Here is a 57671-nt window from a genome sequence, read left to right on the forward strand (position 1 = left end):
CGTCGGGCCGACGTGTCGCAATACATCAACCGCCTGCGCTCGCGGGACTACGACATGATTGTCACTGGCTATCCGCAGTCCAGCTCGCCCGGTAACGAGCAGCGCGTGTACTTCGACTCATCCAGCGCCGACAACCCGGGCAGCCGCAACTTCATGGGCCTCAAGGACCCTGCGGTGGATGAGCTGGTCAACGGCCTGATCAACGCCGACTCACGGCAAAGCCTGATCACCCATACCAAGGCACTGGACCGTGTGCTGCTGTGGGGCTTTTACGTCGTTCCGAACTGGCACATCAAGACTTGGCGGGTGGCTTACTGGAATCACCTCGACCATCCCAAGGCCGAAGCACTTTCCGATATCGGCCTGATGACCTGGTGGGCCAGGCCGGATGTCAAACCGGTAGCCGCGACCCCGTCAGCCCCTGATCAGGCCAAGCCTGCGAACGCGGAGCAATAACATGCTGGCTTATATTCTGCGACGGCTGCTGCTGATCATCCCTACCCTGCTCGGCATCCTGATCATCAACTTCGTCATCATTCAGGCCGCCCCCGGTGGCCCGGTCGAACAGATGATCGCCAAGATCGAAGGCTTCGATGGCGCCACCAGCCGGATAGCCGGGGGCGGCGCCGAAGTATCGGTGGCCGGCTCCAACTACCGCGGCGCGCAAGGCCTGGACCCGGCATTGATCAAGGAAATCGAACGCATGTACGGTTTCGACAAGTCGGCGCCGGAACGCCTGTGGATCATGATCAAGAACTACGCCACGCTGGATTTCGGCGACAGCTTCTTTCGTGATGCCAAGGTCATCGACCTGATTGTCGAGAAGATGCCGGTGTCCATTTCCCTCGGGTTATGGAGCACCCTGATCATGTACCTGGTGTCGATCCCGCTGGGGATTGCCAAGGCCACGCGCCACGGCAGCCAGTTCGACGTATGGACCAGTTCGGCAATCATTGTCGGCTATGCCATTCCGGCGTTCCTGTTCGCGATTCTGCTGATCGTGGTGTTTGCCGGGGGCAGCTACTTCAACTGGTTTCCACTGCGCGGGCTGACCTCCAACAATTACGATGAACTGAGCACGCTGGGCAAGCTATTCGATTACTTCTGGCATCTGGTATTGCCCGTCACCGCACTGGTGATCGGCAACTTTGCCACCATGACGCTGCTGACCAAGAACAGCTTTCTCGACGAAATCAGCAAGCAATACGTGACCACGGCCAAAGCCAAGGGCCTGAGCAACCACAAGGTGCTCTACGGCCATGTGTTTCGCAACGCCATGCTGCTGGTGATCGCCGGCTTCCCGTCGGCGTTCATCGGTATCTTCTTCACCGGCTCGCTGCTGGTGGAAGTGATCTTTTCGCTGGACGGCCTGGGCCTGATGAGTTTTGAAGCCGCGATCAACCGCGACTATCCGGTAGTGTTCGGCACGCTGTTCATCTTCACCCTGCTGGGGCTGGTGGTGAAGCTGATCGGCGATATCACCTACACCCTCGTAGACCCGCGCATCGACTTCGAAAGCAGGAAGCATTGATATGAAGCTGTCTCCTCTCAATCGCCGTCGCTTCGAACGCTTCAAGGCCAACAGGCGTGGCTGGTGGTCATTGTGGCTGTTCCTGATTCTGTTCGGCCTGAGCCTGGGCGCCGAACTGATCGCCAACGATAAACCGCTGGCTGTGCGCTACGACGGCCACTGGTATTTCCCGGTATTCGAGCGTTACCCGGAAACCACCTTCGGTGGCGAATTCCCGCTGGAAGCCAACTACAAGAGCCCATACATCAAGGAACTGCTCGCCGCGAAGGATGGCTGGACCCTGTGGGCACCCATCCCGTTCAGCTACCAGAGCATCAACTACGACCTGAAAGTCCCTGCTCCGGCGCCGCCTTCGCGGGAGAACCTGCTGGGCACCGATGATCAGGGCCGTGACGTCCTGGCACGGGTGATCTACGGTTTCAGGATTTCGGTACTGTTCGCCCTGACCCTGACCATCCTCAGCTCGATCATCGGCGTCATCGCCGGCGCCTTGCAGGGCTTTTATGGCGGCTGGGTCGACCTGCTGGGCCAGCGCTTCCTCGAGGTCTGGTCGGGCCTGCCGGTACTGTATCTGCTGATCATCCTTGCCAGCTTCGTACAACCCAACTTCTGGTGGTTGTTGGGCATCATGCTGTTGTTTTCCTGGATGAGCCTGGTGGACGTGGTGCGCGCCGAGTTCCTGCGTGGCCGCAATCTGGAATACGTAAGGGCCGCGCGGGCGCTGGGCATGGAGAACGGCGCAATCATGTTCCGCCATATCCTGCCCAACGCCATGGTATCGACCATGACCTTTCTGCCGTTCATTCTCACCGGGGCCATCGGCACCCTGACGGCGCTGGACTTTCTGGGCTTCGGCCTACCCGCCGGCTCGCCGTCACTGGGCGAGCTGGTAGCGCAGGGCAAATCCAACCTGCAGGCGCCCTGGCTGGGCATCAGCGCCTTCGCTGTGCTGGCCATCATGCTGAGTCTGCTTGTGTTCATCGGCGAATCCGCCCGCGATGCTTTCGACCCAAGGAAATAAGATGAACAATGACAATCTGATCGAAATCCGCGATCTGGCGGTCGAGTTCGTGACGGGCGACTCGCGGCAACGCGTGGTCGAGAACATCAGCTTCGATATTCGTCGCGGTGAAACGCTGGCGCTGGTCGGCGAAAGCGGTTCGGGCAAGTCAGTCACCGCGCACTCGATCCTGCGCCTGCTGCCCTACCCCATCGCCAGCCACCCGAGCGGCACGATCCGCTACGCGGGTGAAGACCTGCTGAAGGTCGAAGAGAAAAAACTGCGTTCGATCCGTGGCAACCGCATCGCCATGATCTTCCAGGAACCGATGACCTCGCTCAATCCGCTGCATTCGGTGGAAAAACAGATCAACGAGGTGCTGGGCCTGCACAAGGGCCTGACTGGCAAGGCCGCCACCGAGCGCACGCTGGAGCTGCTCGATCTGGTCGGCATACCTGAGCCACACAAACGCCTCAAAGCGCTGCCACACGAGCTTTCAGGTGGCCAGCGTCAGCGTGTGATGATCGCCATGGCCCTGGCCAATGAACCCGAGCTGCTGATTGCCGACGAACCGACCACTGCGCTGGATGTGACGGTACAGCTGAAAATCCTCGAGCTGCTCAAGCAGTTGCAGGCTCGCCTGGGCATGGCACTGCTGCTGATCAGCCACGATTTGAACGTGGTAAGGCAAATAGCCAACCGAGTATGTGTCATGCAGCGCGGTTGCATCGTCGAACAGGCATCGTGCGAAGAATTGTTCCGTTCGCCGCAACATCCCTACACCCAAGTGTTGCTCAGCGCGGAGCCCAGCGGCGGTCCATCGACCAACACCGCCGGCGCCCCGCTGCTTGAAGTCGAGGACCTGAAAGTCTGGTTCCCGATCAAAAAAGGCCTGCTCAAGCGTACCGTCGACCACGTCAAGGCGGTGGACGGCATACGTTTCAGCCTGCCGCAAGGGCAAACACTGGGTATTGTGGGTGAAAGCGGGTCGGGCAAATCGACGCTGGGCCTGGCGATTCTTCGACTGATCGGCAGTCAGGGCACCATACGGTTCAAGGGCAACGCGCTAGAATCCCTGTCGCAACAGCAAATCCGTCCGCTGCGCAGGCAGATGCAAGTGGTTTTCCAGGACCCGTTTGGCAGTTTGAGCCCGCGCATGTCGGTGGCTGAAATCGTTGGCGAAGGCTTGCGAATCCACGGCATGGGTACGGCCGCCGAACAGCAGACGGCGATTATCGAAGCGCTCAGGGAGGTTGGTCTGGACCCGGATACCCGGCACCGCTACCCTCACGAGTTCTCCGGTGGCCAACGCCAGCGGATCGCCATTGCACGTGCGCTGGTCTTGAAGCCGGCGCTGATTTTGCTGGACGAGCCGACCTCGGCCCTCGACCGGACCGTACAGCGTCAGGTCGTCGAGCTGCTTCGCTCGCTGCAAACCAAGTACAACCTGACGTATTTGTTCATCAGCCATGACCTGGCTGTCGTCAAAGCGCTGAGCCACCAGTTGATGGTGGTCAAGCAAGGCCAAGTGGTCGAACAGGGTGCAGCGCAGGATATCTTCGCCGCACCGCAACATCCTTATACACAGCAGCTGCTGGAGGCCGCCTTCCTGGCGCCGGTAGCTGTCGATTAACCTGAACCTGAAGAGGAACAACACATGGGTTTTCTCGCCGGTAAGCGCGTCCTGATCGTCGGTGTCGCCAGTAAACTGTCCATCGCATCCGGTATTGCCGCCGCCATGCATCGTGAAGGCGCAGAGCTTGCCTTCACCTACCAGAACGACAAACTCAAGGGTCGTGTCGAAGAGTTCGCCGCAGGCTGGGGTTCGGGCCCTGAGCTGTGCTTCCCTTGCGATGTGGCCAACGACGAAGAGATCAACAAGGTCTTCGAAGAGCTGAGCAAGAAGTGGGACGGCCTGGACGTGATCGTTCACTCGGTCGGCTTCGCGCCTGGCGACCAGCTCGATGGCGACTTCACCGAAGCCACCACGCGCGAAGGTTTCCGCATCGCTCATGACATCAGCGCCTACAGCTTCGTGGCCCTGGCCAAGGCCGGTCGCGAAATGATGAAGGGCCGCAACGGCAGCCTGCTGACCCTGTCCTACCTGGGCGCAGAGCGCACCATGCCCAACTACAACGTCATGGGCATGGCCAAGGCCAGCCTGGAAGCTGGCGTTCGTTACCTGGCCGGCAGCCTCGGCCCGGAAGGTACTCGCGTCAATGCTGTATCGGCCGGCCCGATCCGCACCCTGGCCGCGTCAGGCATCAAGAACTTCCGCAAGATGCTGGCGGCCAACGAAGCGCAGACCCCTCTGCGCCGCAACGTCACCATCGACGAAGTCGGCAACGCCGGCGCGTTCCTGTGCTCCGACCTGGCGTCGGGCATCAGCGGTGAAATCATGTACGTCGACGGCGGCTTCAACACCACCGCGATGGGCAGCATGGACGAGTGATACGGTAAACGCCGCTCCTTGCGAGCGGCACTTTTCCGGACTCTAAAAGAAGGCCGCTCAATGAGCGGCCTTCTTTGTTTACGCGTTTCGAGCCTAGAACTTCTCGATCTTCGCCTTGCTTTCCAGCTGTGCACGGTACGCGGCGAAATCCTGCTGCCCCTCGCGGGAGGCGAGGAAGCGACGGTATTGTGCCTTCTCGGCGTCAGTCGGCGCAGCCGCCTGGTTGACGCCATTGAGACGGACGATCACGAAGCTGCCATCCGAAGCAGTGATGCTGGCGAATTCCGGCTTGTCCTTGCCTGCCGGCTTGGGCATGCGGAACAGCGTCTGCAGCACTTGAGGGTCAACCCCTTCCTGACTGCGAGTGACCGCTTCCATCATCTTCCAGTCACGACCGTCCTGCTTGGCAGCCAAAGGAATCTTGCCCTCACGCAGACCGGCCAGCAGCGCCTCGCCCTTGGCCTTGGCAGCTGCCGAAGCATGCTCCTTGACCAGTTGAGCGCGAATCGAGCTGGCAACGCTCTCAAGTGGCAACTGCTGCGGTTGCAGGTGCTCTTTGGAGCGCACCACCACAACGGTTTCCGGATCCAGCTCCAGCGTGTTGCTGTTGGCGCCTTCTTCCAGCACTTCAGGGCTGAATGCCGCCTGGATGACCGCACGGTTGGCCGTCAGGCCTTCGCCGCCCTCACGACCGAACGGTGCAGTGGTCTGAACCTTCAGGCCCAGGTCCTGTGCCGGCTGGGACAGGTCGGACGATTCGAACGCCGAGTCTTCCAGTTGCTTGGTCACTTCGACAAACTTCTGCTCGACCAGCTGCGATTTCAAATCGTTGGTCAGCTTGCCTTTCAGACTGGCAAAGGTCGGCACCGAAGGGGCTTCAACGCCCAGCAGCTTGATCAGGTGCCAGCCGAAATCGGTACGCACCGGCTGCGAAACCTGATCCTTGTTCAAGGCATACAGTGCCTCTTCGAAAGCCGGGTCATAGACACCCTTGCCTGCGTAGCCCAGATCACCGCCCTTGTTGGACGAACCAGGGTCCTGCGAGTATTCCTTGGCCAATGCCGCGAAATCCTCACCCTTGGCCAGACGCTGCTGAATTTCTTCAATCTTCGCCTTGGCCTGCTCGTCATTCAGCTTGTCGTTCACTTCGATCAGGATGTGTGCCGCACGACGCTGTTCGGACAGATTGGCGATTTCCTTCTGATAAGCCGCCTGCAGGTCCTCGTCCTTGACCTGCACCTTGTCGAAGAAGGACGACTTCTTCAATTCGATGTAGTCGAGTACGACCTGCTCAGGGCTCATGAACTCCTTGGCATGCTCGTCGTAATGCGCCTTGACTTCGTCATCGGTCACCTTGACCGCCGAGGTATCGGCAGGCAGGGTCAGCGACGCGAAATCACGGGTCTGCTTTTCGAGGCGTGCGAAGGCTTCAACCTGTGCGTCGGTTACAAAGGCACTGCCGGCAACACCTGCACGCACCTGACCGATGAGCATTTCCTGACCCAGCATCTGGCGGAACTGCAGACGGCTGTAACCCAACTGGCGAATCACCTGATCGAAACGGTCAGCGCTGAATTTACCGTCTACCTGAAATTCAGGCGTCTGCAAAAGCTGCTGATCCAGTGCCGCGTCGGAAAACGAGAACTTGGCATCCGCCGCGCCTTGCAGCAGCAGCTTGCGGTCGATCAGGCCCTTGAGCGCTGATTCGCGCAGCAGCTTTTCATCCAGCATGGAAGGATCGAAATCCTTGCCCAGCTGTTGCGAAAGCTGTTGAGCCAACTGGCGGCGCTGCATGTCGACAGCTTGGCTCAACTCATTCTGAGAGATGTCCTCGCCGTTGACTTCAGCCGCGTTCTGCTTGTTGCTGGTAGCGGTAAACATCGCTTCGATGCCGGTGAAGGCCATCAAGGCGATGATGAGTCCGATAATTGTCTTGGCAATCCAGCCTTGTGAATTGTCCCTGATGTTCTGCAGCATTGCGTCCCCCAAAACGGTTGTACTGACTAACCAACCGCGGAGCGTGGGTAGAAAGCGGATAGAAGAAAGGCGCATCCGAGGATGCGCCTTCTCGTAACTGACGAAGCGGTAGGGCTCGAACCCCTCGGTGTCGCAACCGAGTGCACCACCGCTCCGCTACTGGATCAGGACAGGCCCGATCCAGCGGGCAAAGGCATAGAGAGGCTTAGTTGACAGCTTCTTTAAGAGCTTTACCGGCTTTGAAACCTGGTTTCTTGGCAGCAGCGATTTCCAGCGTCTTGCCAGTCTGAGGGTTGCGACCGATGCGAGCAGGACGATCAGTCACGGAGAACGTACCAAAGCCAACCAAAACAACCGAGTCGCCAGCCTTCAGAGCGCCAGTGACGGATTCGATCACTGCGTCCAGCGCGCGGCCAGCAGCAGCTTTCGGGATATCAGCAGATGCAGCGATAGCATCAATCAGTTCCGACTTGTTCACTCTAAGTCCCCTTATCTCTATATTGAGTATGTTTCTAAGTTTTAGGTGTTAAGCAAAACGAGCGCTGGAAGGCTTGCCAGTGATTGCTTTAAAGAGCCGCTTTATAACAAGGGCTCTAAAAAGCTGTCAAGGAAGCCTGCCCAGACTTAATGCGTGCTAATTCTGTCCTTAGAGTCAGACTCGCGCTTCTCTTCCTTGGCGACCAGATCTGTAGCCACGTCCGGCAAAGGCTCCGGCGCGTATTGCAGCGCAATTTGCAGGACTTCGTCAATCCATTTAACGGGCTTGATCTGCAGATCCTGCTTGATATTGTCAGGAATCTCCTTCAAATCACGCACGTTTTCTTCTGGAATGATCACCGTCTTGATTCCGCCACGGTGTGCAGCCAGCAGTTTTTCCTTCAAACCACCAATCGCCAGCACTTGACCACGCAAAGTAATTTCGCCCGTCATTGCCACATCCGCACGCACAGGGATCTGCGTAAGCGCCGAAACAAGGGCGGTGCACATGCCCACACCAGCGCTCGGTCCATCCTTCGGCGTGGCGCCTTCCGGCATGTGGATATGCGTGTCGTGTTTCTCGTGGAAATCAGCTGGAATGCCCAGGCTACGGGCCCGGCTGCGAACCACGGTCTGGGCTGCGGTAATGGATTCGACCATCACATCCCCGAGCGAACCGGTCTTGATCAACTGGCCCTTGCCCGATACCACGGCAGCCTCGATGGTCAGCAATTCACCACCCACCTGCGTCCACGCCAGGCCGGTGACCTGACCGATCTGATCCTGCTGCTCTGCCAGCCCGTAGCGGAACTTGCGCACGCCCAGGAAGTGCTCGAGCATGTCGGCTGTGACCTGAACCGCGAAACGTTTTTCCATCGCGTGCTCTTTGACCGCCTTGCGGCAGACCTTGGCAATCTGACGCTCAAGCCCGCGCACGCCCGCTTCACGGGTGTAGTAACGGATGATGTCGCGGATCGCATCCTCATCAAAACTGATCTCGCCTTTCTTCAAGCCGTTGGCCTGAATCTGCTTGGGCGAGAGGTACTTGACGGCGATGTTGATCTTTTCGTCTTCGGTGTAGCCCGGCAGGCGAATGACTTCCATCCGGTCCAGCAAGGCTGGCGGAATGTTCATCGAGTTCGACGTGCAAAGGAACATCACGTCCGAAAGATCGTAGTCGACCTCAAGGTAGTGATCGTTGAAATTGTGGTTCTGCTCGGGATCAAGCACCTCGAGCAATGCCGACGCCGGATCGCCACGCATGTCGCTGCCCATCTTGTCGATTTCGTCAAGCAGGAACAGCGGGTTGCGAACGCCCACCTTTGTCATCTTTTGTATCAATCTTCCTGGCATCGAACCGATGTAAGTCCGGCGATGACCACGAATTTCAGCCTCGTCACGCACGCCGCCTAGTGCCATCCGCACGAATTTACGGTTGGTTGCGTTGGCGATGGACTCGGCCAGGGAGGTTTTACCCACACCCGGTGGACCTACCAGACACAGCACTGGGCCACGAATCTTCTTCACGCGCTTTTGCACGGCGAGGTATTCGAGGATGCGTTCCTTGACCTCGTCCAGACCGTAATGGTCGGCATCGAGAATCGCTTCGGCACGCGCAAGGTCCAGACGTACCTTGCTCTGCGCCTTCCACGGCACCTGAACCAGCCAGTCGATGTAGGAACGCACCACGGTCGCTTCGGCGGACATCGGCGACATCTGCTTGAGCTTGTTCAGCTCGGCATTCGCCTTGGTCAGAGCGTCCTTGGGCAGACCTGCGGCATCGATGCGCTTTTTCAGCTCTTCGATTTCGTTGTGGCCTTCGTCGCCATCGCCCAGTTCCTTCTGAATGGCCTTCATCTGCTCATTCAGGTAGTACTCGCGCTGGCTGCGCTCCATTTGCTTCTTAACGCGACCGCGAATGCGCTTTTCGACCTGCAGCAGGTCGATTTCGGCATCCAGCAAGGCCAGCACGTGCTCGACACGGGCTGACAGGTCGATAATCTCGAGTATTTCCTGCTTCTGCTCGATTTTGAGCGCCATATGCGCGGCCATGGTATCAACCAGGCGACCAGGCTCATCGATGCTGTTAAGCGACGACAGGACCTCTGCGGGGACCTTCTTGCCCAGTTGCACATACTGCTCGAATTGAGCCAGCAGGCTGCGCACGAACACTTCGGATTCACGGTCCGGTGCATCGACTTCGTCGATCAGCGAGACGTCTGCGCGGTAGTGGCCATCGACTTCGATAAAACGCTCTACCGAACCACGCTGCTCACCTTCGACCAGCACCTTGACGGTGCCATCGGGCAGCTTGAGCAATTGCAATACGGTGGCAATGGTGCCGACGCTGTACAGAGCCTTTTCATCAGGATCGTCGTCAGCCGGGTTTCTTTGCGCGAGCAGCAGGATCTGCTTGTCGCCTGTCATTGCCGCTTCAAGGGCTTCGATAGACTTCTCGCGCCCCACGAACAGCGGGATAACCATGTGCGGATAAACCACGACATCACGCAATGGCAAGAGAGGCAATTCAATAGTGGTCTTCATGATTTCGCCTCTACGGCGGCCAATTGGCCGGGACAGATGGAATTAGCTTGAAGCCAAGATGGGGGTAGCGTCAGAAAAAAACAAGCTCTAGAGGCGCGACCCGCCAAGATCAGTTTCTTCATACAAAACGAATGAACAGCTTAAAAATGCAAAAGGGGACCAAAAAGGCCCCCTTCAGTATTACTTCACACGCATATGAACACGCGTTTATGCGTCGGGAGCAACCTTGGCAGGCGGCTCGTTGTTTTCGTAGATCAACAACGGCTTGGACGTTCCATCGATAACGCTTTCGTCGATCACCACCTTGCTCACATCGCTTTGCGACGGGATTTCGTACATGGTGTCGAGCAGCACGCCCTCGAGGATCGAACGCAGGCCACGGGCACCGGTCTTGCGCTCCAGCGCGCGACGGGCAACCGATTTCAGCGCATCGGTACGGAACTCGAGGTCCACACCTTCCATCTCGAACAGCTTGGCGTACTGCTTGGTCAGTGCGTTCTTCGGCTCGGTGAGGATCTGTATCAACGCAGCCTCATCCAGCTCGTCCAGCGTTGCAAGCACCGGCAGACGGCCCACGAACTCGGGAATCAGACCGAACTTGACCAGATCGTCAGGTTCGACTTCACGCAGCGACTCGCCGACCTTCTTGCCCTCCTCCTTGCTGCGAACCTCGGCGTTGAAGCCGATGCCGCCACGGGTGGAACGGTTCTGAATGACCTTTTCCAGGCCCGAGAAGGCGCCACCGCAGATAAAGAGGATATTACGCGTGTCCACCTGCAGGAATTCCTGCTGCGGGTGCTTGCGACCACCTTGAGGCGGAACGGAAGCCACGGTGCCCTCGATCAGTTTCAGCAAGGCTTGCTGCACGCCTTCACCGGACACGTCACGAGTGATCGAAGGGTTGTCGGATTTGCGCGAAATCTTGTCGATTTCGTCGATGTAGACAATACCCATCTGGGCCTTCTCGACATCGTAATCACATTTCTGCAACAGCTTCTGGATAATGTTTTCGACGTCCTCACCCACATAACCGGCTTCGGTCAGGGTGGTGGCGTCAGCGATGGTGAACGGTACGTTGAGCAGGCGAGCCAGAGTTTCGGCCAGCAACGTCTTGCCGGAACCCGTAGGTCCGATCAGCAGGATGTTACTCTTGCCCAGTTCGACGTCGTCGTTCTTCTTGTCACGCTGATTCAGACGCTTGTAGTGGTTGTACACCGCTACTGCGAGAACCTTTTTGGCACGTTCCTGACCGATTACATACTGGTCAAGGATGCCGCTGATTTCTTTTGGCGAAGGCAATTTATGCGCGCTGCTTTCGGCCTGGGCTTCCTGCACCTCCTCACGGATGATGTCGTTGCACAGGTCGACGCACTCGTCGCAGATAAAGACCGAGGGGCCGGCAATCAATTTGCGCACTTCATGCTGGCTTTTGCCACAGAAGGAGCAATAGAGCAATTTGCCGTTGTCCTCGCCGTTGCGGGTGTCAGTCATTCGATCGATCCAATCCGGTAGGCTTGCAACACAAGATGAAGGCTATTGCGGGCTTTTTCAAGTCCGCAGGCGGTCGGTTGTCCCGACCCCCTACATTTTGAGCCGCTTAGGCAGGCATTTGACGCTTGTTGATCACCGAGTCGATCAGGCCGTATTCGGCTGCACGCTCTGCGCTCATGAAGTTGTCACGCTCGGTATCGCGCTCGATGGTTTCGAGGCTCTGGCCGGTGTGATGAGCCAGCAGCGAGTTGAGACGATGACGAATGTGCAGGATTTCCTTGGCATGGATGTCGATGTCCGACGCCTGCCCCTGGAAACCGCCCAGCGGCTGGTGAATCATCATTCGCGAGTTGGGCAGGCAGTGACGCTTGCCTTCTGCACCACCGGCCAGCAGGAATGCACCCATGCTGCAAGCCTGACCGATACAGATGGTCGAAACGTCCGGCTTGATGAACTGCATGGTGTCGTAGATCGACATGCCTGCAGTCACCGAACCGCCCGGCGAGTTGATGTAGAGATGGATATCCTTGTCCGGGTTTTCCGCTTCAAGGAAAAGCAGTTGCGCCGCGATAAGGTTGGCCATGTAGTCCTCTACCGGACCAACCATAAAGATGACTCGCTCCTTGAGAAGGCGCGAGTAGATGTCATAGGCGCGTTCGCCACGGGCGGACTGCTCGATAACCATCGGGACCAGGCCGCCAGCGGCCTGGATGTCAGAGTTCTGCTGAATATAAGAATTGCGGGACATGTCCTGCATTCACTCCCAAATAGTCGAGTCTTGAATACGCACAAGCCAGCGCGAAGGCTGGCTTGTGGGTGTTTTCGCACGAAAAGAGAAATCAGTCGGCTTTTGGAGCTTCCACCGGCTTGACAGCTTCTTCGTAGGAGACCGATTTGTCGGTCACGCTAGCTTTCTGCAAAACAGTATCTACAACTTGCTCTTCAAGCACAACAGAACGTACCTCGTTCATTTGCTGCTCGTTCTTGTAGTACCAGGCAACGACCTGCTCAGGCTCCTGATAGGCAGAGGCCATTTCCTGAATCATTTCGCGAACGCGAGCATCATCAGGCTTGAGGTCGAACTGCTTGACGACCTCGGCAACGATCAGACCCAGCTCGACGCGGCGCTTGGCCTGCTCTTCGAACAGCTCTGCCGGCAGCTGGTCAGGCTTGATGTTGCCACCGAACTGCTGAACGGCCTGCACACGCAGACGGTTGACTTCGTTTTCCAGCAGCGCCTTGGGCACTTCGATCGGGTTGGCGGCCAGCAGACCGTCCATGACCTGATTCTTGACCTTGGACTTGATCGCCTGACGCAGCTCGCGCTCCATGTTCTTGCGAACTTCGGTGCGGAAGCCTTCGATACCGGTTTCCTTGATACCGAACTGCTTGAAGAACTCTTCGTTCAGCTCAGGCAGCTTTGGCTCGGAAACGGTGTTGACGGTCACGGTGAACTCGGCAGCCTTGCCGGCCAGCTCGAGGTTCTGATAGTCCTCTGGGAAGGTCACGTTCAGAACGCGCTCTTCACCGGCCTTGGCGCCAACCAGGCCGTCTTCGAAACCCGGGATCATGCGGCCGGAACCCAAAACCAGCTGGGTACCGGTAGCGGAACCGCCAGCGAACACTTCGCCGTCGACCTTGCCGACGAAATCGATGTTCAACTGGTCTTCGTTCTGGGCAGCACGATCAGCCACTTCGAAACGAACGTTCTGCTTGCGCAGCACTTCAAGCATGTTGTCCAGATCGCTGTCGGCCACGTCGGCAGACAGGCGCTCTACGGAGATGCTATCGAAGCCGGCAACGGTGAATTCCGGGAATACTTCGAAAGTAGCCACGTATTCCAGATCTTTGCCTTTTTCGAACGACTTGGGCTCTACAGCAGGAGCACCAGCCGGGTTCAGCTTCTGCTCAACCACAGCTTCATAAAAAGTAGCCTGAATCAGATCGCCCAGTGCTTCCTGACGTGCGCCGTCCTCATAACGCTGACGAATCACGCTCATAGGCACCTTGCCAGGGCGGAAGCCCGGGATCTTGGCTTTGCGCGCGGTCTGTTGCAGACGCTTGTTGACTTCGGTCTCGATGCGCTCGGCAGGCACGCCAATTGTCATGCGGCGCTCAAGAGCGGAAGTATTTTCAACAGAAACTTGCATGGATATTCCTCGTTGCACAGACGTTAGCCGGCCGTTTCCGACCCCAGAATCAAGGGCATGCATTCTAGTGGGTCAAACTCAAGAAGTCACCCTACTGAAAAAGGGCGGGTTAACAAGAAGGAATCGGCCTGCAGCCGGAGGAGAAAGGAAAACACCTCGCATCACTCGCGACGTGTCTGGCACGGCCCCTATATAAGGAAGCATCTGCACCGGACGATGACCGAATCCATCTGCATAGCACGCCTCGATCGACCGACGGCGACAGGGCCGACGGACCAGCGAGGCGATGGAACGAATACGCCAAAACAAAAAAAAGCCGCACTAGGCGGCTTTTTTTGTACCTTTTTGCAACCGAAACACTGATAGTCGGCTACATTTATCCTGGTGCGGACGGAGAGACTCGAACTCTCACACCTTGCGGCGCTGGAACCTAAATCCAGTGTGTCTACCAATTCCACCACATCCGCATTTCAGACTTTTAAAGCAAAGGCGCCAGACTATGAATCTGGCGCCCTTCTTAATATGGGGTGGACGATGGGGTTCGAACCCACGACCGCAGGAGTCACAATCCTGTGCTCTACCAACTGAGCTACGCCCACCATATTGCGCGTGACGATAAAACTTACTTGCTGTGCCAAAGCTGCCTTAAATGGCGCACCCGGCAGGACTCGAACCTGCGACCATCCGCTTAGAAGGCGGATGCTCTATCCAGCTGAGCTACGGGCACTTATATAATTTGTATTCTTGCGATAACAAACTAAAAGGCTTTCAATCACACCGAGCTGATTTGCAACTCTGCCTGACCTAATCAACCAGTGCTAGCTTAACCAGTGCTGGGCTCTGCCCGGCAAGTGCGACGAATCTTATAGACGGCCCCTGGGGTCGTCAACCTTTTTTTGAAAAAAATTCAGCTAGATAAAGGAGTTAGCGGAATATCCAATGCATGCGCCTTTGCCCTCGCGCCATGTCATGCGAGAATGCGCGCTCATTTTATTTCCTCTCGATGGTTAATCACGCGTCATGACTGCAAAACTAATCGACGGCAAGGCGATCGCCGCCAGCCTGCGCCAGCAGATCGCCAAACGTGTCGCCGAACGTAGCCAGCAAGGTCTGCGTACGCCGGGCCTCGCGGTGATTCTGGTCGGCAGCGACCCCGCGTCCCAGGTCTATGTCTCTCACAAGCGCAAGGACTGCGAGGAAGTCGGCTTTATCTCCCAGGCCTACGACTTGCCCGCTGAGACCACTCAGACCGCACTGACCGATCTGATCGACCGCCTCAATGAAGACGCCGCTGTCGACGGCATCCTCCTGCAATTGCCTTTGCCAGCCCATCTGGACGCATCGCTGCTGCTGGAGCGCATCCGCCCGGACAAGGACGTGGACGGTTTCCATCCTTATAACGTGGGCCGTCTCGCCCAGCGCATCCCGCTGCTGCGCCCGTGCACCCCAAAAGGCATCATCACCCTGCTGGAAAGCACCGGTGTCGACCTGTACGGGCTGGATGCCGTCGTCGTCGGTGCGTCCAACATCGTCGGTCGCCCAATGGCAATGGAACTGCTGCTGGCGGGCTGCACCGTCACGGTGACCCACCGTTTCACCAAGGATCTGGCAGGCCATGTAGGTCGTGCCGATCTGGTGGTGGTTGCCGCCGGCAAGCCAGGCCTTGTCAAAGGCGAATGGATCAAGCCAGGTGCCATCGTCATCGATGTCGGCATCAATCGCCAGGAAGACGGCAAGCTGGTAGGCGACGTGGTTTACGAGACCGCCCTGCCCCGCGCCGGCTGGATCACTCCGGTTCCGGGCGGCGTTGGCCCCATGACCCGCGCCTGCCTGCTGGAAAACACGCTGTACGCCGCAGAAACCCTGCACGACTGATCAGCCTGCAGCAATAAAAAACGGCACCTTCTAGGTGCCGTTTTTTTTACCTCGACAAAACCTTACTTCTTGCCAGCCTCCCAGCTTTTCAGCAGGTCAGCGTAGGCGATGGTTTCACCCTTGGGTTTCTCGTTGGCCAGTTTGCGCTGTGGCGCGAGGAATTTGCCGTTGCTCTCTTCGGCCTTCTTGTACCAGGCTTCCGCAGTGGTTTCCGGATTCATCTTCGGCGCACACTTGCTGGCTTCCTGAACCTTGGAACGCTCAATGCGCGTCATGATTGCATCCTGGTCCTTGGCCAGACCGTCGAGGGCCTCCTGCGCAGTCTTCTCGCCAGTGACCGCCTCGGCCACATGGCTCCACCACAGCTGTGCCAGCTTCGGATAGTCAGGCACGTTGGTGCCGGTAGGCGACCATTGAACGCGGGCCGGGCTGCGATAGAACTCCACCAGACCTCCCAGCTTGGGCGCCAGCGCGGTCATCTCCTTGGAGTTGATGTCCGACTCGCGAATCGGCGTCAGGCCGACGATGGTTTTCTTCAGCGAAACGCTTTTCGAGGTCACGAACTGCGCATACAGCCAGGCGGCCAGACGCTTTTTCTCGTCGGACGACTTCAGGAACGTCCATGAACCCACATCCTGGTAGCCAAGCTTCATGCCTTCCTTCCAGTAAGGGCCTTTCGGCGAAGGCGCCATGCGCCACTTCGGCGTGCCGTCAGCATTCATTACCGGCAGGCCCGGCTTGGTCATGTCGGCGGTAAAGGCGGTGTACCAGAAAATCTGTTGCGCGACGTTACCCTGCGACGGCACCGGCCCGGATTCGGAGAAGGTCATGCCCGCCGCTTCCGGCGGCGCATAGGCTTTCAGCCAGTCGATGTATTTCTGCGTAGCGAACACTGCCGCCGGGCCGTTGGTGTCGCCACCGCGGGTAATGCTGGAGCCGACCGGATGGCAGTCTTCGACGCGAATACCCCACTCATCCACCGGCAGACCGTTAGGCAAACCCTTGTCGCCGCTGCCGGCCATGGAGAACCAGGCATCGGTGAAACGCCAGCCCAGTGACGGGTCTTTCTTGCCATAGTCCATGTGCCCGAAGACTTTCTTGCCGTCGATCTCCTTGACGTCTTCGCTGAAGAACTTGGCGATGTCCTCGTAAGCCGACCAGTTGACCGGAACGCCCAGTTCATAGCCGTACTTGTCCCTGAATTTCTTTTTCAGGTCGGGACGTTCGAACCAGTCGGCACGGAACCAGTACAGGTTGGCGAACTGCTGGTCAGGCAGTTGATAAAGCTTGCCATCCGGAGCAGTGGTAAACGAGGTGCCGATGAAGTCTTTCAGGTCCAGCGTCGGCGACGTGACTTTGCTGCCTTCCGGACTGGCCATCAGATCCGTCAGAGACAGGGCCTTGCCGTAGCGAAAGTGCGTACCGATCAGGTCCGAGTCGTTGACCCAGCCGTCGTAGATACTCTTGTCCGACTGCATGGCGGTCTGCAGCTTTTCGATGACATCACCTTCCTGCAGCAAGTCATGGGTGACTTTGATACCGGTGATTTCGGTGAACGCCTTGGCCAGGGTCTTGGACTCGTATTCATGGGTGGTCAGGGTTTCCGACACCACCTTGATGTCCATGCCACGAAACGGCTTGGCAGCTTCGATGAACCGCTCCAGCTCTTTCAACTGCTCGGCATCGGAAAGCGTGCTCGGCTTGAACTCGCTCGCCGCCCACTTCTTCGCCGCATCTTCGTACTGATCCGCCCATGCCGACACGCTCAACCCGCTGAGCATGATCATGGTTGCCAGCGTCACGCTATGTTGCAGCTTGTTTTTCTTATTGAACATAGTCATCTCCAGATTGCTTTCATGTAGTCCCGCTTTTTTCAATACTGCCGACCGGATCACCCCGGCAACCACGCCCGGCCGCCCTCTAACCCCAACGCATCACCACCAACAGCCACACCAGGGAAGCCCCAGAAGCGATCCAGATGCTCCAGTCCGTCGCGCCGATCACCAGCAAATGCAGATAAGCGCTACCTAAAAGCCCAATGAAAAGACGGTCGCCACGCGTGGTGGCAATCGGCAGAAAACCGCGGCGCTCGATACTTGCCGAGCGCAATTCCCATACGGTCATTCCTGCCAGCAGCAGCGCAATGCTGATAAAGAAGGCCGCAGTGGGCAGTGTCCAGGACATCCACTCCATTTTTTCGACTCCTCAGACACGACCAAGAGCAAAGCCCTTGACCACATGGTTGCGAACGAACCAGATCACCAGCATGCCCGGCAGAATGGTCAACACCCCTGCCGCCGCCAGCACCCCCCAATCGATACCCGATGCCGAGACGGTGCGGGTCATCACCGCAGCGATCGGCTTGGCGTTCACTGACGTCAGGGTGCGCGCCAGCAACAGCTCGACCCAGGAGAACATGAAGCAGAAAAACGCGGTGACACCGATACCCGAGCCAATCAGTGGAATGAAAATCTTCACGAAAAACTTGGGAAAGCTGTAACCGTCTATGTAGGCCGTTTCATCGATTTCCTTGGGAACACCGGACATGAAACCCTCCAGAATCCACACGGCCAGCGGAACGTTGAACAGACAGTGCGCCAGTGCAACGGCGATGTGCGTGTCAAACAGGCCGATGGACGAATACAGTTGGAAAAATGGCAGCAGGAAGACTGCCGGTGGTGCCATGCGGTTGGTCAGCAGCCAGAAGAACAGGTGCTTGTCGCCGAGAAAACGATAGCGTGAAAACGCATAGGCTGCCGGCAGTGCGACGCTCAGCGATATCACGGTATTGAGGCACACGTAGTACAGCGAGTTGAGGTAGCCGCTGTACCAGCTCTCGTCAGTGAAGATCACCTTGTAGTTGGCCAGGGTGAAATCCTGCGGCCACAGGGTCAGGCCACCCAGGATCTCGGTATTGGTCTTGAACGACATGTTGATCAGCCAGTAGATCGGCACCAGCAGAAACAACAGGTAAATCCACAGCGGTATGGTTTTGCGCAGACTCATGACCAGCCCCTCAATTCTTTTCGCTGTGAGTCATGGCGGTGTAGAACACCCATGACACCAACAGAATGATCAGGAAATACACCAGCGAGAACGCGGCCGCAGGCCCCAGGTCGAACTGCCCGAGCGCCATGGTGGTCAGGGTCTGACTGAGGAAAGTGGTGGAGTTGCCCGGCCCGCCACCGGTCAGCACGAACGGCTCGGTGTAGATCATGAAGCTGTCCATGAAGCGCAACATCACCGCGATCAGCAGCACGCTTTTCATCTTCGGCAACTGGATGTGCCGGAAGATCGCCCAACCGGACGCACGATCGATGCGTGCCGCCTGGTAATACACATCCGGAATCGCCCGCAACCCTGAATAGCAAAGCAAGGCCACCAGCGAGGTCCAGTGCCATACATCGATGACCAGCACCGTCACCCAGGCATCCGAGGCATTGGCGGCGTAGTTGTAGTTGATGCCCAGCACGTTGTTCAGCGTGTACCCCAGCAAACCGATATCACCACGGCCGAAGATCTGCCAGATCGTGCCGACCACGTTCCACGGGATCAGCAGTGGAATGGTCATCACGATCAGGCACAACGACGACCAGCGCCCTTTGGTCGGCATGGTCAGGGCAATCGCGATACCCAGCGGGATCTCGATCAGCAGTACACAGCCCGAATAAATGAACTGACGCAGCAGCGAGTCATGCAGACGCGGGTCCTGCAGGACCTGCCGGAACCAGTCAGTGCCGACGAAATAGCGGCTGGACTGGTCGAAGATGTCCTGCACCGAATAGTTGACCACAGTCATCATCGGGATAATCGCGCTGAATGCCACCAGCAGAAACACCGGCATCACCAGCCACCAGGCCTTGTTGTTCTGAACCTTACGCATGGGACACCTCACTGGCAGGGCCGGCTTCGATCAGGTAATCATCTGCATAGAGCATCAGCCATTGCCCCGGAAAGCTGATCCAGGCCCGGCCTTGCGGCACCGGTTTGTCTTCCTGCAGCCGCACCTTCAGCAGTTGCCCGCCCAGTTTCAGGGTGATGATCTTGTAGGTGCCGAGGTCTTCCACATAGGTCACGTCGGCACACATCGCATCGTCGTAAGGTCCGTCCCAGACATGAACGAACTCGGGACGAATGCCTGCTTTCAGACTTTTCCACGGTGTATTGGCGAGCCGTTGCTGCAACGACTCAGGCAGCGGCAGGTGAATATCCGCAAAACCGACCCCGCCCGGCTGCGGCGTAACTTCAATCAGATTCATCCCCGGGCTGCCGATGAAATAGCCGACAAAGGTGTGCGACGGCTTCTCGAACAGCTCCCGCGGCGTGCCGAACTGGACGATCTGACCGCCATACATCACGGCGATCTTGTCGGCGAAAGTCGACGCCTCCAGTTGATCGTGAGTGACGTAGACCATGGTGATATTGAACTGCTCGTGGATCTGCTTGAGCTTGCGCCGCAGTTTCCACTTCAGGTGTGGGTCAATCACAGTCAACGGTTCGTCGAAGAGGATCGCCGACACGTCATCGCGCACCAGCCCGCGACCCATGGAGACTTTCTGCTTTTCGTCCGCGCTGAGGTTGCGCGCTTTCTTTTTCAGCAGCGGCTGCAGGTCCAGGACATCGGCAATTTCGTTGACCTTGATGAGAATCCGCGCCTCGTCCAGGCCCTGATTGCGCAACGGAAAGGCCAGATTATCGAACACCGTCATGGTGTCGTAGATCACTGGAAACTGGAAAACCTGAGCGATGTTGCGACGCTCCGGGGGCAGCTCATTGACTACTTTCGAGTCGAACAGCACCTGGCCCTGCGACGGACTGAGCAGACCGGAAATGATGTTGAGCAGGGTTGACTTGCCACACCCGGAAGGCCCGAGCAGCGCGTAAGCACCACCCTGCTCCCAGACGTGGCTCATCTCGCGAATTGCATAGTCGTCAGGACCAGGCTTGGCACTGTAGCTGTGCGCAAGGTTCTGCAAGCGGATCTCGGCCATCAGGCAACCCTCGCCATACGCAGGCCCGGCGCCTGAATCAGGCCGCCCTGCTGATCGAATACAAACAATTTGTGGGTCGGGATGTACACCCGAATCGCCGCATCGACGTCATAGGCATGCACGCCTGGCAGATGCAGGACCAGCGAGAACAGCTCGTTGCGCACATGCAGGAAGGTTTCCGAACCACTGATTTCCGCCAGCTCGACGGTGACCGCCAGTTCCAGATCGTCATCGTTGGACGGCACCAGGCTCAAATGGCTGGGGCGCACGCCGAAACGATACTCGCCGTCGCCGACAGCCCGCAGGTCGACGTTGAGCGGGAAATGCACGAAGTTGGCGAAGCTGACTTCATTGCCGTCTATACGGCCCGGCATGAGGTTGATCGGCGGTTCGGAGAACAGCTCGGCGGCCAGCACAGTCGCGGGTCGATGATAGACCTCAGGGGTCTTGCCGCTCTGCACCACCCGCCCTTCATGCAGGATGGTGGTGGTGCCGCCCAGCGCCAGCGCTTCATTGGGCTCGGTAGTGGCGTAGATGGCGATGGTATGGCGAGCGGCGAACAGCTCACGCATTTCCTGGCGCAGCTCTTCGCGCAGCTTGTAATCGAGGTTGACCAGCGGTTCATCGAAGAGGATCAGCTCGGCGTCCTTGACCAGCGCTCTGGCCATCGCGGTGCGCTGCTGCTGCCCACCGGACAGTTCGAGGGGGTGGCGTTGCAGGAATTTTTCGATGCGCAACATCTTCGCGGTTTCCTGCACCCGGCTGTGGATCACATCTTTGGACAGACCGGCCTGACGCAGCGGCGAGGCGATGTTTTCGAACACCGTCATGCTCGGGTAATTGATGAACTGCTGATAAACCATCGAGACGTTGCGCAGACGAACCGGACGATGGGTGACATCGACCCCGTTCATCAGCACTCGCCCGCTGTCCGGCTTGTCCAGCCCGGCCATCAAGCGCATCAGGCTGGTTTTGCCGGACAGGGTGCGCCCCAGCAGAACGTTGAATGATCCCGGCTCAAAGCTCAGGGAGGCGTCGTCGATCCAGACCTGGCCATCGACGGCGCGACTGACATGCTCCAGCGTGAGTGACATGGCGTGCCCTTTGTTGTTTTTTTCTTAAGGGTGAATGCGTGACTGTTTGCAGATAGCGACATTCGTGCCAGCTCAGGCGGATCGCCGGTGAAGCCCGAAACAGAGCGTTCGCCCGTATTCAGGGGACGAAACGCCTTTCACAGCTGAACAATAATGAACAGAAAATACTGAACACTTGAACAAAATGAACATTGACTTTGAACAAAACTGAACGACACTGGACGGACGTTGCGGGCAAGGATGGTCACGCCGACGGGACCTAAAAACAAAAACAATACGTCATATTCGCAGGCATCCTCATGTCTCAAACCAGCGCTTCGCTTGCTCACGACATCATCATTCAGGACTCATGGACCCGCTGCCGGGACTTCGGCCTCAGTCATCAGACGCGCCCCTCATTCGGCCAACTGCCGGGGGCGGAGGTTTCCAGGCTGCTGGAGCGCCATCGCGGACTGGTACAGACCACCCATCAGGAGGTCCTGCCGGTCTACGAAAACATTCTCAGCAACTCCAGCTGCCTGATTCTTCTGGCCGACCCTCAAGGTCAGTTGCTCAAGTCCTGGGGTGCGCAACGCTTCGTCGAATCGTCCCAGGCTCAGGGCTTCATGCCCGGTGCCAGCTGGAGCGAACGCGGCACGGGCACCAACGCCATCGGCACGGCGCTGGCCTGCGAACAGGCCATCCATATCGAACCGGACGAGCATTTCCTCAAGGCCAATCGCTTCATGACCGGTTCGGCCTCACCGATCTTCGACGCCGACAGGCGCATCATTGCCGTGCTGGATGTGTCCAGTGACAGCTTCCTGCCACCCTCGCACACGCTGGGCATGGTCAAAATGATGAGCCAGTCGGTGGAAAACCGCCTGATCCTCGACCAGTTCCGCGATTCCCACTTCCAGTTGATCTTCAATACCGGTCTGAACAACCTCGACAGCCAATGGGCTGGCCTGCTGATTTTTGACGAAAGCGGCCAGATCCTGTGCGCCAATCGGCGTGCCGACGCCCTGCTGGGGAAGACTCCGGCCGGCGCCAGCATCGAGACGCTGTTCAAATGTCCGATCCTGCAATTGCTCAGCGAGACCGAAGCGCGTCCGTTTGCATTGCATGCATTTGGCAACAATCGCTTTCAGTGCCTGCTCAAGCGGCCGACCCGCAAGCCGCTCAAGCTGCACAGCGTACAGCCAGTTCAGGCACCCGTGGCGCCGCAGAGTCTTGACCTGAAGGCGATCAGCCTGGGTGATGCAAAAATCGAAAAAGCCGTGCGTCAGGCGCAGCGGCTGCTGGAAAAAGACATTCCGCTGCTGATCCACGGGGAAACCGGGGTCGGCAAGGAAGTGTTTGTCAAAGCCCTGCATCAGGCCAGTGCGCGCGCCGGCCAGCCTCTGATCGCCGTCAACTGCGCAGCGATCCCGGCCGAACTGGTCGAGGCCGAGCTGTTTGGCTATGAAAGAGGCGCCTTCACCGGGGCCAATCAGAAGGGCAGCATCGGCCTGATCCGCAAGGCCGACAAAGGCACGCTGTTTCTCGACGAAGTGGGCGACATGCCGATGCCGGTACAGGCGCGGCTGCTGCGCGTGCTTCAAGAGCGCTGCGTTCAGCCACTGGGCAGCAGCGAGTTGTATCCGGTCGACATACGCCTGATTTCAGCCACCAACCGAAGCCTGCGCGATCAGGTCCAGGCGGGGCTTTTCCGCCAGGATCTTTATTACCGGATCAGCGGCCTGAGCATCGAACTTCCTCCCCTGCGCGAGCGGACTGACAAGCATGCGCTTATCCAGCGAATCTGGGAGCGGCACCGTGATGCCCATCAGCGTGCAGGCTTTTCCAGAGAGGTACTTGAGTTATTCGAGCATCACCCTTGGCCGGGTAATCTGCGCCAGCTCAACAGTGTGATTCAGGTGGCGCTGGCACTGGCCGACGAACAGCCGATCGGCACTGACCATTTGCCCGAGGACTTTCTGCTCGATGCACAGGTGAATGAGGAATGCCCTATCCCGGCCAGAACTCAGGAATCGGCCACGCGCCTTCACGCGACCGAGGATCTCGGCCAATTGTTTCAAGCGGCAGGCGGGAATATTTCACAGTTGGCCAAACGTCTGGGCGTCAGCCGCAACACACTGTACAAGCGGTTGCGGGAACAGCGGATCGTTTAGTGTTCGACGCTCGGCAGGCCGAGCATCGAGGACAGGACGCGGAGCGTCCAGAACAGCATGCCCACGCGGAGCGTGGGCACGATAGTCTTCCGGGTCATTATCGTTCCCATGTTCCGCGTGGGAATGCACTTCATGACGCTTCGCGTCACCCAGCCGCCTTACTTGATCAGTCCGCCAGACGCCAGGTGGTGCCGCCCTTGCCGTCTTCCAGAAGCACACCCATGGCGGTGATCTGGTCGCGGATACGGTCGGACTCGGCCCAGTCTTTCGCGGCACGCGCAGCCAGACGCGCCTGAATCAGCGCCTCCACTTCAGCCGCATTAACCCGCCCTTCCGCGCCAGCGCGCAAAAAATCGTCGGCTTCGAGTTGCAGGACACCCAGCACGCTGGCCAGTTGCTTCAAGCGCGCCGCCAGACCCGCCGCCGCTGCGACATCGGACTCACGCAGACGATTGATCTCGCGAACCATCTCGAACAGCACCGCGCAGGCTTCAGGTGTACCGAAGTCATCGTTCATCGCCGCGCTGAAACGCTCGACGAACGCCTCGCCACCCGCAGGCTCGGCGAGCGGCAGGCCCTTGAGCGCGTGATAGAAACGCTCAAGTGCCGCCTTCGACTCACGCAGGCTGTCTTCGGAATAGTTGATCGCGCTGCGGTAGTGGCTCGACACCAGCAGGTAACGCACCACTTCCGGGTGGTATTTCTCCAGCACGTCGCGGATGGTGAAGAAGTTGTTCAAGGACTTGGACATCTTCTCGCCATTGATGCGAATCATGCCGCAGTGTAACCAGGCATTGGCGTAGGTCTTGCCGGTGGCCGCTTCGCTCTGGGCGATTTCGTTTTCATGGTGCGGAAACTCGAGGTCGCTGCCGCCGCCATGAATATCGAAGGTCTCGCCCAGGCAGCAGGTCGACATCACCGAGCACTCGATATGCCAGCCGGGACGTCCTGCACCCCAGGGCGATTCCCAGCTCGGCTCGCCCGGCTTGACACCTTTCCAGAGCACGAAGTCCAGCGGATCCTCCTTGGACTCGTCCACTTCGATGCGCGCGCCGATGCGCAGGTCTTCGATCTTCTTGCGCGACAGCTTGCCGTAACCCTGAAACTTGCCGACCCGGTAATACACATCGCCGTTACCCGGCGCATAGGCATAGCCCTTGTCGATCAGGGTCTGGATCATGGCGTGCATGCCGGGGATATGATCGGTGGCACGCGGTTCCATGTCTGGCTTGAGGATGTTGAGGCGCGCCTCGTCCTCGTGCATGGCACCGATCATGCGCGCGGTCAGTGCGTCGAACGACTCACCGTTTTCCCGCGCCCGGTTGATGATCTTGTCGTCGATATCGGTGATGTTGCGCACATAGGTCAGTTCATAACCGCTGAAGCGCAGCCAGCGCGTCACCAGATCGAACGCAACCATGCTGCGGCCATGGCCCAGGTGGCAGTAGTCATACACGGTCATCCCGCAGACGTACATGCGCACCTTGTTGCCATCCAGCGGCTTGAAAACTTCTTTGCTCTTGGTGAGCGTGTTGTAGATAGAAAGCACGTGCTCCCCCTCAAACGTACAGCATCAGGTCCAGGAATCCCGCAACGTCACGGTGCGGTTGAAGACAGGTCGACCAGGTTTGGAGTCCTTGATGTCCGCGCAGAAATAACCTTCGCGTTCGAACTGGAAACGGTCTTCCGGTTGCGCTTGGCCCAACGAGGGCTCGGCGCGACAACCGGTCAGTACTTGCAGGGAGTCCGGGTTGATATTGTCCAGAAAGCTTGCGCCCTCTTCGGCTTTTTCAGGGTTTGGCGAACGGAACAGACGATCGTACAGACGCACTTCGCACTCTACGCTCTCGGCTGCCGGCACCCAGTGCACGACGCCCTTGACCTTGCGGCCCTCAGGGTTCTTGCCCAGGGTGTCCGGATCGTAGGAGCAACGCAACTCGACGATGTTGCCGTCGGCATCCTTGATCGCTTCATCGGCGCGGATCACATAGCTGCCACGCAAACGCACTTCGCCATTGGGCTCAAGACGCTTGTAGCCCTTCGGCGGCTCTTCCATGTAATCGTCGCGGTCGATGTAGAGCTCCCGCGAGAACGGCAGCTCGCGCATGCCCAGGTCCTCTTTCGAGTGGCGCGGCAGTTCCAGCGTCTCGACCTGGCCTTCCGGGTAGTTGGTGATGACCACTTTCAGCGGGCGCAGCACGCACATGGCGCGCGGCGCGCTGTGGTCCAGGTCGTCGCGGATGCTGAATTCGAGCATGCCGAAATCGACCACGCCGTCAGAGCGGTTGGTGCCGATCATTTCGCAGAAATTGCGAATCGATTTCGGCGTGTAGCCACGACGACGGAAGCCCGACAGCGTCGACATGCGCGGGTCATCCCAGCCACTAACGTGTTTCTCGTCAACCAGTTGCTTGAGCTTGCGCTTGCTGGTGATGGTGTAGTTCAGGTTCAGGCGCGAGAACTCATACTGGCGCGGCTTGCACGGCACCGGCAAGTTGTCGAGGAACCAGTCGTACAGCGGACGATGGCTTTCGAACTCCAGGGTGCAGATCGAGTGGGTGATGCCTTCGAGGGCATCCGACTGACCGTGGGTGAAGTCATAGATCGGGTAGATGCACCACTTGTCGCCGGTCTGATGGTGATGCGCATGACGAATGCGGTAGATGATCGGGTCACGCAGGTTCATGTTCGGCGAGGCCATGTCGATTTTGGCGCGCAGTACACGAGCGCCATCCTCGAACTCGCCGGCTTTCATGCGCGCGAACAGGTCGAGGTTTTCCTCGACGCCGCGTTCGCGGAACGGACTGTTCTTGCCCGGCTCGGTCAGGGTGCCGCGATATTCGCGCGCCTGTTCGGGGGTCAGATCGTCAACGTAAGCCTTGCCCGCCTTGATCAGCTCGACCGCCCAGTCGTGCAACTGGTCGAAATACTGCGAGGCGTAGCGCACTTCGCCCGCCCATTCGAAGCCCAGCCACTTGACGTCACTCATGATGGCGTCGATGTATTCCTGGTCTTCCTTGGCCGGGTTGGTGTCATCGAAACGCAGGTGCGTATCGCCACCGAACTCCTTGGCCAGACCGAAGTTCACGCAGATCGACTTGGCGTGACCGATGTGCAGGTAGCCGTTGGGCTCCGGCGGAAAGCGGGTCACGATTTTGCTGTGCTTGCCCGAGTCCAGGTCTGCCTGCACGATAGGACGCAGGAAATTGGTCGGTACGGCTGGACCTGCCTTTGAATGGGCAGCGGGTTCTGGAGTGGGCTTGCTCATAGGATCCTTGGACATACGTGCGCGGCCAGGGTAGGCCGACTAAATCAAAGCGCTTATCATAGCCGAAGCTGTCAAGTCCCTGACAACAGACTGCGTATTTGAAGGCATAAAAGCTGCAAAAGCGCTGAAAAATGTAACCTCGTCTGTAAACTGCGCGTCAGGGTCATAATCTGCCCATTCATGCATGACTAGAGAGCGACTTCCCAAATGCCTAATGTAAAGCTGACTACCAACCACGGCGACATCGTGCTGCAACTGAACGAAGAAAAGGCGCCGCTGACCGTTGCCAACTTCATCGAATACGTTAAAGCCGGTCATTACGAAAACACGGTTTTCCACCGTGTGATCGGCAACTTCATGGTTCAGGGCGGCGGTTTCGAGCCTGGCATGAAAGAAAAGAAAGACAAGCGCCCGAGCATCCAGAACGAAGCCGACAACGGTCTGCCGAACAAGAAGTACAGCGTCGCCATGGCCCGCACCATGGAGCCGCATTCGGCCTCTGCGCAGTTCTTCATCAACGTCGCTGACAACGCCTTCCTGAACCACAGCGCCAAGACCGTTCAGGGCTGGGGTTACGCTGTATTCGGTGAAGTGATCGAAGGCACTGACGTCGTCGACAAGATCAAAGGCGTGGCAACTTCCAGCAAGGCCGGCCATCAGGACGTCCCGGTAGAAGACGTGATCATCGAGAAAGCCGAGATCGTTGAGTGATACTGCTGATCTCCGATCTGCACCTTGAACAGGAGCGCCCGGACATTACCCGGGCGTTTCTGGATCTGCTCGCAGGACGCGCTCGCGACGCCGAGTCGCTGTATATCCTCGGGGATTTTTTTGAAGTCTGGATCGGTGACGACGCGATGTCGCCGTTCCAGCTTTCGATCTGCAAGGCCCTGCGCGAGTTGAGCGACAGCGGCACACGAATTTTTCTGATGCACGGCAACCGTGATTTCATGCTCGGCAAGGGTTTCTGCAAGGCAGCAGGCTGCACGCTGCTGAGTGACCCGAGCGTCGTGCAGTTGAACGGTGAGCTGGTGCTGCTGATGCACGGCGACAGTCTGTGCACCCGCGATGAAGGTTATATCCGGATGCGTCGCTATCTGCGCCATCCGCTGACGCTTTTCATTCTGCGCCATTTGCCGCTGGGCACCCGCCATAAGCTGGCGCGCAAGTTGCGTAATGAGAGCCGTGCGCAAACCCGTATGAAGGCCAACGATATTGTCGATGTGACGCCGGACGAGGTGCCGCGGATCATGCAGCAGTTCGGCGTGCGTACGTTGGTCCACGGTCACACTCATCGTCCGGCGATTCATAAGTTGCAGATTGGCGATCAGGCGGCTAGGCGCATTGTGCTGGGTGACTGGGATCGTCAGGGCTGGGTGTTGCAGGTGGATGATCAGGGTTTCAGCCTGAACTCGTTCGACTTTGTGCCTGAAACGACTGCGCTGTTGAATTGATTGCGCGGGAACGCAGCTGAGAGCACAGCTGCTCCGTGACATCAGATGGATTGGCGTTCGACTCAAGTCACCTTTTCGCCCCTCGACGACTCACTTTGAGGGACCAAAGTGAGCAAACTCCCCGCTCCTGTTTCCGGCCCGACTTCGTCGGGTTCCTTCGCCCTGTCACTAACGTCGCACTCTGCGTCGTCTGTGCCATCGCGGTTGAAAAAGCACTTTAGAGCAGTTTGGCCAAAGGCACGGTTCAGATAGGCGCATAAGAAATTAGTGCCCGCCCCCTGCCGCAGGCCCCGCCTTGGCGGCGAATGGGGGCTTGGCCAGCCAGACGAGCAGGATCAGTCCTGCGAATATCCAGCCCAGCAGGTAGAAGTAATCCACGGTGGACATCATGTAGGCCTGGGCGTTGAGGGTCTGCTCCAGTTGCGCGTAGGCCTGCGGGCTGGCGCCGCCCAGGCTGTCAAGGGCGTGGCGGGTGGCTGGGTCGAAGGTGCTGATGTTTTCACTCAGGTAGGCATGATGCTGGTTGGCGCGGCGAATCCAGATCCAGGTGGTGAGCGAGGCTGCGAAGCTGCCGCCCAGGGTGCGCAGGAAGGTTGCCAGCCCTGAACCATCGGCGATCTGATTGGGCGGCAGGTCAGACAGCAGAATACTCAGAGTCGGCATGAAGAACAGTGCCACGCCAATGCCCATGAACAACTGCACCATCGCCACATGCTCGAAATCCACGTCGGTGTTGAAGCCTGCACGTATGAAGCAACTCAACCCCATCGCCAGGAATGCCAGCCCGGCCAATAGACGCAGATCGAATTTGTGCGCGTACTTGCCGACAAAGGGCGACATCAGTACCGGCAGGATGCCAATCGGCGCGACGGCCAGCCCAGCCCAGGTGGCGGTGTAGCCCATCTGGGTCTGCAACCACTGCGGCAATATCAGGTTGATGCCGAAGAAGCCGGAATAGCCGCCGATCATGACCAGTGTGCCGATGCGGAAATTGCGGTAGGCAAACAGGCGCAGGTTGACGATCGGATGCTTGTCGGTCATTTCCCAGATCACGAAGAAGATCAACGCGACCAGCGAAATCAGCGAGCCAAAGATGATGAAGTTCGACTCGAACCAATCCAGATCATTACCCTTGTCGAGCACTATCTGCAGCGCGCCCACACCGACGATCAGCGCTATCAGGCCAATATAGTCCAACGGCTGACGAGCAGTCGTGACCGGCCTTTTGGCCATCTGGGTACGCACCACCAGCACGGCGAACAGGCCGATGGGAATGTTGATGAAGAAGATCCAGGGCCAGCTATAGCTGTCGGTGATCCAGCCACCGAGGATCGGACCGGCAATGGGCGCCACCACCGTCACCATCGCCAGCAATGCCAGGGCCATGCCTCTTTTGGCGGGTGGGTACACCGCGATCAGCAAGGTCTGACTCATCGGATACAGCGGACCGGCGACCATGCCCTGCAGCGCGCGAAAGCCCACCAGTTCCGGCATGGACTGGGAAATACCGCACAGAAACGAAGCCATCACGAACAGAATGGTGGCCCACAGGAACAGCTTGACCTCACCGAAGCGGCGACTGAGCCAGCCGGTCAGCGGCAAGGCAATCGCGTTGCTGACCGCAAACGAGGTGATCACCCAGGTGCTCTGCTCCGAGCTGACACCCAGATTGCCGGCGATGGTCGGCAGCGCCACGTTGGCAATCGTGGTATCGAGCACCTGCATGAAGGTCGCCAGCGACAGACCGATGGTGCACAGCAACAGGCTTGGCGGGGTAAAAGAAGCGGGGGTGTTGTTGCTCATCGCGAATCCCTGAAGACGAATGCGACACCCCGGCCAGCAGGCCGGGGCTCACGGATTGGCGGTTCAGCGCTGAACAGCAGTCTTGCCACCGGGCGCACTGTTCTCGTGAATCAGGCGGGCGATCAGCGCGTCGGCGTCAGCCAGTTGCTCGGTGTACACCTGAGTGCTGAAGGCCGCCTGTTTGCGCGGCTGTTGCGCCAGGACCGGACCGCTCTGGTCATGCAGATTGACTTCAACCGTTGTCGACAGGCCGATACGCAACGGGTACTTCGCCAGTTCTTCAGGGTTGATGTGCACCCGCACCGGCACACGCTGGACAATCTTGATCCAGTTGCCAGTGGCATTCTGCGCAGGCAACAACGCAAAGGCACTGCCGGTACCGGCCCCTAGGCTGTCGATGGTGCCGCTGTACTTCACATCGCTGCCATACAGGTCGGAGCTGATCTCCACTGGCTGACCGATGCGCATCTTGCCCAGTTGGGTTTCCTTGAAGTTGGCATCGATCCACAACTGATCCAGCGGAATGACCGCCATGGTTGCAGTGCCCGGCTGAATGCGTTGCCCCAGTTGCACGGTGCGCTTGGCGACGTAGCCGGTGACCGGTGCCACCAGCGTCGAACGTGCATTGGCCAGGTAGGCCTGACGCAACTGTGCGGCCGCAGCCTTGACGTCCGGGTGCGAGGACACCACGGTGTCATCGACCAACGCCACGCTGGTGCTGAGTTGCTGCTGAATATTGTTCAGGGCGCTCTGCGCGCTGGTCAGGCTGTCTCTTGCGTGCGACAGCTCTTCCTGGGAAATCGCCCCGCCGGCTGCGAGGCTGCGACGACGGTTATAGTTGTCCTGAGCGGTCTGCACCGCAGCACGCTGCGCGGCCAGTTGCGCTTTCATGCCATCGACGTTGCTGTAAAGGCCGCGCACCTGGCGCACAACCTTGCCCAGATTGGCCTCGGCGCTCTGCAGCGAGACTTCGGCATCGCTCGGGTCAAACTTGAGCAGGACCTGCCCTTCGTGCACCAGATCACCATCGTCGGCACCAATACTGATGACGGTTCCGGTGACCAGCGGGGTGATTTCGACCACGTTGCCATTGACATAGGCGTCGTCGGTCTCTTCGCTCCATTGGCCGTAGATCTCGTACCAGGCCCAGATGCCCAGTGCGAGGATCACCACGACAATGGCAAGCCCGATCAGCAGGAACTTGCGCTTGCCAGACTTCGGCTCCTGTTGAGGAGCCTGGGCAGATGTGTTTTCAGCGGCAGCAGTGGCCATGGCAGTTACCTTTAATCAGCGAAGCGACGGAACGACGGCGATCAGGCTCACGCCTGCCAACACGTCGGCTGCTCAGCTTTTAGCTTTGGGGTTGAAGCTCAAACGAGTCAGGGTGATGTGGTCATCGGCAGCCACCAGCACCTTGGTGAGAATTCTTTTCAGGCTCTCGACCTCTTCACTGTCGAGCGCGGCGAACGTGTCATTCATCGCGTCGGCGCCAATCTGCGGCAACAGATCGGAAAGCGCCTGTCCCTGCTCGGTCAGCGCCAGACGCACCTGACGACGATCGGTCGCGGAGCGCTTGCGCACCACCAGCCCTTTCTGTTCCAGACGATCGAGCATGCGGGTCATCGAACCGCTGTCCAGTGACAGGTGCCGACACAATTCCACGGGGGTATCGGTAGAAAACTGGGCAATGATGATCAGCACCTTGAACTGCGCGAACGTCACGTCATAGGGCAGCAGGTACTTGTCGAGCATGCGGTCTTTGAGCGTATTGGTACGACCGACCAGCAGCCCGATGAGGCTGGATTCGAAATTGTCGGGGCTGAAATGTTTCACGGATTGACCCAGATAGCTGCCTAGGCAGTGATTGCAAAATATTACTGCCTAGGCAGCCGTTGTCAAAGCATTTATTAGCGTGCTTACTAAATCCCCATAAAAAAACGACCGCTGGCAAGGCGGTCGTTTTGGGGGGCGGACGTGCGAGAGGAATCAGGCGGCGACAGGGACGCCACTGTGAAAGCGGAACTCTTCGTCAGGGCTTTCGATCAGCTCACGCTCGGCCAGACGGATCTCCTCGATCTTGGCATCGATATCAGCCTTGTCGCCATAGCTGTAAGCCAGCTTGAGGTAGTCCTGAAAGTGCCGCGCTTCGGACTTCAGCAGACCGCCATAGAATTTGGCCAGCTCTTCGTCAAGATGCGGCACCAGCGCGGCGAATCGCTCACAGGAACGAGCCTCGACGATGGCACCGACGATCAGCGCATCGGTCAGCCGGTAGGGGTTGTGATTGCGCACCAGCTTGCGCAGCGCTCCGGCATAACGGGCCGAGCTGATGTTGGCCATGGGGATCTGGCGCTTTCTGATAATGCTGATGACTTGCTCGAAGTGGCGCAGCTCTTCCCGGGCCAGACGCGACATCTTGCTCAACAGGTCGAACTTGTCGTTGTACTGAAACATGAACTGGAACGCAGCCCCGGCGGCCTTCTTCTCGTTGTTCGCATGGTCGATCAGCAGGATGTCCAGATTGCGCAGCGCGGCCTGGACCCAGCTGTCGGGGGTGCGGCAAAGCAGAAAGACTTCGATTTCAGGGATCGGGTACATAGGCTCACAGAATGACGGAGAGGCACGGCCGCGCATTATACGAGGAGCCACGGTACCTCGCGACACAAAAGCATGCCGGTTTTGTCAGGCGCCGAATGCGTCGAGCAGAAAGCCCGGCGCGATATAGCGCTGATAGTGCGCCTCGGAGAGCAGGAAAAACTCGCGGTCGATGGCATCGCGCAGTTCCGGCAGCGTCCAGTCGCGAAACTCCGGCAACAACACGAAACCATAGGCCTCGACCTGGCTGATGACCCGTGCGCCACGGGCGATCAACTGGTAAGCCCAGCAGTATTCGGACTGGTGTGGCACAAAGCGGATCTTGCGCTGGGTCAGCTGCGCACGCAGCTTGTCGGCATCGAAGACTTCGAGCTTGGCAGTCATCACCTGGACCAGCAGTTGCTCCAGACGCAGCCAGACCGCTCTTTTTTCATCCTCGTTATAGCCGTTCCAGTGGATGACCTCGTGGTGGAAGCGCTTGCAGCCACGGCACACCAGATCCCCGTAAACAGTGGAGCAAAGGCCGACGCAGGGGGTTTTGATAATATAATCGGGCATGTCAGGCAGGACTGGGGAAGGCAAAACAGGGGCTCATGTTAGCCCTTTGTCTAAGCAAGTTCACCCCCGAAGATGTAGGGGCTAACTTACCTTCGGCAAAGTTTTGGCGTAGAATCAGCGAGCCTTTTAAGGCGCCAATGTCCGTTGGAAGCTGTTTTCAAAGCGTCACGAGCACAGTCAAGTTAATCCCGCAGTGCGGCGTCGACAGGCCATTCCCTCATCACGAATGGCCGTGTCGACCGCCACTCCCCCCGCCCTGCAGGCGTAAAACTTTGAAAACAGCTTCTGTTAGGAATCACCGCTACCCTGCCAACAAGGCTCAATAAGCCTTGCGTGGGTACGGGCGATTTCTGGATGAGCGTCCCGGACACCCATTTGGGACCACTGATGAGGGTTAATACTGTGCTTGAAGCCTACCGTAAACATATCGAAGAGCGTGCCGCCCAGGGCATCGTGCCCCAGCCGCTTAACGCCGAACAAACTGCAGGCCTGGTCGAGCTGCTGAAGAATCCCCCGGCTGGCGAAGAAGCTTTCCTTGTCGACCTGATCACCAATCGCGTTCCGCCAGGCGTTGACGAAGCTGCCTACGTCAAGGCCGGTTTCCTGTCTGCCCTGGCCAAGGGCGAAGCCACTTCTCCCCTGATCGACAAAAAACGCGCTACCGAACTGCTCGGCACCATGCAAGGTGGCTACAACATCGTCACCCTGGTTGAACTGCTCGACGACGCCACCCTCGCGCCAGTCGCTGCCGAACAACTCAAGCACACCCTGCTGATGTTCGACGCCTTCCACGACGTGGCCGAAAAAGCCAAGAACGGCAATGCCCACGCCAAGGCTGTCCTGCAGTCCTGGGCCGACGGCGAGTGGTTCAAGAAGCGTCCGACGCTGGCCGACAAGATCAGCCTGCGCGTCTTCAAGGTCACCGGCGAAACCAACACCGACGACCTGTCCCCTGCCCCTGATGCCTGGTCGCGTCCAGACATCCCGCTGCACGCACTGGCCATGCTGAAAATGGCCCGTGACGGGATCGTCCCTGACGTCCAGGGCGCCATCGGCCCGATGAAGCAGATCGAAGAAATGCGCGGTCAGGGCTTCCCGATTGCCTACGTCGGTGACGTGGTCGGTACCGGTTCCTCGCGTAAATCGGCAACCAACTCGGTACTCTGGTTCTTCGGCGACGACGTCCCTTACGTCCCGAACAAGCGTGCCGGCGGTTTCTGCTTCGGCAGCAAAATTGCTCCGATCTTCTACAACACCATGGAAGATGCTGGCGCTCTGCCAATCGAATTCGATGTCTCGAACATCAACATGGGTGACGTGATCGACGTCTACCCCTACGCTGGCAAGGTCTGCAAGCACGACAGCGACGAAGTCATCACCACCTTCGAAATGAAGACCCCGGTGCTGCTCGACGAAGTCCGCGCTGGCGGCCGTATTCCGCTGATCATCGGCCGCGGCCTGACCAGCAAGGCGCGCGCCGAACTGGGCCTGCCGGAGTTCGACCTGTTCAAGACCCCTGACCAGCCAGCCGAAAGCACCAAGGGTTACACCCTGGCGCAGAAGATGGTCGGCAAGGCATGCGGCGTAGCGGGCGTTCGTCCGGGCACCTACTGCGAACCGAAGATGACCACCGTCGGCTCCCAGGACACCACTGGCCCGATGACTCGCGACGAACTGAAAGACCTGGCGTGCCTGGGCTTCTCGACCGACCTGGTCATGCAGTCGTTCTGCCACACCGCAGCCTATCCGAAGCCTATCGACGTCAAGACGCACCACACGCTGCCTGACTTCATCATGACCCGCGGCGGCGTTTCCCTGCGTCCGGGCGACGGCATCATCCACAGCTGGCTGAACCGCATGCTGCTGCCGGACACCGTCGGTACCGGTGGCGACTCGCACACCCGCTTCCCGATCGGTATCTCCTTCCCGGCCGGCTCCGGCCTGGTGGCGTTCGCCGCTGCAACGGGCGTCATGCCGCTGGACATGCCTGAATCGATCCTGGTTCGCTTCAAGGGCAAGATGCAGCCTGGCATCACCCTGCGCGACCTGGTTCACGCCATTCCTTACTACGCGATTCAGGCTGGCCTGCTGACCGTAGAGAAGAAAGGCAAGAAGAACGCATTCTCCGGTCGCATCCTGGAGATCGAAGGCCTCGACAACCTGAGCATCGAACAGGCTTTCGAGCTGTCCGACGCCTCTGCCGAGCGTTCGGCTGCCGGTTGCACCATCAAGCTGGCCAAAGAGCCGATCATCGAATACCTGAATTCGAACATCACCCTGCTGCGCTGGATGATCGAACAGGGCTACGGTGATCCGCGCACTCTGGAGCGTCGTGCTCAGGCGATGGAAGCCTGGGTTGCCAACCCGGAGCTGCTGGAAGCCGACAAGGACGCCGAGTACGCCGAAATCATCGAAATCGATCTGGCCGACGTCAAGGAGCCTGTGCTCTGCGCGCCGAACGACCCGGACGATGCCCGCCTGCTGTCTTCGGTACAGGGCGAGAAGATCGATGAAGTGTTCATCGGCTCCTGCATGACCAACATCGGCCACTTCCGCGCTGCGGGCAAGTTGCTGGATCAGGTCAAGGGCCAGCTGCCGACGCGTCTGTGGCTGTCGCCGCCGACCAAGATGGATGCTCACCAGCTGACCGAAGAAGGCTACTACGGCATCTACGGCAAGGCTGGCGCGCGCATGGAAATGCCGGGCTGCTCGCTGTGCATGGGTAACCAGGCACGCGTGGAACCGAACTCGACCGTAGTGTCGACGTCGACCCGTAACTTCCCGAACCGTCTGGGTGACGGCGCGAACGTCTACTTGGCCTCGGCCGAGCTGGCGTCCGTTGCGTCTATTCTGGGTCGTCTGCCGACGGTCGAAGAGTACATGAGCTACGCCAACCAGATCGATACCATGGCAGCGGACGTGTACCGCTACCTGAGCTTCGATCAGATCGCCGAGTTCCGTGAAGCCGCTGCGAACGCCAACATCCCGGCCGTTCAAGTGTAAGCACGAAAGCAGGCACCATAAGAACCCCATCCTCGCGATGGGGTTTTTTTTGCCCTCAATCGAACACGTACATATATTTTTCACATTCACATGGCTATAGTGGCGGCCCTTGTTGGGGAGTAGCCTGCTCTTGACTCCGGTCACAGAGCGTTCGCATCAACATTCTCGGCAGCATGCCGTGGTGCGAACACCTTCTGGTTGGCGAGACCAACGATGCATCCATGCCTAAAGTCGGGCGTGTGGTTGCGTCGTTGACTCATAGCCCGACTGGATATAACCGTGAATCCGATTTCCCTCCTCTTTCTCGCGCTTGCCATGTCCACGGACGCCTTTGCTGCGGCCCTTGGTAAAGGAGCAAGCCTGCATAAACCGCGCTTTCTCGAAGCATTGCGCACGGGCCTCATATTCGGCGCCATCGAAACCATCACGCCAGTCATAGGCTGGGGTATCGGCCAGGTGGCTGCGCGCTTCGCCGAGAGCTGGGACCATTGGATCGCTTTCACTCTGCTGCTGGTGCTCGGCCTGCACATGATCTACAACGGTATCAAGCAAGACGATGACGAAGAGCAGGAAAAGCCGGGGCAGCATTCTTTCTGGATTCTTGCCGTCACCGCATTCGCCACCAGTATCGATGCACTGGCAGTCGGCGTAGGCCTGGCATTTGTCGACGTCAATATCGTGGTTGCCGCCCTGGCCATCGGCCTGGCGACTACCGTCATGGTCACCATCGGCGTGATGCTGGGCCGGGTACTGGGCACCATGGTCGGCAAACGCGCTGAAATCGTTGGCGGTATCGTACTGATCGTGGTCGGTGCAACGATTCTTTACGAGCATCTGTCGGCGTTGTAATCGACTTACAGAACGCGTCGAGCAGAAAAAAAAACCCGCATCTTTCGATGCGGGTTTTTTATGGGTACAGCTTTTACAGCCCGATTACACGATGAGGCCCTGCCCGCTCATGGCCAGGTCCAGCAGCTCGCGGTTGGCAACCGCGTACATCGCGTAATCCGTGCCGCTTGCCGCACGCAGTTCGACCAGCATGGCACGCCAGCGCTCGACCATCAGAGCATGCTGTTCCAGCCACAGGGCCAGACGCGCGTCGATTTCCGAAGGACCGTCAGCCATCTGCAGAACAGACACGGTGATTGCCCGCTGTTGCCAGTCGACATCGTCACGGAACGCTTCACGCGCCAGCGCCTGCCAGTTGTTTTCCACCGGCAGACTGCTGATCTGTTGCAAGTACCAGGTTATGTCCAGCGCGCTGCCAACGGCAAAGTACGCCTTGGCGACATCGGCGGCGTTCTGCCCGGTCACGTCGGAGGCTTCGATGATCGGCAACAGCGTGTACAGATGTGTCGTACCAGCGACCATGCGCGCCAGCAGTTCCGGCACACCGGCTTCGACATACGCCTGATAACGGGTCTGCCACATCTCGCGGGTAGGCCCTTCCAGCAGCTCGTCAAGCTTGAGGCCCAGTGCAGCGAGGTGCGGACCGAAGTGCGCCACGTCACGGCCAGCGTCCAGTTCATTGCGACGACTGCGCAGGAACCAGCGCGTGGCACGACGCCCCAGACGCATCAGCTCATCCATCAGCGCCAGCTGGATTTCCGCCGAAACCTTGTAGTCCAGCGCCTCGATCTGACGGAACCAGTGCGGCAGGTGGAAGATGTCACGCACGATCACGTAGGCACCGGCCACCGCAGCAGCGCTCATGCCGGTCGACTCTTTGAGCCGCTGCACGAAGGTGATGCCCATGTGGTTGACCAGATCGTTGGCGATCTGCGTGCTGACGATCTCGCGCTTCAGACGATGGCCGCGCATGGCTGTGGAAAACCTGGCGCCCAGCGAAGGCGGGAACGCGGTTTCCATATCACGCGCCAGATAGTCGTCATCCGGCACACGGGATTCCAGCAACGCTTCCTTGAGGTCGATCTTGCTGTACGAGATCAACACCGACAGCTCGGCACGACTCAAGCCCTGCTTGGCTGCAATCCGCTCGGCAATCTGCTCTTCGGCAGGCAGGAATTCGATGGCACGATCAAGCTTGCCACGCGCCTCCAGGTCACTCATCAGACGCTTGTATTCGGCAATCCGCTCGTAAGCGCGACGGGCTGCCAGCGACAACGCCTGGGTCTGCTTGTAGTTGTTGCCCAGCACCAGGTGGCCTACTTCATCGGTCATGCTTTCGAGCAACTGATTGCGCTGCTTCTCGGTCATGTCACCGGCCTGCACCACTTCGTTGAGCAGGATCTTGATGTTCACTTCGTGGTCGGAGCAGTCCACACCGCCCGCGTTGTCGATGAAGTCGGTGTTGGTCGCGCCGCCATTGAGGCCGAACTCGACACGGCCCAGCTGGGTCATGCCCAGGTTACCGCCCTCGCCCACCACCTTGCAGCGCAGCTCGTTGCCGTCGACGCGCAGCGCGTCGTTGGCCTTGTCGCCCACATCGGCATGCGATTCTTCGCTGGACTTCACGTACGTGCCGATACCGCCGTTCCACAACAGATCGACCGGCGCCTTGAGCAGCGCATGCAGCAGTTCGGTCGGGGTCAGCTTGTCGGCCTTGATATCGAAGCGCGCCTTCATCTGTTCGGTGATGGCGATACTCTTCAGGCTGCGCGGGAAGATCCCGCCGCCAGCGGACATGATGCTGGTGTCGTAGTCGGTCCAGGACGAGCGCGGCAGATTGAACAGGCGCTGACGCTCTGCAAAGCTGCTGGCCGGGTCCGGATTCGGATCGATGAAGATGTGCAGGTGGTTGAACGCTGCGACCAGTTGCAGCTTGTCAGACATCAGCAGGCCGTTGCCGAACACGTCACCGGCCATGTCGCCGATACCGATCACGCTGATGCTGTCCTGCTGCACATTGATGTCGCGTTCACGGAAGTGACGCTGCACGCCCACCCAGGCACCCTTGGCGGTGATGCCCATCTTCTTGTGGTCATAACCGGCAGAACCACCGGAAGCGAAGGCGTCACCCAGCCAGAAGCCGTAATCGATGGCAATGCCGTTGGCGATGTCGGAGAACGTCGCCGTGCCCTTGTCGGCGGCCACCACCAGATACGAGTCATCGTCGTCATGACGTACGACGTTGACCGGCGGCACCAGCGCGCCTTCCTTGAGGTTGTCGGTAATGTCCAGCAGCCCGGAGATGAAGATGCGGTAGCAGGCGATTGCCTCGGCCTGCACTTCGTCGCGGTTGCCGGTGGTCGGCAGGCGACGCGGCACAAAGCCGCCCTTGGCACCTACCGGCACAATGACCGAGTTCTTCACCTGCTGGGCTTTTACCAGGCCCAGCACTTCGGTACGGAAGTCTTCCTCGCGGTCCGACCAGCGCAGGCCGCCACGCGCCACGTTGCCGAAGCGCAGATGCACGCCTTCGACACGCGGCGAATAAACGAAGATTTCAAACTTGGGCACCGGCTTGGGCAACTCGGGAATCAGGCGCGGGTTGAACTTGAAGCTGAAATAGCCCTTGCTCTGCCCGTTGGCATCGGCCTGATAGAAGTTGGTCCGCAGGGTTGCCTTGATCAGGTCCAGATAACGACGCAGGATGCGGTCTTCGTTGAGCACCTGCACGTCGTCCAGCGCAGTCAGAATCGCCTGTTCGAGACGCAGCTGCTTGTCGTCAAGATCGTCGGAACCCAGCTTGCGCGCCAGATAGAACCGGGTCTTGAACAGACGCGTCAGCTCGCGGGCGATGTCGGTGTGGTTGTTCAGCGTGGTGGCGATGTAACCCAGGTCAAAGCCCAGACGAATCTGCTTCAGATAGCGCGCATAGGCACGCAGCAGTGCCACGTCGCGCCACGGCAGGCCGGCGGTGAGTACCAGACGGTTGAACGCATCGTTTTCGGCATCGCCGCGCACGATGTGCACGAACGCATCCTGCAGGGTGTCGTTGAGCTGCTGGATATCGAGGTTCAGACCTTCGCCGTAAGTAAAGGCGAAATCATGAATCCAGAACTCGCGACCGTTGGCATGATGCAGGCGGTACGGGAACTCGCCCAGCACCCGCAGGCCGAGGTTTTCCAGAATCGGCAACACGTCGGACAGGGCCAGCGGTGTATCGGCGTGATACAGCTTGCAATGCAATTGCTGGCGGCCACCGGCCAGTGGCTGGTAGAAGCTCATCACCAGCGGATTGGCTTCGCTGAGGCTCAGTACGTGCTGCATGTCGACGACTGCCGAATGCGCCGCAAAACGCTCGCGGTAGCCAGCCGGGAAGCCTTTCGGGAAGTCGGCCAGCACATTGGTGCCGTGCGCTTCACCGAAGCTTTCAACCACCAGACTGGCGTAGTCGTCCTTCCACGAACGGCACGCCTGAATGACTTCGTTTTCCAGCTGGGCGACGTCGATCTCCAGATTGATCTTCGGGTCTACGCGCAGAATCAACTGCACCCGCGCCAGCACCGATTCAGAGAAGAACGTCCAGAACTCGCAATCGCTGGCCTTGAGGCGATCCATCAAGACCTGCTGGATCTTCTGGCGCACTTCGGTGGAGTACACGTCGCGTGGCACATAGGCCAGGCAGTAGCAGAAACGCCCGTACGGGTCCTTGCGCAGGAACACGCGAATCTTGTTGCGCTCCTGAATCTGCACGATCGACATGACCGTGGTGAACAATTCGTCCACCGGCGTCTGGAACAGGTCGTCACGTGGCAGCACTTCGACCACCTGCGCCAGTTCCTTGCCCAGGTGCGCCTTGGCGTCGAAACCGGAGCGACGCTCGACCTCGGCGACCTTGCGACGGATGTACGGAATCTGTCGCACGCTCTCGCCATACACCGACGAGGTGTACAGGCCCATGAAACGACATTCCTTGATGACCTTGCCCGACGCGTCGATCTGCCGGATCGAAACGTAATCCGGGTACGCCGGACGGTGCACGCGGCTTGGATGCGCCGCCTTGGCAAACGACAGCAGCACCGGTTCCTGCAGGTATTTCACCGCGTAGTCTTCGATGTGCAGCTCTTCGCGGGTCAGACCAGGGCGCAGCAGTCGGGTCAGCCCCAGGAAGGACGACTCGTCGTAGACCAACTGGCCGCCTTCGGCGTCGTTACGCACTTCGAACTCTTCGTAGCCCAGGAAGGTGAAGTGGTTGTCCACCAGCCATTGCAGGAAGACCTTGATCTCGGCTTTTTCCTCGACGTCGGTGTTGGACTCGTTGGCATCGATACTGGCCAGCAGCTCGTGCAGACGCGCTTTCATTGGCCCGAAATCTTCGACGGCAGCGCGTACTTCGCCCAGCACCTGCTCCAGCTCGCGCGCCAGCACGTTCAACTCGCTGACGTTGGCGCAGCGGTCGATCTCCAGGTACATCAGCGATTCCTGCAGCACGTCGTCGCCGGCGGTGCCTTTGGGCAGCAGCTCGAGCAATTCGCCAGCAGCGCCACGACGCACGCTCAGCACGGTGGTCTGCAGGGTGTGGATGCTGTAGCCGCGGCGGTTCAGCTCGGTGCGGACGGAGTCGACCAGAAACGGCAGGTCATGATGCAGCACTTCAACGGCAGTGTGAGTCGATTGCCAGCCGTGGCGCTCGTAATCGGGGTTGTAGACCCGGACCTGCGGGTGAGCATGTTCGAAACGCTCCAGCAGGCGCCATGCGGACAAGGTGCAGCCTGCCAGGTCGGAAAGCCGCCGCTGGGTGAGTTCGTCGAGGGAAATAATGCCGAAGAATTGCTCGGCGAACAGCGCCACTTGTGGCAGTGCCTGTTCGCTGATGTGCTGAGCCAGTGCCGCTTGCAGTTGATGCTGGAAGTCGGCCTTGCTGGCTGCGGTGAAGAACGCCATCTGTGGTACTCCGCTTTGGCTTTTATTGGGGAGGCTTGAAGAAGGTGTTGAAACCGGGGTGCCCTTGCATCCAATCGCGTGGGCATCACCTGATCGAGTGTAAAGCTAAAGTAGTAACGCGCGCCGTGTCAGGGTAGTCACATTTGTACATTGGAGTGAAAAAACGCTACGCGCACCCGACACCGTACACCACTTGTCCGTCACGCAGCTTAACGAGAGCTGAGCGCACACTGCTTACGAGGCTGCGACATATTCGGTCATCAGGTCGCGATACACTGCGCACGATGGTGCCAATATCGCCCGACATTATTTGCCCGGGACTGGCAAAATTCACTCACGCCTTACCTGGACAGACCCGGAGCCACCCATGCAAATCAAGACCGCCAGCCTCATCGCCAACCCGTGCGACGACGAATATGACGATATGGCACTGCTCTGCTGCCACGCAGAAAACGGCATGCTGTTTTCCCTGACCCGCTTCCCGGACGAGAACGAAGTGGAAATCACCGTCAGCGACGACAAGTCAATGAGTGTGTCCAGCCTGAAAGTCACCTTCAGTGCCGAGCGCCTGCTGGTGGAAATCGACACACAGGACGCCAAGCAGCTCGATGGCCACCATCAGTACGAAATTCTCCACGCCACCGATGCAGGCGAGTTGCAGGACGTTCACCAAACGTTACAGGTCATTCTCGAAAACGTCGGTGAGTACACCAGCACAATCAGCTGATGATCAAAAAAGCGCTAGAGTGAGTACTTCGCCGAACAGGAGTGTGTCATGAACCGCATTTTCGACGCCCACTGCCACATCATCGACCCGCATTTCCCGCTGATCGCCAATAACGGCTATCTGCCGGAGCCGTTCGGTGTCGCTGACTACCTTGCAACGGTCCAGCCGCTGGGCGTTCAGGGCGGCGCGGTGGTGTCCGGTTCCTTTCAGGGCTTTGATCAGGGATATCTTCTTCAGGCCCTGCGCCTGCTGGGACCGGGTTTCGTCGGTGTCACGCAATTGCCCGCCAGCGTCACCGATGCAGAGCTGGACAACCTGAACGCGGCAGGCGTGCGCGCCTTGCGCTTCAACCTCAAGCGCGGCGGCTCGGAGCAGCTCGACCAGCTGGAGGCACTGGCCTTGCGTGTCCATGAACACGCAGGCTGGCACTCCGAGCTGTACATCGACTCGCGAGAACTGGCGCCCATCGAAACACGCCTGCGCAAACTACCTGCCATCAGCATCGATCACCTGGGGTTGAGTGCCGAAGGGCTGCCCGTGCTCCTGCGCCTTGCCGAGCACGGTGTTCGGGTCAAGGCCTGTGGTTTCGGGCGTGTTGACTTTCCGGTGCGCGAGGCGCTCAGGGATATCCACGCCGCCAACCCGAATGCCCTGATGTTCGGCACCGACCTGCCGTCGACCCGCGCACCCCGCCCCTTCAGGCCTGACGATATCGAACTGTTGATCGACGCACTGGGCGAAAGCGGCGCCCGTCAGGCGCTGTGGGAAAACGCGGCGCCCGTCAGGCGCTGTGGGAAAACGCGGCGAGCTTCTATCGACTCTGACGCCGTGGTTCCGAGAGCCATAGCCAGCCTTCCTACATGGATACCTATGGATCATGTAGGACAATACCTGCATAAATGACAGGCACTTCTCTAAATGCAATAAAAAACGCGGTAGTCGTTAGTCGATACCTGCCTGGATGGATTAAAGTATCGCCCCCAGCTCAGCAGTCACCAGACACCGCTGTTCGCCCTGCCAGGAACCGTCACCGATGGAACATCGTGAAGCGCTGATTGCGCTGCGAACTTTTCTTTCAACGCAGATCCTTGGCCAGGAAAAGCTGATCGAACGCCTGCTCATCGCTCTGCTTGCCGACGGCCACATGCTGGTCGAAGGCGCTCCCGGCCTGGCCAAGACCAAGGCCATCAAGGAGCTGGCAGAAGGCATCGAAGCCCAGTTTCACCGCATTCAATTCACCCCCGACCTGCTGCCTGCCGACATCACCGGTACGGAGATCTATCGCCCGGAAACCGGCAGCTTCGTGTTCCAGCAAGGGCCGATCTTCCACAACCTGGTGCTGGCCGACGAAATCAACCGTGCGCCGGCCAAGGTCCAGTCGGCGTTGCTCGAAGCCATGGCCGAACGGCAGGTCAGTGTCGGGCGCAGCACCTACGACCTGTCGCCGCTGTTTCTGGTCATGGCGACCCAGAACCCCATCGAGCAGGAAGGCACCTACCCGCTGCCCGAAGCCCAGCTCGACCGTTTTCTGATGCACGTCAAGATCGGCTTCCCGGATGCCGCCGTCGAACGCAAGATCCTTCAACAGGCGCGTGGCGAAGCCCTGAACGGCGAAACCAAGCCGGAGCGTCGCGTCAGCCAGCAGGCGATCTTTGCCGCACGCAAGGAAATCCTTGGCCTGTACATGGCAGATGCGGTCGAGGAATACCTGGTGCAACTGGTCATGGCCACCCGTACCCCGGCCAAGTTCGACCCTGAACTGGCCGAATGGATTGCCTACGGTGCCAGCCCGCGGGGTTCCATCTCGCTGGACCGCTGTGCCCGTGCACATGCCTGGCTGGCCGGACGCGACTTCGTCAGCCCCGAAGACATTCAGGCGGTGCTGTTCGATGTCTTGCGCCACCGGGTCATCCTGTCGTTCGAGGCCGAAGCGGCCGGTATCGATCAGGATCGCGTGATTCAGCGCATCCTCGACGTCGTGGCCGTCGCCTGACCCCATGCAACCCTACCTGATCCCCCAGCCGGGCATCCGAGTCAGCCTCAGCGAGCTGATCGAGATGCGTCATCGGGTGCGGGAAGTGCAGCTGTTTTCCACCCCGAGCCAACGCAGCCCGCTGATCGGCCTGCACCATTCCAAGTTGCGCGGGCGTGGTGTGGATTTCGATCAGGTGCGGGTCTATCAGGCCGGTGACGATGTGCGCAGCATCGACTGGCGCGTCACGGCACGCACGCAGGAGCCGCACACCAAGCTGTTCCATGAGGAACGCGAGCGGCCCATTTTCATTCTGGTGGAACAGAGCCGACGGCTGTTCTTCGGCTCCGGCCTGATGTTCAAGTCGGTACTCGCGGCTCAGGCGGCCGCGCTGATCGGCTGGGCGGCGCTGGAACACAACGACCGAGTCGGCGGGTTGGTGTTCGGCGATAACGAACACTACGAGATCAAGCCGCGACGCAGCAAACAAAGCCTGCTGCAGTTGCTCAACCGGCTGGTGCGGGTCAATCAGTCGCTGCATACCGAGATTCCGCCAGACCGCGATGCGTTCGGCACTGCGCTGCGTCGCGCACGGGAAGTGCTGCGCCCCGGCAGTCTGGTCATCGTCCTGTGCGACGAGCGCGCCCTGTCCGATGCCGCCGAACAACAACTGAGCCTGCTGTCACGGCACAGCGACCTGCTGTTGCTGCCGCTTTCCGACCCACTGGACCGCGCCCTGCCCGCTGCCGGTTTGCTGCGCTTTGCCGAACGCGGCGCGCAACTCGAAATCGACACCCTCAACCCCGAACTGCGCCGCGCCTACCGACAACAGGGCGAGGAGCGCACGGCGCGCTGGGAGTTGCTGGCGCAGAAGCTGCGGGTATTGCTCATGCCATTGAGTACCCAGGCGGAGCTCGTCGAACAACTGCGCGAATACCTCAACGCGCGACGTCCGGTGAAGCGCAAATGAATCCCCTCGATCAGCTGGAGCCGCTGATTGCGCCCGAAGCCGTCGGCTTCTGGCCGCTTGCGCCGGGCTGGTGGCTGCTGCTGTTGCTGATACCCGTGGCGGGCTGGGGTCTGTGGCGCTTGCGCAAACTGCTGCCGGCCAAGGCCCGCAACGTGCGCAGCGAACAGCCGCTGGACCCGGTTCGCCTCGCCGCGCTGGCGGAACTGGCCAGCCTGCCGAAACCCTACGACGGCGCGCCGGCCGGTGCCTGGCTGCAGCAGATCAACGGCCTGCTCAAGCGCCTGTGCCGTAACCACTACCCACACAGCCAGAGCCATACCCTTAACGGCCGCAAATGGCTGGCGTTCCTCGACAATCGCTGCCCGGCGGCCGGCCTGACGCGCTGGATGATTCTGGTTGAAGGCGCTTACAAGCCCGAGTGCAAACTGGACGACAAGGCCATCACCGGCCTGACTCAGGCGGTCGATACCTGGATCCGCAAACATGTTTGAGTTCGCCTGGCCGTGGGTCTTCGCCCTGCTGCCACTGCCGTGGCTGATGCGCGCCCTGCTGCCCATGGCCGACAGCGGCGAGCCCGCGCTCAAGGTCAGCTTTCTCAGTGAACTCGAAGGCCTGAGCGGTCGCCGCGCCAAAGCCAATCTGCCGGTGTGGAGACAGCGTGCGCCGTTCTTGCTGATCTGGCTGTTGCTGCTGATCGCCACGGCGCGACCGCAGTGGCTGGGCGAGCCACTGCCGGTGGCTGCCAGCGGCCGCGATCTGCTGGTGGCGGTCGACGTGTCCGGCTCGATGGACTACCCGGACATGCAATGGAAAAGCGATGAAGTCAGCCGGCTGGTGCTGGTGCAACAACTGCTCGGTGACTTTCTCGAAGGCCGCAAGGGCGACAGGGTCGGCCTGATCCTGTTCGGCACCCAGGCGTTTGTTCAGGCGCCACTGACCTATGACCGCCGCACTGTGCGGGTCTGGCTCGACGAGGCGAGGATAGGCATTGCAGGCAAGAACACCGCACTGGGCGATGCCATCGGCCTGGCCCTGAAACGTCTGCGTATGCGTCCGGCCACCAGTCGTGCGCTGGTGCTGGTCACCGACGGCGCCAACAACGCCGGTCAGATCGATCCGATCACCGCCGCACGCCTGGCTGCCGAAGAAGGGGTGAAAATCTACCCGATCGGCATCGGCTCGGACCCTGACAAGGACGCGCTGCAGAGCGTACTTGGCCTCAACCCCAGTCTTGATCTGGACGAACCGACACTCAAGGAAATCGCCAGCCTAAGCGGTGGCCAGTATTTCCGCGCGCGCGATGGCGACCAACTGGAAAAAATCCGCGCCACCCTCGATGCCCTGGAGCCGGTGGCACAGCAGCCCACCCAGGCGCGTCCGGCGCAAGCGCTTTATCAATGGCCACTGGCGACAGCCCTGCTGCTGAGTGTGCTGCTGGTGCTGCGTGAGTTGTGGCCGAACAACGCCCTGCAACGCCTGCTGACGGCGGTGCGTTCCATCAACTGGCGTGAGCGCTGCAAAAGCCTGTGGAGGTCGCGATGATCAGCGGGCTCTGGCCGCACTGGTTTCGCCCGGAATGGCTGCTGATCACGCCACTGCTGGCGCTGCTGATCTGGCGACTCTGGCACCGGCAGAAACGCGCCGGACGCTGGCAAATGCTGCTGCCCACTCACTTTCACGAGGTGTTGCTCAACGGTGGGCGCGGCAGCAACAGCAAACTGCCATGGGTCGCGCTGGGGCTCGCCTGGTTGCTGGCCCTTTTCGCCTTGCTGGGCCCCAGTTGGCAGCGCGTCGAACAGATCAGCCAGAAGCCGGTCGATCCAATGGTGGTGATTCTCGAACTCACCCCACAGATGCTCGCCACCGACACGCACCCTACCCGTCTGGAACAGGCAAGACGCAAGCTGCTGGACCTGTTGCAAAAGCGCAGCGATGCGCAGACCGCCGTCGTTGTCTACGCAGGCAGCGCACATACCCTGGTGCCGCTGTCCGATGACCTGGTCACCAGCCACAACCTGCTGGAAGCCATCAGACCGTCGATCATGCCGGTGACCGGCCAGCGCGCCGATCTGGCCGTGCAGAAAGCGCTGCACCTGCTCAAACAGGGCGCATTGGGTCAGGGACGGATTCTGTTGATCACCTCGTCGCTGAGCGAACAGGAACGTCAGGGCATCCGTGCCGCGTTGCGCGGGCAATCGCCGCCACTGCTCATCCTCGGGGTCGGCACGCCCGAAGGCGCGCCGGTCACACAGGAAAACGGCAGCCTGCTCAAGGACGATCAGGGTGCGATTCTGGTCCCGCGCCTGGACAGCACCAGCCTCAACGAATTCGCAGATCAGGTCGGTGGCAGCTATCGCCAGGCACGCGGCGATGAAGAGGACTTGCGCAGCCTTGGTCTGTTGGCCAGCCCTCGACACATGAGCCGCGACGGCCAGGTCGTGCAACTCGACACCTGGGCTGACCAGGGCCACTGGTTGCTGCTCCCCCTGCTGCTTATCGCGGCACTGGCCGGTCGGCGCGGCTGGCTGTTCTGCCTGCCGCTGATATTCATGTTTCCGCAGAACAGCCAGGCGTTCGAGTTTCAGGACCTGTGGCTGCGTCCCGATCAACAGGGCCAGCGGTTGCTGGAACAGCACCGGCCAGCCGAAGCTGCGCAACGCTTCGAAGACTCGCGCTGGAAAGGCGTGGCGTTGTACCAGGCGCAAGACTACGCCAGCGCCGCCCGGCAGTTTGCCGAAGGCAACAGCGCCGCCGACCACTACAATCGTGGCAATGCGCTGGCCCGTAACGGCGAGCTGGCAGCGGCACTGGATGCCTACGAGCAGGCCCTGGACCGGCAGCCCGACTTCCCTGCGGCACAAACCAATCGGGCACTGGTGCAAAGTCTGCTGGATCAGACCGAAGAGCAGAAGCCTGCCCAGGACGAACAGAACAAGGCCGATCAGGGCGAAGAAGGTCAGCAGGCGTCGCAAGATCCCAATAGCAGCGCATCACCCGCCGAGCAGAACCCGTCCCGATCGGATCAACCCGGCACCAGCGAAAGCCTGCCGCCGGACAGCAGCGGCCAGGCCACCTCGGGCGAGTCGGCAGACGACGAACAGACCACCCGCCCGCCGCTTCAGTCCGCCGACAGCCCCATGACCGGCGAGCGGCGTCAGGAGTTGGAGCAGTGGCTGAGGCAGATTCCGGATGATCCGGGCGAACTGTTGCGGCGCAAATTTCGCTACGAACAGCAACATCAGGAAAAGACCCGATGAGTCGCGTTTACACCTTATTGATCGGCCTGCTGCTGAGCCTGATCACCTTGTCGCTGCAGGCTGCGCAACTGACCGCCAGCGTTGACCGCACGCGCCTCAACGCCGGGGAAACCGTCGAGTTGACGCTGGAAACCGACGATGTGACGCAGTTCGGCAAGCCGGACATGAGCGCCTTGGAAAGCAGTTTCGAGGTGCGCGACACGCGCCAGCTCAACAGCTTGAAAACCCTGGATGGCAGCAGCCAGGCAACGACGCGCTGGATCGTCACCCTGCTGCCTCGCGAGACAGGAAGCGTGTTGATTCCGTCGCTGCAACTGGGCGAGCTGAAAAGCCAGCCGCTGACCTTGCAGGTCCTGCAGAGCGAGCCCCAGGAGCAAGGCAACCATCTGGCATCGATCTTTATTGAAGCGAGCCTGGATCAGGACAGCGTGTATGTTCAGGCCCAGGCCGTGCTGACCCTGCGCGTCTACCACTCGGTGTCGCTGTTCGACGACAGCAGCCTGAGCCCCTTGCAAGTGCCGGACGCACGGGTCGAAAAACTCGGTGACTCGCGCACTTACGAAAAGCTGATCAACGGTGTGCGCCACGGGGTCATCGAGACACGCTACGCGATCTACCCGCAGCAGAGCGGCGTGCTGAAGATACCGGCGCAAGTGTTCAGCGCCACGCTGGTGCAGACGCCTGCCGAGGGTTCGCAAGCCCAGGACAGCAATCCGTTCGGCCCTCAGCCGGGCCGATCGGTGCGGGTCAAGTCCGCCGAAGTGCCGTTGACCGTCAAGCCCAAGCCTGCCGACTACCCGGCCGATGTCGCCTGGTTGCCGGCACGCAGTATCAACCTGGAAGAAAGCTGGAGCCCGGAGCCCGGCACTACGCAGGTCGGCGATTCGCTGACCCGCACCCTGACGCTCAAGGCCGAAGGGCTGGCCGGCGCGCAGCTGCCACCTCTGCCACCCACAGAAGTACCTGGCCTGCGGCGTTACCCGGATCAGCCACAACTGCGCAACCTGCCCAGCGAACGCGGCCTGATCGGCACGCGCGAAGAACGCGAGGCCCTGGTGCCAGCCCGCGCCGGGGCAATCGACCTGCCTGCGGTTGAAGTGACCTGGTGGAATACCCGCGAAGATCATCTGGAGCACACCAGCCTGCCCGCGCGCACCCTGCAGATCAGCAGCAACCCCGGTCTGGCGGTGGACACGCCGGTGAACAACGACATGAGCGGCGTGACCGTGATCGGTCCGCCAGTCTGGCCGTGGCAGATGAGCACATTGCTGCTGCTTTGCACCACACTGCTCGGTTTCGGCCTGTGGTGGCGCGCCCGTGGACAGCCGGCAATCGCCCGGGCCGTGCAGACCGGGCCCAGCCCGCGTACCGTACTCGATGACCTCAAACGCGCCTGCCTGGCCAATGATCCGCAGGGCACCCGTCAGGCGCTCGACGCCTGGGCACGCCAGCAACCGGAAACCCTGGCCGAAATGGCCGCGCGTTTCGTGCCGTTGTCCGATGCCCTGGACGGTCTCAACGGTGCGCTGTACAGCGAAACCGGCAAATTGTGGCTGGGCGGGGACCTCTGGCGAGCGGTGCGCAAGCTGCCCGCCGCCGAACATATTCAGGACCCGGCAGGTGATGCCGGGTTGCCGCCGCTGTATCCCAAATAAGGATGCAGCTCAGGCAACACCCCTATACGACAAGGTAAACCAATGCGTCTGTTTCACACCTCTGACTGGCACTTGGGTCAGAACCTGCACGGCCAGGAGCGGGATTTCGAACACGCCTGCTTCCTGAACTGGCTACTGGCCCGTCTGGCCGACCGTAAACCGGATGTACTGTTGATCGCGGGCGACATCTTCGACACCGTCAACCCGCCGGTCAAAGCGCAGGAACGCCTGTACGACTTCATCGTCAACGCCCACGAGCAGCAGCCGCTGCTGACCATCGTGATGATCGCCGGTAACCACGACTCCGGCTCGCGTATCGAACTTCCCGCCCCGCTGATGCGCCGCTTGCGTACCCACGCGCTGGGCAGGGTAATGTGGCTGGACGATGGCGTGCTGGATGCCGAACGCCTGCTGTTGCCGTTGCCGGACGCCAATGGCGACATCAAGGCCTGGTGCCTGGCGCTGCCGTTCCTGCGTCCCGCCGAAGTCACCGGTCCGACCCTGGGCGATGACTACCTGCGTGGCATCGGCCGGGTGCATGAGCTGCTGATCGCGGCGGCTGACCTCAAGCGCCAGCCCGGTCAGGCATTGATAGCCATCAGCCACGCCCACATGGCAGGCGGCTCGGTCTCGGAAGACTCCGAACGCAGCCTGATCATCGGCAACGCCGAAGCCCTGCCGGCCAGCCTGTTCGGGCCGAGCATCACCTATGTTGCGCTGGGCCATCTGCACAAACCGCAGCGGGTCAACGGCGAGGAGCGCATTCGTTACAGCGGCTCGCCGATTCCGCTGTCCTTTTCGGAAATCAGCTATCAGCACCAGATTCTGGAGATCAATTGCGACGGCGAGACGCTGACCAGTGTCGAGCCGTTGTTCATCCCTCGCGCCGTCAACCTGCAACGCCTCGGGCCTGCGCCACTGGCCGACCTGCTGGTACAGCTCAAGGCGCTGCCGGACATCGACCTGCTCGCCGATCCGGACCGCCAGCCGTGGCTGGAAGTACGCGTGCGCCTGGATGAACCCCAGCCGGACCTGCGCAACCAGATCGAAAACGCCCTACAGGGCAAGGCCGTGCGGCTGGTACGCATCGGTGCCGAATATGCCGGCAAAGGCAGCGCGGACGGCAGCGAGGGTGACGCCACGCTGATCGAACTGGACCAGCTCACGCCTCAGGAACTGTTCAGCCGTGCCTGGCAGGACAACTTCGGCAGCGAGGTCGACGAACAGACGCTGACCGATTTCGCCACGCTGCTGCGCGAAGTCCAGCAGGAGAGCGAGCTGCCATGAAAATCCTCGCCATTCGCCTGAAAAACCTGGCCTCGCTGGCCGGCCCCTTTGAAATCGACTTCACTGCCGAGCCGCTGGCCAGCGCCGGACTGTTTGCCATCACCGGTCCTACCGGCGCGGGCAAAAGCACCCTGCTCGATGCCTTGTGTTTGGCGCTTTTCGGGGCGATTCCGCGGCTGAGCAATATCGGCCAGTCCAAGGTCCCGGACATCGATGGCGACATCACCACCAGCGACCCACGTACCCTGCTGCGCCGCGGCACGGGCAGCGGTTACGCCGAGGTGGACTTCATCGGCATCGATCAGCGGCGTTATCGCGCGCGCTGGGAAACCAATCGCGCGCGCGACAATGCGACCAAAAAACTGCAGGCCAGCCGCCAGACCCTCACCGATCTGGACAGCGAGCAAATCCTCAGCAACCAGAGCAAACGCGAATTCGAGCAATTGATCGAAAATCGCCTGGGCCTGAACTTCGAGCAGTTCACCCGCGCCGTGATGCTTGCCCAGAGCGAGTTCAGCGCGTTCCTCAAGGCGGATGACAAGGAACGCAGCGAGTTGCTGGAAAAGCTCACCAACACTGCGATCTACAGCCAGCTAGGTCGGCGCGCGTACAGCAAAAGCAAGGAAGCCGAAGACGCCCTGAAAACCCTGACTGCGCAGGCCAGCAACATCATCCCGCTGGCCCCGGAACGGCTGGCTGAACTGGAACAACGCCTGAGCGACGCGCAGCAGCAGCTCAAGGCCCATCAGACACAGCAACGGCAACTGGAAATCAAACAGCAGTGGCTGACCGAGCTGCACCGTCTGCGTGATGAACAGCTCGCTGCCCAGGAAGCCCTGAACAGTGCGCAACAGGTCTGGGACGACCACAGCGGAGCACGCCAGACCCTCGGCCAGCTGGAACACCTGGGCCCGCAGCGTCATCGCTTCGCGCGTCGGGTCACGCTGAATGCTCAGCTTGATCCGCTGGCTGAACAGATTCGCCAGCATCAGCAACAGCAGACCTCGCTGCACGACCAGCAGCAACAGCTGGAAAGCCACCGTACTCAGGCGCAGGCCAGTTTGCTGGAAGCCCAGCAAGCCCACAGCAGCGCCAAGCCGCTGTTGCTGCAGGCTTTCGAAGCACAGAACACCCTGAATCACCTGGCCCAGGAAATGGCCAAGGCGTCCGACCTGCACCAGCAGAGCGAGCAGCTCTGCATCCAGGGCCAGACCAGCCTGCAAACCCTGCTCTATCAGCAACAGCAGGTGGCTCAACGTCTGGAGCGCATTGCCGGGCAACTGCAGCACAGCAGCGAACTGGCGCCACTGGCTCAGGCCTGGAACGCGTGGCGTGACCGCCTGAAATCCCTCACGCTGATCGCCAATCGCCTCAAGCACGGACACAGCGAGCTGCCTGCCCTGCAGCAACGTGCCAACACTGCCGATCAGCAGCTGACCGAGCAACGCAGCGCGCTGGAGTTGCTGTACCGCGAAGCCGATTGCGAAGTGGAGGCAGTGACCGAACAGGTGCAGATCCTCGGCAGCCTGTTGCAGGACAACCGCAAACAGCAGCGTGCCTTCGAGGAGCTGGCCCGTCTGTGGGCCAGTCAGCAGGACGTCGACCGGCAGCTTGCCGAGCTGACCCAGCAACAGCAGAGCGCCCAGCAGCAACGCGAACAGCTCAACAGTGAAGGCCTTCGCGTTCGTGATGAGCTGACCGTCGCCGAGCAGACCCTGACCGTTACCCGGCAACTGCTGGAGCGCCAGCGCCTCGCCCGCAGCGCCAGTGTCGAGGAGTTGCGCGTGCAGTTGCAGGACGACCAGCCCTGCCCGGTCTGCGGCAGCATCGAACACCCTTGGCATCAGCCGGAGGCGCTGCTCGAAAGCCTCACGCAACACGACGACAACGAGCAGGCCAGCGCGCAGAAAGCCGTGGACCTGCTGACCGAGCAACGCAATCAATTGCGTGAGCAGGTCGGTGGCGTGATCGCCCGACAGAAAGAGCTGCTGCGTCAGCACGAACAGCTAAACGCGCGCCATCAGACCCTGGCACCGGACCTGGAGTCACATCCCCTCGCCGCCCAATTGCTCGACCGGGACGCCGACAAGCGCGACGGCTGGTTGAGCCAGCAATTGAGTCAACTGAGCGAAGTCATCAGCCGTGACGAGCAACGTCAGCAAGCCTTGCTGACCCTGCAAAAAGACGCTGCGCGCCTGCAGCAGCAGCTGCAGGCGGCGAGCGAAGCCAGCCAGACCGCTGCGGGCCATGTTGCCGAGCAGCTCAAGCAACTGGAGGTCGACGGGCAGCGGCTGGAAGAAGAACTGACGGCATTCACGCCGCTGGTATCGCCCCAGGTGCTTGAAGGTCTGCGCAGCGATGCATCGGCGACCGTGCTGCAGCTCGAACAGCAGGTGACCCAGCGTCTCGATCAGTTGGAGCAGCAGCACGAAGAGCAACAGGAGCAAACCGAGCGTCAGCAGAAGATCGAGAAGCAGCAGGTCGAGCAGCAGACTCTCGTGCACCGCCAGACCGAACTGGCGCAGGAAGTCACCCGGCTCGGCGAGCAACGGCATAACAGTCAGCAGACACTTGCCGGTCTGCTGGGCGACCACGCCAGCGCAGAGCAATGGCAACAGGCGCTGGAGCAGACCATCGAACAGGCCAGACAGGCAGAAAGTCTGGCGGCGCAGGCGCTGCAGGACATCCACAATCAACTGATTCAACTGGCTGCCGAGCTCAAGTCCGAACAGCAACAGCAGCAGGCACTGCAACAGGAACTGGCTGAACTTGATGTGCAGATCAGCGAATGGCGTGCTCAGCATCCGCAACTGGACGATAGCGCGCTGGACACCCTGCTGACCTACGACGACGCACATATCGAGCAACTGCGTGTGCAATTGAGTAGCACCGACAAGGCGCTGGAGCAGGCAAAAGTATTGCTGCAGGAACGCGATCAGCGCCTGCAACAGCATCAGGCGCAACACAGTGATATGACCGACAGTGCGCAACTGGAAGCAGCGCTGCAACAGGCCCATGAACAGTCGGCGCTCAGTGAGCAGCACTGCGCCAACCTGCGTGCCGAGCTCAGTGAAGATCAGCGCCGCCGCAACGCCAGCAGCGAACTGCAGACGCGCATCGCCGACGCCAACAGCGAATACCTGGGCTGGGCACGTCTGGCGTCGTTGATCGGCTCGGCAGAAGGCGACAGGTTTCGCAAAATCGCCCAGGCCTACAACCTTGATCTGCTGGTCCACCATGCCAATGCGCAACTCAGGCAACTGGTGCGCCGTTACCGCCTGAAACGCGGCGGCAGCATGCTCGGTCTGCTGGTCATGGACACGGAAATGGGCGACGAACTACGCTCGGTTCATTCGCTGTCCGGCGGGGAAACCTTCCTCGTCTCGCTGGCACTGGCGCTGGGCCTCGCCTCGATGGCATCCAGCACCTTGCGCATCGAGTCACTGTTCATCGATGAAGGTTTCGGCAGCCTCGATCCGGAATCGCTGCAACTGGCGATGGACGCCCTCGACGGCTTGCAGGCGCAGGGCCGCAAGGTCGGCGTGATTTCCCACGTCCAGGAAATGCACGAACGAATCCCGGTGCAGATCAAGGTACGTCGTCAGGGCAATGGATTGAGCACAATCGAGGTGGGCAACTGAGGGACCTGCGACGCGGAACGTGAGGCACGGCAGTTGACTATCGTTCCTCACGCTGCGCGTGGGAATGCCGTTCTGGACGCTCTGCGTCCGCTCTTGAATGTTGTGCCACCAGCGCTTTCGCGAACAGGCTCGCCTGACATTCCGTGCATGGTCTGCCACGCATTGGGCAGTAAGTCGCAGGGACCTGTGTGGGCGAACATGCTCGCGAAAGCGTGACGGCTGATCAATCACTGGACAGATTTGTGGTCCAGCGCTGCGTAGAAATTAGCGCTCTGCTGCAGGTATTTGGTTGTGTACGTCTGAGTCGCATGGGCTTTCTTGTCGTTCACTTCGACACTGGCGCTGGCCGGAAGAGCGACGCTTGCCGAGATAGCAGATGCAGCGATGATGGAGAAAAGATTGAAATTCATGTCGGTCACCCCTCTTGTCTGTCTGTACGCTGGTTTGAAGTCCTGACCGTTATGGCCGTGACTCAAACTTACGCCCGAGGGTGGTTCAGCAGAAATCTTTTGTAGCACTAACCCATATCATCAAGAATGATAACGGCTCCAGCCCTTGTATCTTGGGGGCTGGAGCCGGGGCAGCTTACTTGTCGTTCAGAAAACGCAGGTACGAAGGTGCATCGGCATCGAATTTCTGCACCGTTTCACCGATCTTCCCGCTCTGCGGATCACGGCGTACGGTCACGATCTGGTTGCTTTTCTGATTGGCGAACAGCATGAACTTGCCGGTCGGATCGAAAGCGAACTCGCGTGGCTCCTTGCCTTCCAGGGAGCGACGCTGAATTTCTTCAAGCTTGCCGCTGGCCTGATCGATGCGGAACACCACGACCTGATTCGCGTCACCCCGATTGGTCACGTACAAAAACTTGCCATCCGGTGAAGTGTGCAAGGCGCCACCACCGTTTTTCTCTTCCACGCCCTTGTTCTTCATGTCGACCAGTTGGGTCTGCTTGAAGCCGCCGTCATGGTAGTCGAACACTGCGACCTGGGCGGTCATTTCCAGCACCAGCCAGGCATGCTTGCCATCCCCACTGAAAAGGGTATGACGGGGTCCGGAGCCGCCCGGCAACTGCACGAACGGCACCTTGGCTGGCTGCAATGGCTTGGCCTGGCTGGCGTCGTACTGATAGACAAACAGCTTGTCAGCGCCCAGGTCGGCGGTCACCACGTACTTGTCATCCGGGGTCGGCACGGCCAGGTGCACATGCGACGACATCTGCCGCTCACTGTTGACCTTGCTTCCAGGACCCAGCGGCAGCACCTGAACGGCTTCGCTCAACGTGCCGTCCTTGCCCACCGGCACCACGGTCAGCGCACCGCCCGGGTCGGGGTTTACGGCGTAGTTGGCCACGAACAGGTAACGGCCATCGTAGCTCAGGCTGGAGTGCGTCGGTTCTTCACCACGGCTTTGAACCTGATTGATCGGCGTGATCTGAAGGGTTTTCGGGTCGATCGCAAAGCTGCTGACCTTACCGACCACGTCTTTTTGTCCGGGGCCATTTTCATTGACCGCGAACAGGTAGCGCTGGTCTCTGGAGACGGTCAGCCACGACGGGTTTTCGGCTTTGACCACTTGCAGCGGCTTGGCGCCGATCATCCCGGTTTTGCTGTCGAAGGCAAAACGATAGATCCCTTCACTCTTGCCTTGCGTGTAGGAACCTATCAGCAATTCAGTATCGGGCATGGCTTGGGCCTGCAGGGTAAATGCGCTCATGGCACTGGCAATCGCCAGCCACGGCAGAAATTTATGGGGCATGGGGGCATCCCTTGTTATCGAAGTTATTGATGCCTGTTACGGCACTGTCGGGGTCTATGACAGCGCCAGCCCGCATTTACTCAATCCTGCGCAGAATCATCTTCATCGGAAGGGGTGAAGGCATCCAGGCAGATGATCCGGTGATCGGCGTTGCCGTCGTTGATCACCCAGCTTTGCAGGGATTCATCGAAGGTCGCA

At 59.8% G+C, this 57671-nt stretch carries 43 protein-coding genes, 3 tRNA genes, 1 pseudogene and 1 riboswitch (2 of these 48 running past the window's edge); of the genes and pseudogenes, 21 read left to right on the forward strand and 26 right to left on the reverse strand.

Features of this window, described 5'->3' with window-relative positions; translation table 11 throughout:
- The 5 genes in view from PCPL58_RS20145 to fabI are tightly spaced (at most 24 nt apart) and all read left to right on the forward strand, a layout consistent with a single transcriptional unit that may run on beyond the window.
- Positions 1-456, forward strand: the final stretch of a protein-coding gene (locus tag PCPL58_RS20145; RefSeq protein ID WP_065350272.1) for an extracellular solute-binding protein. The gene continues 1401 nt to the left of window position 1, outside the view; only the last 456 of its 1857 coding nucleotides appear in the window; its start codon lies beyond the left edge, outside the window; the stop codon is at positions 454-456.
- A gap of 1 nt (position 457) precedes the next feature.
- The gene (locus PCPL58_RS20150; RefSeq protein WP_004414031.1) at positions 458-1531 is read left to right on the forward strand and encodes a microcin C ABC transporter permease YejB; all 1074 of its coding nucleotides are present in this window, start codon (positions 458-460) and stop codon (positions 1529-1531) included.
- 1 nt (position 1532) lies between these two features.
- On the forward strand, positions 1533-2552 hold the full coding sequence (locus tag PCPL58_RS20155; protein ID WP_003368568.1) for an ABC transporter permease: 1020 nt from the start codon (positions 1533-1535) through the stop codon (positions 2550-2552).
- Position 2553: 1 nt separating this feature from the next.
- Complete coding sequence (locus PCPL58_RS20160) at positions 2554-4164, forward strand: ABC transporter ATP-binding protein (protein WP_004414034.1); 1611 nt, start codon at positions 2554-2556, stop codon at positions 4162-4164.
- A gap of 24 nt (positions 4165-4188) precedes the next feature.
- Positions 4189-4983, forward strand: a complete 795-nt coding sequence (gene fabI, locus PCPL58_RS20165; RefSeq protein ID WP_065350273.1) for an enoyl-ACP reductase FabI — start codon at positions 4189-4191, stop codon at positions 4981-4983.
- A gap of 93 nt (positions 4984-5076) precedes the next feature.
- Here the strand turns inward: fabI and PCPL58_RS20170 are convergent, their stop codons facing one another.
- From PCPL58_RS20170 to PCPL58_RS20210, 9 genes are all read right to left on the reverse strand, one after another.
- Positions 5077-6960, reverse strand: a complete 1884-nt coding sequence (locus PCPL58_RS20170) for a SurA N-terminal domain-containing protein (protein ID WP_065350274.1) — start codon at positions 6958-6960, stop codon at positions 5077-5079.
- Between the two features lie 205 nt (positions 6961-7165).
- Positions 7166-7438, reverse strand: a complete 273-nt coding sequence (locus PCPL58_RS20175) for an HU family DNA-binding protein (protein ID WP_002552737.1) — start codon at positions 7436-7438, stop codon at positions 7166-7168.
- A 146-nt stretch (positions 7439-7584) separates the two neighbouring features.
- Positions 7585-9981: an endopeptidase La gene (gene lon, locus PCPL58_RS20180; RefSeq protein ID WP_003368560.1), complete on the reverse strand. Its 2397-nt coding sequence runs from the start codon at positions 9979-9981 to the stop codon at positions 7585-7587.
- Positions 9982-10188: 207 nt separating this feature from the next.
- Positions 10189-11472 (reverse strand): ATP-dependent Clp protease ATP-binding subunit ClpX, encoded by a 1284-nt coding sequence (gene clpX / locus PCPL58_RS20185; RefSeq protein ID WP_003368559.1) that lies wholly within the window; start codon positions 11470-11472, stop codon positions 10189-10191.
- A gap of 106 nt (positions 11473-11578) precedes the next feature.
- Positions 11579-12220 (reverse strand): ATP-dependent Clp endopeptidase proteolytic subunit ClpP, encoded by a 642-nt coding sequence (gene clpP / locus PCPL58_RS20190; RefSeq protein ID WP_002552734.1) that lies wholly within the window; start codon positions 12218-12220, stop codon positions 11579-11581.
- Between the two features lie 91 nt (positions 12221-12311).
- Positions 12312-13622 carry a trigger factor gene (gene tig, locus PCPL58_RS20195; protein ID WP_003315274.1) on the reverse strand — a complete coding sequence of 437 codons (1311 nt, stop codon included), beginning with the start codon at positions 13620-13622 and terminating at the stop codon, positions 12312-12314.
- A gap of 382 nt (positions 13623-14004) precedes the next feature.
- A tRNA-Leu gene (locus tag PCPL58_RS20200) sits at positions 14005-14089 on the reverse strand.
- 56 nt (positions 14090-14145) lie between these two features.
- A tRNA-His gene (locus PCPL58_RS20205) sits at positions 14146-14221 on the reverse strand.
- Between the two features lie 51 nt (positions 14222-14272).
- A tRNA-Arg gene (locus tag PCPL58_RS20210) sits at positions 14273-14349 on the reverse strand.
- Between the two features lie 293 nt (positions 14350-14642).
- Between PCPL58_RS20210 and folD the strand changes: the two genes are divergently transcribed.
- On the forward strand, positions 14643-15497 hold the full coding sequence (folD, locus tag PCPL58_RS20215; protein WP_003368557.1) for a bifunctional methylenetetrahydrofolate dehydrogenase/methenyltetrahydrofolate cyclohydrolase FolD: 855 nt from the start codon (positions 14643-14645) through the stop codon (positions 15495-15497).
- Positions 15498-15559: 62 nt separating this feature from the next.
- On the opposite strand, the gene PCPL58_RS20220 is transcribed toward folD, so the two are convergent.
- The 6 genes from PCPL58_RS20220 to PCPL58_RS20245 all read right to left on the reverse strand — a co-directional run bounded on the left by PCPL58_RS20220 (position 15560) and on the right by PCPL58_RS20245 (position 21582).
- Positions 15560-17332, reverse strand: coding sequence for an ABC transporter substrate-binding protein (locus tag PCPL58_RS20220; RefSeq protein ID WP_065350275.1), 1773 nt, complete (start codon positions 17330-17332; stop codon positions 15560-15562).
- An 85-nt stretch (positions 17333-17417) separates the two neighbouring features.
- Positions 17418-17690, reverse strand: coding sequence for a DUF2160 domain-containing protein (locus PCPL58_RS20225; protein WP_003415748.1), 273 nt, complete (start codon positions 17688-17690; stop codon positions 17418-17420).
- A gap of 12 nt (positions 17691-17702) precedes the next feature.
- Positions 17703-18503, reverse strand: a complete 801-nt coding sequence (locus PCPL58_RS20230; protein WP_004414065.1) for a carbohydrate ABC transporter permease — start codon at positions 18501-18503, stop codon at positions 17703-17705.
- Positions 18504-18513: 10 nt separating this feature from the next.
- Positions 18514-19380: a carbohydrate ABC transporter permease gene (locus PCPL58_RS20235; protein WP_002552729.1), complete on the reverse strand. Its 867-nt coding sequence runs from the start codon at positions 19378-19380 to the stop codon at positions 18514-18516.
- Complete coding sequence (locus tag PCPL58_RS20240; protein ID WP_065350276.1) at positions 19373-20488, reverse strand: ABC transporter ATP-binding protein; 1116 nt, start codon at positions 20486-20488, stop codon at positions 19373-19375. Before PCPL58_RS20240 ends, PCPL58_RS20235 begins: the two co-directional genes overlap by 8 nt.
- The gene (locus PCPL58_RS20245; protein WP_004414069.1) at positions 20488-21582 is read right to left on the reverse strand and encodes an ABC transporter ATP-binding protein; all 1095 of its coding nucleotides are present in this window, start codon (positions 21580-21582) and stop codon (positions 20488-20490) included. The genes PCPL58_RS20240 and PCPL58_RS20245 overlap by 1 nt, the downstream gene beginning before the upstream one ends.
- 299 nt (positions 21583-21881) lie before the next feature.
- On the opposite strand from PCPL58_RS20245, the gene PCPL58_RS20250 reads away from it, so the two are divergent.
- On the forward strand, positions 21882-23735 hold the full coding sequence (locus PCPL58_RS20250) for a sigma-54-dependent Fis family transcriptional regulator (RefSeq protein WP_065350277.1): 1854 nt from the start codon (positions 21882-21884) through the stop codon (positions 23733-23735).
- A 166-nt stretch (positions 23736-23901) separates the two neighbouring features.
- On the opposite strand, the gene cysS is transcribed toward PCPL58_RS20250, so the two are convergent.
- A complete protein-coding gene (gene cysS / locus PCPL58_RS20255) occupies positions 23902-25284 on the reverse strand; it encodes a cysteine--tRNA ligase (RefSeq protein ID WP_003368543.1) in 1383 nt (460 codons plus the stop codon).
- A 24-nt stretch (positions 25285-25308) separates the two neighbouring features.
- Positions 25309-27003 carry a glutamine--tRNA ligase/YqeY domain fusion protein gene (locus tag PCPL58_RS20260; protein ID WP_065350278.1) on the reverse strand — a complete coding sequence of 565 codons (1695 nt, stop codon included), beginning with the start codon at positions 27001-27003 and terminating at the stop codon, positions 25309-25311.
- 207 nt (positions 27004-27210) lie between these two features.
- Here PCPL58_RS20260 and PCPL58_RS20265 point away from each other — a divergent pair, with 207 nt between their 5' ends.
- Complete coding sequence (locus PCPL58_RS20265) at positions 27211-27714, forward strand: peptidylprolyl isomerase (protein WP_003404493.1); 504 nt, start codon at positions 27211-27213, stop codon at positions 27712-27714.
- Positions 27711-28457: a UDP-2,3-diacylglucosamine diphosphatase gene (gene lpxH / locus PCPL58_RS20270; RefSeq protein ID WP_065350279.1), complete on the forward strand. Its 747-nt coding sequence runs from the start codon at positions 27711-27713 to the stop codon at positions 28455-28457. Before PCPL58_RS20265 ends, lpxH begins: the two co-directional genes overlap by 4 nt.
- A 264-nt stretch (positions 28458-28721) precedes the next feature.
- Here the strand turns inward: lpxH and PCPL58_RS20275 are convergent, their stop codons facing one another.
- The 5 genes from PCPL58_RS20275 to PCPL58_RS20295 all read right to left on the reverse strand — a co-directional run bounded on the left by PCPL58_RS20275 (position 28722) and on the right by PCPL58_RS20295 (position 33413).
- Entirely contained in the window at positions 28722-30281 is a 1560-nt protein-coding gene (locus tag PCPL58_RS20275; RefSeq protein WP_269454002.1) for a DHA2 family efflux MFS transporter permease subunit, read from the reverse strand.
- 42 nt (positions 30282-30323) lie between these two features.
- Entirely contained in the window at positions 30324-31532 is a 1209-nt protein-coding gene (locus tag PCPL58_RS20280; RefSeq protein WP_003368538.1) for an HlyD family secretion protein, read from the reverse strand.
- Positions 31533-31604: 72 nt separating this feature from the next.
- A complete protein-coding gene (locus tag PCPL58_RS20285) occupies positions 31605-32093 on the reverse strand; it encodes a MarR family winged helix-turn-helix transcriptional regulator (protein WP_065350281.1) in 489 nt (162 codons plus the stop codon).
- A 153-nt stretch (positions 32094-32246) separates the two neighbouring features.
- Entirely contained in the window at positions 32247-32858 is a 612-nt protein-coding gene (locus PCPL58_RS20290; RefSeq protein WP_065350282.1) for a MiaE family protein, read from the reverse strand.
- An 84-nt stretch (positions 32859-32942) separates the two neighbouring features.
- Positions 32943-33413 (reverse strand): DUF1289 domain-containing protein, encoded by a 471-nt coding sequence (locus PCPL58_RS20295; RefSeq protein ID WP_065350283.1) that lies wholly within the window; start codon positions 33411-33413, stop codon positions 32943-32945.
- Positions 33414-33815: 402 nt separating this feature from the next.
- Here PCPL58_RS20295 and acnB point away from each other — a divergent pair, with 402 nt between their 5' ends.
- Together acnB and mntP are read left to right on the forward strand one after the other, a co-directional pair.
- Positions 33816-36416 carry a bifunctional aconitate hydratase 2/2-methylisocitrate dehydratase gene (gene acnB / locus PCPL58_RS20300; protein WP_004414089.1) on the forward strand — a complete coding sequence of 867 codons (2601 nt, stop codon included), beginning with the start codon at positions 33816-33818 and terminating at the stop codon, positions 36414-36416.
- A gap of 107 nt (positions 36417-36523) precedes the next feature.
- A riboswitch (yybP-ykoY riboswitch) is annotated at positions 36524-36689 on the forward strand.
- Positions 36690-36695: 6 nt separating this feature from the next.
- Positions 36696-37265, forward strand: coding sequence for a manganese efflux pump MntP (mntP, locus tag PCPL58_RS20305; RefSeq protein WP_004414091.1), 570 nt, complete (start codon positions 36696-36698; stop codon positions 37263-37265).
- Between the two features lie 84 nt (positions 37266-37349).
- On the opposite strand, the gene PCPL58_RS20310 is transcribed toward mntP, so the two are convergent.
- Positions 37350-42206 carry an NAD-glutamate dehydrogenase gene (locus tag PCPL58_RS20310; protein ID WP_065350284.1) on the reverse strand — a complete coding sequence of 1619 codons (4857 nt, stop codon included), beginning with the start codon at positions 42204-42206 and terminating at the stop codon, positions 37350-37352.
- A gap of 367 nt (positions 42207-42573) precedes the next feature.
- Between PCPL58_RS20310 and PCPL58_RS20315 the strand changes: the two genes are divergently transcribed.
- The 10 genes and pseudogenes from PCPL58_RS20315 to PCPL58_RS20360 all read left to right on the forward strand — a co-directional run bounded on the left by PCPL58_RS20315 (position 42574) and on the right by PCPL58_RS20360 (position 55715).
- Positions 42574-42933 carry a hypothetical protein gene (locus tag PCPL58_RS20315; protein WP_065350285.1) on the forward strand — a complete coding sequence of 120 codons (360 nt, stop codon included), beginning with the start codon at positions 42574-42576 and terminating at the stop codon, positions 42931-42933.
- Positions 42934-42981: 48 nt separating this feature from the next.
- Positions 42982-43722: pseudogene (locus PCPL58_RS20320) on the forward strand (amidohydrolase family protein); the annotation flags it as partial.
- Positions 43723-43966: 244 nt separating this feature from the next.
- On the forward strand, positions 43967-44926 hold the full coding sequence (locus tag PCPL58_RS20325) for an AAA family ATPase (protein WP_003342804.1): 960 nt from the start codon (positions 43967-43969) through the stop codon (positions 44924-44926).
- A 4-nt stretch (positions 44927-44930) separates the two neighbouring features.
- Positions 44931-45875 (forward strand): DUF58 domain-containing protein, encoded by a 945-nt coding sequence (locus tag PCPL58_RS20330; protein WP_003318876.1) that lies wholly within the window; start codon positions 44931-44933, stop codon positions 45873-45875.
- A complete protein-coding gene (locus PCPL58_RS20335) occupies positions 45872-46366 on the forward strand; it encodes a DUF4381 domain-containing protein (protein ID WP_004414100.1) in 495 nt (164 codons plus the stop codon). The genes PCPL58_RS20330 and PCPL58_RS20335 overlap by 4 nt, the downstream gene beginning before the upstream one ends.
- The gene (locus PCPL58_RS20340) at positions 46359-47417 is read left to right on the forward strand and encodes a vWA domain-containing protein (protein ID WP_004414102.1); all 1059 of its coding nucleotides are present in this window, start codon (positions 46359-46361) and stop codon (positions 47415-47417) included. Before PCPL58_RS20335 ends, PCPL58_RS20340 begins: the two co-directional genes overlap by 8 nt.
- Positions 47414-49132: a VWA domain-containing protein gene (locus PCPL58_RS20345; RefSeq protein WP_065350286.1), complete on the forward strand. Its 1719-nt coding sequence runs from the start codon at positions 47414-47416 to the stop codon at positions 49130-49132. Before PCPL58_RS20340 ends, PCPL58_RS20345 begins: the two co-directional genes overlap by 4 nt.
- Positions 49129-50787: a BatD family protein gene (locus tag PCPL58_RS20350; protein WP_024661609.1), complete on the forward strand. Its 1659-nt coding sequence runs from the start codon at positions 49129-49131 to the stop codon at positions 50785-50787. The genes PCPL58_RS20345 and PCPL58_RS20350 overlap by 4 nt, the downstream gene beginning before the upstream one ends.
- Before the next feature lie 42 nt (positions 50788-50829).
- Positions 50830-52074: an exonuclease SbcCD subunit D C-terminal domain-containing protein gene (locus tag PCPL58_RS20355; protein ID WP_065350287.1), complete on the forward strand. Its 1245-nt coding sequence runs from the start codon at positions 50830-50832 to the stop codon at positions 52072-52074.
- Positions 52071-55715, forward strand: coding sequence for an AAA family ATPase (locus tag PCPL58_RS20360; protein ID WP_065350288.1), 3645 nt, complete (start codon positions 52071-52073; stop codon positions 55713-55715). The genes PCPL58_RS20355 and PCPL58_RS20360 overlap by 4 nt, the downstream gene beginning before the upstream one ends.
- A 227-nt stretch (positions 55716-55942) precedes the next feature.
- On the opposite strand, the gene PCPL58_RS20365 is transcribed toward PCPL58_RS20360, so the two are convergent.
- The 3 genes from PCPL58_RS20365 to PCPL58_RS20375 form a co-directional block, all read right to left on the reverse strand.
- Entirely contained in the window at positions 55943-56125 is a 183-nt protein-coding gene (locus PCPL58_RS20365; protein WP_065350289.1) for a hypothetical protein, read from the reverse strand.
- 175 nt (positions 56126-56300) lie between these two features.
- Positions 56301-57473 carry a lactonase family protein gene (locus PCPL58_RS20370; RefSeq protein ID WP_065350290.1) on the reverse strand — a complete coding sequence of 391 codons (1173 nt, stop codon included), beginning with the start codon at positions 57471-57473 and terminating at the stop codon, positions 56301-56303.
- A gap of 80 nt (positions 57474-57553) precedes the next feature.
- On the reverse strand, positions 57554-57671 hold the 3' portion of the coding sequence (locus PCPL58_RS20375; protein WP_003368505.1) for a DUF5629 family protein. Its footprint extends 167 nt past the window's final position; 118 of the gene's 285 nt are visible here — the last part of the coding sequence; the start codon falls outside the window, past its right edge; the stop codon is at positions 57554-57556.

Source organism: Pseudomonas cerasi (assembly GCF_900074915.1).
In the GTDB taxonomy this organism is placed as follows: domain Bacteria; phylum Pseudomonadota; class Gammaproteobacteria; order Pseudomonadales; family Pseudomonadaceae; genus Aquipseudomonas; species Aquipseudomonas cerasi.

Excerpts from the sequence above, each read along its gene's own strand:
- PCPL58_RS20235 (WP_002552729.1), bottom strand. The coding sequence starts at position 19,380 with ATGCGTAAGGTTCAGAACAACAAGGCCTGGTGGCTGGTGATGCCGGTG.
- PCPL58_RS20355 (WP_065350287.1), top strand. The coding sequence starts at position 50,830 with ATGCGTCTGTTTCACACCTCTGACTGGCACTTGGGTCAGAACCTGCAC.
- PCPL58_RS20290 (WP_065350282.1), bottom strand. The coding sequence starts at position 32,858 with ATGTACCCGATCCCTGAAATCGAAGTCTTTCTGCTTTGCCGCACCCCC.
- clpP (WP_002552734.1), bottom strand. The coding sequence starts at position 12,220 with ATGTCCCGCAATTCTTATATTCAGCAGAACTCTGACATCCAGGCCGCT.
- PCPL58_RS20340 (WP_004414102.1), top strand. The coding sequence starts at position 46,359 with ATGTTTGAGTTCGCCTGGCCGTGGGTCTTCGCCCTGCTGCCACTGCCG.
- clpX (WP_003368559.1), bottom strand. The coding sequence starts at position 11,472 with ATGACTGACACCCGCAACGGCGAGGACAACGGCAAATTGCTCTATTGC.
- PCPL58_RS20250 (WP_065350277.1), top strand. The coding sequence starts at position 21,882 with ATGTCTCAAACCAGCGCTTCGCTTGCTCACGACATCATCATTCAGGAC.
- PCPL58_RS20330 (WP_003318876.1), top strand. The coding sequence starts at position 44,931 with ATGCAACCCTACCTGATCCCCCAGCCGGGCATCCGAGTCAGCCTCAGC.
- PCPL58_RS20335 (WP_004414100.1), top strand. The coding sequence starts at position 45,872 with ATGAATCCCCTCGATCAGCTGGAGCCGCTGATTGCGCCCGAAGCCGTC.
- tig (WP_003315274.1), bottom strand. The coding sequence starts at position 13,622 with ATGCAAGTTTCTGTTGAAAATACTTCCGCTCTTGAGCGCCGCATGACA.
- fabI (WP_065350273.1), top strand. The coding sequence starts at position 4,189 with ATGGGTTTTCTCGCCGGTAAGCGCGTCCTGATCGTCGGTGTCGCCAGT.
- PCPL58_RS20240 (WP_065350276.1), bottom strand. The coding sequence starts at position 20,488 with ATGGCCGAGATCCGCTTGCAGAACCTTGCGCACAGCTACAGTGCCAAG.
- PCPL58_RS20370 (WP_065350290.1), bottom strand. The coding sequence starts at position 57,473 with ATGCCCCATAAATTTCTGCCGTGGCTGGCGATTGCCAGTGCCATGAGC.
- PCPL58_RS20245 (WP_004414069.1), bottom strand. The coding sequence starts at position 21,582 with ATGTCACTCACGCTGGAGCATGTCAGTCGCGCCGTCGATGGCCAGGTC.
- PCPL58_RS20170 (WP_065350274.1), bottom strand. The coding sequence starts at position 6,960 with ATGCTGCAGAACATCAGGGACAATTCACAAGGCTGGATTGCCAAGACA.
- PCPL58_RS20360 (WP_065350288.1), top strand. The coding sequence starts at position 52,071 with ATGAAAATCCTCGCCATTCGCCTGAAAAACCTGGCCTCGCTGGCCGGC.
- PCPL58_RS20225 (WP_003415748.1), bottom strand. The coding sequence starts at position 17,690 with ATGGAGTGGATGTCCTGGACACTGCCCACTGCGGCCTTCTTTATCAGC.
- PCPL58_RS20310 (WP_065350284.1), bottom strand. The coding sequence starts at position 42,206 with ATGGCGTTCTTCACCGCAGCCAGCAAGGCCGACTTCCAGCATCAACTG.
- PCPL58_RS20280 (WP_003368538.1), bottom strand. The coding sequence starts at position 31,532 with ATGGCCACTGCTGCCGCTGAAAACACATCTGCCCAGGCTCCTCAACAG.
- PCPL58_RS20315 (WP_065350285.1), top strand. The coding sequence starts at position 42,574 with ATGCAAATCAAGACCGCCAGCCTCATCGCCAACCCGTGCGACGACGAA.
- PCPL58_RS20150 (WP_004414031.1), top strand. The coding sequence starts at position 458 with ATGCTGGCTTATATTCTGCGACGGCTGCTGCTGATCATCCCTACCCTG.
- PCPL58_RS20260 (WP_065350278.1), bottom strand. The coding sequence starts at position 27,003 with ATGAGCAAGCCCACTCCAGAACCCGCTGCCCATTCAAAGGCAGGTCCA.
- PCPL58_RS20265 (WP_003404493.1), top strand. The coding sequence starts at position 27,211 with ATGCCTAATGTAAAGCTGACTACCAACCACGGCGACATCGTGCTGCAA.
- PCPL58_RS20220 (WP_065350275.1), bottom strand. The coding sequence starts at position 17,332 with ATGTTCAATAAGAAAAACAAGCTGCAACATAGCGTGACGCTGGCAACC.
- PCPL58_RS20155 (WP_003368568.1), top strand. The coding sequence starts at position 1,533 with ATGAAGCTGTCTCCTCTCAATCGCCGTCGCTTCGAACGCTTCAAGGCC.
- lon (WP_003368560.1), bottom strand. The coding sequence starts at position 9,981 with ATGAAGACCACTATTGAATTGCCTCTCTTGCCATTGCGTGATGTCGTG.
- PCPL58_RS20160 (WP_004414034.1), top strand. The coding sequence starts at position 2,554 with ATGAACAATGACAATCTGATCGAAATCCGCGATCTGGCGGTCGAGTTC.
- PCPL58_RS20325 (WP_003342804.1), top strand. The coding sequence starts at position 43,967 with ATGGAACATCGTGAAGCGCTGATTGCGCTGCGAACTTTTCTTTCAACG.
- PCPL58_RS20365 (WP_065350289.1), bottom strand. The coding sequence starts at position 56,125 with ATGAATTTCAATCTTTTCTCCATCATCGCTGCATCTGCTATCTCGGCA.
- PCPL58_RS20345 (WP_065350286.1), top strand. The coding sequence starts at position 47,414 with ATGATCAGCGGGCTCTGGCCGCACTGGTTTCGCCCGGAATGGCTGCTG.
- folD (WP_003368557.1), top strand. The coding sequence starts at position 14,643 with ATGACTGCAAAACTAATCGACGGCAAGGCGATCGCCGCCAGCCTGCGC.
- PCPL58_RS20230 (WP_004414065.1), bottom strand. The coding sequence starts at position 18,503 with ATGAGTCTGCGCAAAACCATACCGCTGTGGATTTACCTGTTGTTTCTG.
- PCPL58_RS20350 (WP_024661609.1), top strand. The coding sequence starts at position 49,129 with ATGAGTCGCGTTTACACCTTATTGATCGGCCTGCTGCTGAGCCTGATC.
- PCPL58_RS20295 (WP_065350283.1), bottom strand. The coding sequence starts at position 33,413 with ATGCCCGATTATATTATCAAAACCCCCTGCGTCGGCCTTTGCTCCACT.